Below are 57,671 nucleotides of genomic sequence, written 5' to 3'. Positions count from 1 at the left end.
TGTCCTTTTCCAGAACGAGCTGGTAGAAACGCTGCAGGAGCTGCATGACCTGATCCTTGCGGAGCGGCAGGACTTTTGCAAAGAGGAACTGCTGCTCGTCCTTCTGGAACAATTGATCAGCGAACATTCGGACACCGAACGGACAAACGCCGAACAGGAGCAAACCGCCGAAATTACGCGCGTGTGCGCTTATATCGAATCGCATTACATGGACAGCATCGCATTAAACGAGTTGTCCGATCTGGCAAGCCTGAGCAAATATCATTTGCTGCGGCTGTTTACGCGCCAGAAAGGCATCTCCCCTTACCGATACCTGGAGACCATTCGCATCAATCACGCAAAGCGGCTGCTCGAACAGGGATTGTTCCCGATGGAAGTAGCTGCCAGGACAGGTTTTAGCGATCAAAGCCATTTTACGAATTTTTTCAAAAAACTGATCGGGCTGACGCCGCGACAATACCGGCGCATTTTCAATCACGAACAACTAGCGGTACCGCATGCAGAAAAGGCGGGCAATCCGACATGACGAAAACAACCAAAGCTTCAACCGGCCATTTGCTGGCCTTGTTTACGATGCTGGTCTGGGGCACAACGTTTATTTCCACCAAATGGCTGCTCGTGGACTTCACCCCGGTGGAGATTCTGGTGTTCCGGTTTGTGCTGGGGTACGCTGCATTGCTGTTGATCTATCCACGCTTCCAGCGAATCGCTTCCTTCCGGGAGGAATGCTTGTTCATGGCAGCCGGGCTGTGCGGGGTTACGTTATATTTCCTGATTGAAAATGTGGCTCTGGAATATACGCTCGCCTCCAATGTAGGCGTCATCGTATCCATCGCTCCATTCTTCACCGCGGTGATCGCACATTTCGCGCTGGACGGGGAACGATTGAACCGCAACTTTATGCTTGGATTCGGCATCGCGCTTATGGGTATTATACTCATTTCGTTTCATGGACAAACCGTGCTGCAAATCAATCCGCTCGGTGACCTGCTTGCCTTCATTGCACCTGCGGTGTGGGCCTTCTATTCGGTCCTCATGCGAAAGATCGGCCAGCTTGGTTACCATGCCATCGGCGCAACGCGCAAAGTATTTGGCTATGGGCTGCTGTTCATGATCCCGGCGGTATGGCTGAAAGGCGTTCATCCTGATCCGGCCCGGCTGCTCGTGCCCGCTAACGCGGCCAACCTGCTATTTCTCGGTTTGGGCGCTTCCGCCCTGTGCTTTGTCACTTGGAATCGGGCGGTTCATTTGCTCGGTGCGGTGAAAACAAGCGTGTACATCTATCTCGTGCCGGTAATCACCGTGATCGCGTCCACCCTGCTGCTCCGCGAACCGTTGACCTGGGGCACCGTTCTCGGCGCACTGTTGACGCTGGTTGGATCGTATCTCTCCGAACGTCCCGCCCGTGCTGGCCGAGCATCCAGGCTGAGAGCCATAAAATGAAAGAACGAGGATACCCTTTGAGCGCAGCGCGTAAAAAGGAACCAAAAGAATGGCCCGACGAAGACCGAATGGGTCGGGTTGTTTCTTGGCACACGCCTCGTCAAAGAGCAAAATAGGCTAACCAGTATCCTGGCTAGCCTATTCATGCCTTTGCCGCAGTAACGACGCTTCGTACTTTTCATTTTCCGGTTAAACCTATGATCGTTTCGAACGGTCGCAGCTGCATTGGCAGCCTGCAGTCGTCGTAGTTGGTAAGCCAGATCTCCGAAAAGTCGGGATACTTCTCTTCTCCACCGAGCTCCACGATTTGTCCCGTAAGATTAATGAGTACCAGCACTTGTTGGTCTGCCAATGTACGGGTATACGCAAATACGCTTGGATGATCCGGCATAAGAAGCTCATAGGTGCCGTATATGAGCGCGTCATGTCCTTTTCGCAGCTGAATCATTTGTTTATAAAAGTGAAGGATCGACCGTCGTTCCTGAAGCTGTTTCTCTACATTAATATCAACGTAATTGTCGTTCACCTTTAGCCACGGGATGCCCGTGGTGAACCCGGCTTGTTTGTCCGAAGACCACTGCATCGGCGTTCTGGAGTTGTCGCGGCTCGATGCCCAGATGATGTTCATGATTTCCTCATGGGACATGCCCTCTTCGCGTTTGATCTGATATAAATTCCGATCGGCTACGTCGTTATAATCATCGATGGAAGGGTAAGCCACATTCGTCATTCCAATCTCTTGGCCTTGATAAATGAAGGGCGTGCCCTGCATGAAAAAGTACATGGCTCCTAGCGCAGTGGCGCTCTCATACCAATACTCCGCATCATTCCCCCAAGACGAAACTTTGCGAGGCTGATCGTGATTTTCAATAAACAAAGCATTCCAGCCGATGCCTTCAAGCGACTTTTGCCACTTGGTCATGACGTGTTTCAATTTGGGAATGTCAAGCTGCCTGTCCGTGCTGTTGTTCCAAAGGTCCAGGTGTTCAAATTGGAAGACCATATTGAATTTGCCTCTGACTTCACAAATCCAATCCAGCAGATCTTCCTGGTCCTCTACTTTTACTCCATTCGCTTCCCCAACGGTCACCACATCATACTTGGATAACGTTTCCTCTTTCATTTCTTGCAGATAACGCTGGATTCCTTTGACGTTCATATGTTTTTCAAAAGAAGAGACGTATTTGACGCCCTCGATGTTTGGCATGTCCGGCAGGCCCTCTTCTTTATGAATATGGCTGATTGCATCGACGCGGAACCCGTCAATCCCCTTATCAAGCCACCAATTCATCATTTCATAAATGGATTTCCGAACTTCTTCATTTCCCCAGTTCAAGTCCGGCTGCTTTTTGGAGAACAGATGAAGATAGTACTGTCCCGACACCTCGTCATATTCCCATGCAGATCCGCCGAAAATGCTCTCCCAGTTGTTCGGTTCTTCCCCGTTTTTCCCGTCTCTCCAGATGTACCAGTCCCGTTTGGGGTTATCCTGCGAAGCTCTCGATTCCATAAACCACGGGTGTTCGTCGCTGGTATGATTGATCACCAGATCCATGATGAGTTTCATGCCGCGGCGGTGAACTTCGTTCAGTAATTGATCAAAGTCTTCCATCGTGCCGAATTCACCCATAATGGAACAGTAATCGCTAATGTCGTAACCATTATCGTCGTTGGGCGACTGATACATGGGACAGATCCATATCAGATCAATGCCGAGATCCTGGATATAATCCAGTTTTGAAATGATGCCCTTGATGTCGCCGATCCCATCCCCACTCGAGTCCATAAAGCTTCTTGGATAGATTTGATAAGCTACGGCTTCTTTCCACCATACTTTTTTCATTTGATGCAATCCTTCTTTCTCAACCACTAAACTTTATTTATAGTATTATGTTTCAAGCCTGGATAAGGTACATTCTCGCTTCATATGGACGCAGTTCACTCTCCGACATTTGGCCTGAATAATTGGATATTAACAGCTGATTTGTCTCTGCCAATTGTTCCTGGAGCGGGAGTTCGGCCTGTTGTCCTTGGAAGTTGCATACCACCAGGATTTTGGTTCCATTGAGCGTCCGGGTGTAAGCAAATACATCTGGATGATCCGGGAATATCAGCTCATAATCCCCATATACGATCACGTCATGATCTTTTCTTAATTGAATTAGTTTCCGGTAGTAATGGAATATGGATTCAGGGTTATTCAAATTTTCCTCAGCGTGAATGTGCTTGTAATTCGGGTTCACTTTAATCCAAGGTTTTCCTTGCGTAAAACCCGCGTTATCGGAAGCACCCCATTGCATCGGTGTTCGCGCGTTATCACGGCCCTTGGTATAGATCGACTCCATAACGTCGCGTTCAGAATATCCTTTTTCCATTCTTTCCTTATAAAAATTCAGCAATTCAATATCCCGATAATCTTCCATCGCATACTGCACATTCGTCATGCCTAATTCTTCACCCTGGTAAATGTAAGGCGTCCCTTGCATGCCATGAAGAAGCGTGGCCAACATTTTAGCCGATTCGATCCGGAATGGTCCGTCATTTCCCCAACGGGAAACGATTCGAGGCAAGTCGTGATTGTTCCAGAACAAACTGTTCCAGCCTACCCCCTTGAGCTCTGTCTGCCACTTGGACAGCACTTTTTTTAATTCCATCACATCCAAAGGTTTAAGATCCCACTTTCCTTTCCCTTCTTGTTCATCCAGGCTGATGTGTTCGAATTGAAATACCATGGAAAACTCGCTGCCGTCCGGGTTGCTGTACCATTTTGCGATGTCCGGGGTGGCGCCCCATGTTTCTCCAACGGTGAGCAGGTCTCCCGCTTTTTGAAACGTTTCCTTACTCAGCTCCCTGATGTATTTATGCAAATGAGGTCCGTTCCCCGTAATCTTCAAATCCGGCTCTTTGCCGATGAGATCAATGACGTCAAGTCGAAAACCGCCAACGCCCTTATCGATCCACCAATTGATCATATCGTAAATTTCCTGCCGGACTTTGGGGTTTTCCCAGTTGAGATCCGGCTGTTTGACCGAAAACAGATGCAAATAATATTGCCCGATCTCAGGCACCCATTGCCAAGCTGAACCACCGAATGTGGAGCCCAAGTCGTTTGGGGGCGTTCCTTCTACGCCATCTCTCCAGACATAATAGTCATGGTACGGATTGTCTTTGCTTTTTTTGGCTTCCTGGAACCAGGGATGTTCATCCGAAGTATGGTTCAACACCAAATCCATAATGATCCGGATGTTGCGTTCCCCGGCTTCATGAATTAACGTTTCCATATCTTCCAAAGACCCGAACATCGGATCGATATCCTGATAATCGGAAATATCATACCCAAAATCGTCTTGCGGAGATTTGCAAACCGGCGATAGCCAGATGGCACCGATTCCGAGTTCTTGCAAATAATCCAGCCGGGACACAATGCCCTTCAGGTCGCCGATTCCATCCCCGTTGCTATCCTGAAAGCTCCGTGGATAAATTTGATACACGACAGTCTCTTTCCACCATTTTTTATGTTCCATCGTTCATACAACCTTTCTAACACATGTATATAGAAACCGCACTATTCAATTACACTAGGCCACTACGAGTGCAGCATCATCTTCCGATCGCTGTTATCCCCAGATTTTTTCGATTTCCTTTTTCAAAGGGGAAAATCCGGTGATAAGCCTATGCTTCCGATGCAACTTTCTTTCAGAAAGCTTTTAGGCGACCGCTTCGCTTCTCCAGATTGGTCCTGCCTCTCCGTTACCATGTGTATTCATTTCACAGCATCTTATTATTCTTTGACCGATCCGACGACAATGCCGGTGACAAAGTATTTTTGCAGCAAGGGATAAATCAGCAGCAGCGGGATGACGGCGACTACGATTTTGGCCGCATTCAGGTTTTTGTTCGAAATTTCGGTCAGACTGCTGAGCTCGGAAGAATTGGTCCCGGCTTGCAGCAGTTCCGCAATATTCACATTAAGGGATTGAATATAGGTCATTAGTGGATAATTGCTGACTTTGGTCATGTAGATCAAACCGCTGAAGAAGTCATTCCACGTACCGACGATACTGAATAACGCAACCGTCGCCAGCGCCGGGATGGATACGGGAACATACACTTTGAACAAGACCTGGAGCGGGTTCGCCCCATCGATGAATGCGGCTTCTTCCAGCGCTTTAGGCACGGCAGAGAAGAAATTCATCACGAGAATAACACTGAAAATAGGAACAGCCCCCGGCAGAACAAGCGACCAGATCGTATTCAGCATATCCAGGTTTTTGATCAACAGGTAGCTGGGAATCATGCCCCCGCTGAACAGCATGGCAAAAATCATAATATTCATATAAATGTTTCTGCCCTTGAATTCCCTTTTCGACTTGGATAGCGGGTATGCCATCAATATGATAAGAATCATGTTAAGGATCAGTGTAAGCACGACGCGCAGCACGGATATGCCGAAAGAACGCCAGAACTGGGCATCGTCGATAATTTTCGTATAGGCTGCTGTTGTAAAATTGACCGGAATGAGGCCTACCGCATTCGCGGATACGGCCTCGCTGCTGCTGAATGAAATCGCAACGATGTTCCATAACGGAAGAAGGCAGATCAATGCCAGGAAGATGACGATGGCATAGATGACAAACCGGCCAATTCGGTCTTTTACATTTGCGGAATAGGGCACGGACGTTGCCTCCTTAAAATATTTTTCGGTCGGTATATTTTTTGGCCAATTGATTGGCGGACAAAAGCAAAACGATTCCGATCACGGATTTGAACAAGCCGACAGCCGTACCGAAGCTATACTGACGCCCGACAAGTCCGATCCGATAAACATAGGTATCCAGAATATCTCCCGACTCATAGACGACCGGGTTATACAGATTATAGATTTGATCGAAGCCGGCACTCAAAATATTGGTCAGGCTCATTACACCCATGAGGAGAATAATAGGCAGCATGCCCGGCAGGGTAATATGCCATACTTTTCTCCACCAGCTGGCCCCATCCATTCCTGCCGCTTCATACAAACCGGGATCGATCGAAGTGATGGCAGCCAAATAGACGATGGAACTGTAACCGAACTCCTTCCACACGTCCGTTCCAATAATCAGTGGCTGGAACCAGGTGTTGCTGCCAAGGAAATTAATATTTTGCAGGCCAAAGAACGCCAACATTTGATTCACGATTCCGTCCAGACTGAACATGTTGACAACGACGGACGCCAGAACGACCCAGGATAAAAAGTGCGGCAGATAAACGATCGTCTGCACGGATTTTTTGACGAATTTCAGGCGGATCTCATTTAACAAAATGGAAAAAATGATCGCCATCATCGTTCCGAGCACAATTTTGGCAATGGCAATCACCAGCGTATTGCTGATGACCTGCGCGATATCCGGCAGCTTGAACATATAAATAAAATGCTTCAACCCGACAAACTCGGAGCCGAACATGCCCTTGGCCGGTATGTAGTCCTGAAAAGCCGTAATGACGCCGACCATCGGAACATAGCTGAATACCAGCAAAAACAAAATGCCCGGCAGCATCATCATATGGTACATGGCACCCGTGCCTAACCGGCCTCTTGCTTTCAAATTCCCCTGCTTCATGGATGAACCCCTTTCGTGAAGAAAGGCTGCAATCGCAGCCCTGCCATTGTTCATGGATGTTTATTTTTTCGATGCGACCTCGGCTTGTATTTCCTGAATGACTTGGTCGCCGCCTTGTTTCTTCCAATTGCTGACGAAGGTATCGAAGTAGTCCAGAGGCTCTGAACCTGTCACGATTTTGATGAACGATTCCTGCTCCAGCTTCGTCAGATTCGCCCACGTCTGTTTCATGCTTGGCGTCGTTCCGGAGAATGCAGGTGTCATCCATACGAATTTATTTTCCTCTGTCAGTTTGTCGATCAGCCCGACTCCGTTGATCCGCGAGTGATATTTCGACCAGGCCGTAACGTTATCCGTATCCATATCGCTCAAATAGGTTTTGATGCTTCCGATATTGTTTTTCGATTCGGTTGTACGAACTTGATCCAGACCGATCTCTCCTTTAATCCCGCGAACGACATCGGAATAATCATCCAGCAGCGACGTAGCGGAGTTGACTTCGATATTAAACGGTCGGGTCGAACCGTCTACCCCGGTTTCCTGATACTTGGCGGCTTCCGGCATCGTTGTTGCGACATCTTTATCATTGGCCAGTTTGTCGTAGAACAGATTTACAATTTTGACGGCCAGTTCAGGGTGCTCATATCCTTTTCTTACCACGATGAACTGATTGGATGGATTGGCATGCGCCACGTTCACTTTACCGTTTGCATCCTCCAACGTATATGCCGTGAATTTTGCATCTTTATCCATCTGTTTCACGCTGATCAGTCCCCAGTCGGGAATATGCCATGGTCCAAAAGCGATCCCGCTTTGGCCGTTGGTGTAGAGTGCGGTAATATCATCAAACGTGCGTGTCCCGAATTGCGGGTCGATGATCCCTTTCTTGAACCAATCCGCCATGATGCCCAGCATCCGCTTCGTTTCTTCTGTTGTGGAGCCATAAACGATGTTGCCGTCTTCGCCATTCATCCAATATTGCGGGAATGCGCCCTCTGTTGAGGCAACTCCCAGCATGGTATAGGCAGAAGCATTATAATCTGTTGTGTTCAGCGTATTCACAAATGGAATGCCGACCGGGTTTCCGGATTGACCAGGATCTCTTTTCAGAAATTCCAGCGCCGTTTTCTCCACTTCATCGAGCGTGAGGGCTCCGTCTCCATCGGCATCTAGTTGAATGCCCAGCAGATCCAGCCAATCTTGACGGACCCAAACCATCGCTGGTGCGGAATCCAAAGCAGTTGCCGGAAGGGCCATCAAACGTCCATCGATCGTTGCATTGTCCAAAGCGCGTCCATCATAGGAATCATAAATCTGCTTGATGTTATCCGTGGCATATTGATCGTAAACGGCCGTCAGATCCTCAATCAGATCATTATCCACCAGTTCCTTCAGCTCATCCTTGGAATCGACGCGCATCATGTCAGGCAGTTCCCCGGATGCGATGGCCAGCGAAACTTGACGGCTGTAATCTTCGCCATTAGCTTCAAATTGATCTTTAATCTGAGCGTTAAACGTGTCTTTGACCAGTCGGGTATATGCGTTATTCTCATAGGTGTCTCCGGCCGGCAGTTTCGGGTTGGCCGTAGTTACGCGACCCATGGTGACGGTAATTTCATCTTTATAAGCGCTGAACGGATCTCCCGGCGTTACCTCATATTTGCCTGCTTCCTCCGCCGTAGGAGCATCGGAGGCGCCCCCACATGCCGCAAGGGTTGTAACCATCAGCGCAGACATCGACAGCACGGCCAGGCGTTTCGTCAACCGCTCGCTTTTCATGGACCATTTTGTTCTCATCGCATTCGATTCCCCTTCGTTCTGATTGTTTATTGTTGTTTGCGCTTTCATTATAAAATAAAGAGAAGACTCATCGAGATAGGGATTGAACGTCTGTTTGGATAGAAGAATGGTTACAGTTTCAACCGGAATCCCTGAAACAGCGGTTCACTTGTGAACATTTATCCTACCTACTGACATACAATCGTCTATCCATGCGATTCGTCGGTCAAAAAACAAAAACCGGCAGCTCCTGAAACAGGAATCTGACGGCGTTCAACGATCATCGTGGGATTTGGTCACCCAGCCCGCTTCCTTGACCTTTATATTCGTTTTTTTCGTCTAGATCGTCGGTCATCTGGAAGAGGTTTGCTGTTTATCCCCTCTCCCGGCCTGCCGATATTCGCTTGGCAGCATGCCTGTCAGTTCGCGAAACATGCGGCTGAAATATTTTTCATCCGTATAGCCTACCCGCTCTGCAATCCAAAAAATCGTATTATTCGTATTCAGTAAATACTCTTTGGACTTCTCTATTCGTATGAATCGGGAGTACTCATTAAAGGTTTTCCCCATCAGATCCTTGAAACATTGGCTGAAGTAGCTTCGGCTGATATTGAGCTGTTGGGAGAGGCCGGAAGCTGTATACGCCTGGTCCAAATTATGCTGCACGATCATCACCGCTTTTTTCACGGCATCGATGATCTCCTGTGAATACGAAGTCTGTTCATCGGCCTTTCGAATGCCTGAAGCGGTCTGTTTGATCCAAGCCTCTACCTCGTGCCAGGACTGGAAAGAATGGATCATGGAGATTCTTCCAAGCGTCGTTTGGGCAAAAAGGCGGTTCCACTCCATAACGATCGAGTACAGCAATCCCATCAGCTGGCCTCGATGCAATCGCAATGATTTGAACTGTTCAATCAGTTGGTTATAGTAACCGTCATGGTGGGTCCATGGGGTTTGGAACCAACTTTGCTTAATTCGATCGATGTCCTCATCCCTCGGTTCTTCAGGAAAGGTGTCTTCCTCATTCATTGAAACGGCAATGACCGGGTCATCCGGATTGTAGGCATAGAATAAAGACGTCTCTGTATAATTCATAATCCAGTTCTGGATTTGCGACCACGTTCGTTCCTGGATATCGGATATAACCAGCAGCGTACCTTGAGGAGCTTGATTGAGGGATTGCTGCAATTGTTGAAACAGTTGATCCTCTCTGTGTTCAGGTGCCGCCCACATCCAGCTATTCCGCTCAACCTCCCACCTGATCTCATCTCCATGGGCAGTCAGTTCCAACGGCCACCGCTGCTCGGATTTGCGATCCAGCGAAACCAGTGCGTATACCTTCCGGTAATGAACGTTGAGTTCATGCAGCGGAGGCAGCTTTCGATTTGTTTTGGCCAGCTCGTCCATTCGGGAACGGATGCGGTGCAAAACATGTTCGAACTGCTCTTTCTCAAGCTGAACCTTGGCTATATAGTCGATGGCTCCCAGCCTGAGCGCTTCCTGGATATAATCAAAATCCTGATGCAGCGTCAACACGACGATATGCAGCTCCGGATAAAGCTGCCTTGCAGCTCGCATCAGTTCAATTCCCGACATCACCGGCATCGCCAGATCCGTCAGCATCAGGTCGACCGGCTGGGATTTCAGGAAATCCAGCGCCTTCGACCCGTTGCTGGCTTCTCCGACAACCTCCATGTTGAACTCGCTCCACGGCATCGCAGAGCTTATGCCTTTGCGTACCAGCTTATCGTCATCCACAATCAATACCTTAATCATGCCGAGATCTCTTCTCCTTTAATAGGCAGTATGAGCAATATGCTTGTCCCTGTTCCCAATTCACTCTCAATCACCAGTCGTGCCTGATCCCCGTACTGTGCCTGCAGCATGCGGTGGACATAGTTGAGTCCGATGCCCATTCCTACTTTTTGTTGTTCAGCCACACGATTGTTCAGCAGTTTATGAATGGCCTCCTCCGTCATGCCTGCTCCGTTGTCTTGGATCATAATGTTCAACGTTGCCGTACGCGTAACTTCAATTTGAATAAAACCTTCGTCGCTCAATCCATGATAAAGCGAATTTTCAACCAGCGGTTGCAAAATAAAACGGGGTACAGGGATTTGAAGGACTTGTTCATCCGCGGTAATGCGGACGTCGAATTCAAAGTCATACCGAATCTGCTGCAAAATCAGATACTGTCTTAGCGCATCGATCTCCTCTTCCATCGTGGACACTTGCCCTAATTTGCCCAAATTGTAATAGAGCAGCTTGTTCAAAGACTGCACCAGCTTGTCGATTTCCCCTTGTCCGTTCATGACGGCCAGCCAGTGCACCGTATCCAGCGTGTTCATGAGAAAATGCGGATTGATCTGATAAAGCAGCTTTTCCACTTCCAGATCGGCACGTATTTTCTCTTTCTGCTGCACTTCCTTGAAGAGGGCCCGGATTTGATGCTGCATATTCGAAAATTCACCGAGCAGAAAATCAAATTCGGGAATCTGCGTGCGAGCCTGGCTGCCTGTCGTTTGCGGATTTTTAGACATACCGTTGATCTCCGAATGGAACAGGCCGAGCGGTTTGTAGACCATCTTCCACAGCAGCCAAGCAAGAAACACGGTAAAGCCGAGGAAAAATAAAGCGACCAGCAATATTTGAAGCAGCCACTGGCTTTTCTCCTGTTGATACTGAGCCTGCGAAATGACGGATACGACGCTCCATTTCTGCGAGGAATCCTCCTTGAACCAATGATAACCACGGGATATTCCGTCTTTGGCCGCCCCTTCCGACAAGCTGGAGAAATTTTCTCCGACTCTCATGGCTTCGGGTATTTCACTATAAACGATGTTACCCTCCCCATTCAGGATCAAATGCGATAAAGCGCCTTTGTATTGATTGTAGCCAAGCGTTTCCTGTGTCAGGCGAAAACCGGATTCCACGTATATATACACATCGTCCCTTTGAGGCAGTTGTACTTTTCGCATCGCAGACAACACCAGTTGATCATCGAATCGGTTCATGCTGGTATGAGGACCATAGTACGCAATGCCATATGATTTGAAAAGTACGGGCAGAGACTCGGGAGCAAAACGATCTTTGATCGGAAAGTTGCCGAACTGGGTCGTGCCTTCTTTCTGAAAGTAATACAAGGTCAAGCCGATATTCGGATTCGTAAACGTAACGACGTTCAGCTCGCTCTTTAATGCATCTCTGGCCTCGATCAATTCAAAAATATCGGCGGAAGGCTTCAAAAATTCATCCAATTTTTTGCCCAAAGTTCCGCTATAGGACAACTGCTGTGTGACATGATTCATATTCGTGATCGAATTCTCCAGCGAGGACGTCACCTGCTGCAGATTGCTGCGGATGCCATCATCGATTTTATTGGCGAAAATGGAATCAATGGTGTAGTAAGAAATCGCGAATATGCTGATAAAAGGGATAAACGCACTGAGAAAAAACAATAAAAAAATTCTTTTTTTAAGTGTCATGTCGGCCTGCTCTCTCTCCTTATAAAAATGAAACAGCAAGCTCCTGGTTATGGAAGCTTGCTGTTTATATCCATACAGCTGTACCGATTATCTTTTTCCCCGTAGGCATCGGCCTACTTGAAGCTTGTCGGCATCTCAATCCATTCAGGCAGAAAAAACCAGGGACCCTTTTATCTCCGGCCGTCCAAGTCCAATTTCTTTTCATAATTATAGATCGATATTCAAATATGTCAAACGCTTTCATACGTGCTGGGAGTTAAATCAATGTTGAATCGTAATACAGAAAAAAATGTTACGGAATGAATCGCTTAACAATGACGAAAAAACCTTTGCTGATTCTCATCAGCAAAGGTTCTCTGTTTCAACATATCTGTACTTCCCCGAAATCCATGTGCTTCAAACGGCTTAATGCGTGAAGTTTGTACCCGGAATGGACTGGATCGGCGCAGGAGCAAAGCCGTTTTGGATTTGCGTCATGTCCTGCTGAGCCAGCTGAGGGACTTGATAAAAACCGCGTTTATTTTGATAGATCGAGATTTCATAGGCCATTTCGATGCAATTCGGCAGCGAATCGGCCAGGACGCGGCGTACAACCGGGTTTGTGGTTTCCATCGCTGCCGTCGTTTTCATGACAGCTCCTGATTTGACCGCATTCAGCATGCAATTGGAAATGGTTTGGTCACAAATTTCCGATGCCGACTGCATAGGTTTTCTCGGTTGGCTTGGTTTCATGCCAAAAATAAAATCATTGCCTTGTTTCATTTTGTAGCTTTGCGTTTCTTTGGATGGATTCTGACCGGATTTGAAACAATCCAATGTAATATTGTATTCATCGGCGATGAATTGTTTTTGACGTTGTAAAATGTCCTTCAATTCAGGATCTTGCACGTGTTCGCTCAGCAAGGTATACGTGTTCAGCGTATTGATCGCTCCGCTAAGCACCTCCTGAACGTCAAACATCTCGTGGCCGCCATGATTCAGTTGTGGGGGAACCGTTCCTGTGTGCATGTTTTGATGGTTTTGGTTTTGCAGTTGCATTCGCGCATTGCCTCCTGTTTTTTGGTCGATTAGCTGCACAAGGAACAGTGTTAGGTCCGGATTTTCGCCTTTGGCCATCACCTGTTCCTTATTTGTCAGTCCACCGATATTATGAGCATCCTGACTTTAACTATTCGGAATAATTATTGGTATTGCATGGAACCAGGATCCTTCCAGATGAGGATGCAACCAGCCAATAGGATTCGCTGAGGCCATCAAATGATGCGCAAAGAACGTTGAAATTGGGCAATATCTTCATAGATGGCAGGGTATTCGGGCAGCTCCGGAATGTCCATAACGGGTTTCTTCTTAGCTTTAATGGAGTTTGCAAGCCTTTCGAAATAGCGACCGTACTCCATCGTCCGTGCCTCCGGCATCGGTTCCCTGGCAGGATGGCGGGACGCTGCCAGCAGCATGTATCCGAGATGCAAACAGTCCCCCACGGCCGGCCAAAGGCTCGTGATCTTTGCATCCCTGCTGATCGACTCGGCAAACGCACTGTCATAAACCGAGCGAAGCCGTAGCAGGGCGTGTTGAAGCTCCTGTCGTTTGGACTCTTTAAGCTCTGCACGTTCACTCTTCAACATGGCAATCAAGGCTTCCCCTTCCTTCGCAACGGCATCCGACAATACGGCAAGCAGTCGTCTGGAATAAATCTTCCTCCATAACAGCGTTGTTCCGACGATGGCCACGAAGCTCCCGATGATGATATCGACGATTCGAGCAGATATGAAATACCCGCTGGTCAGCGCCGGATTAATTGTCGTTCCGATCAGCAACGTACTGGGGGTGATGAAAATAACCGCCAACGAGTAATTTCGGGCATAGATCAGTTCGACAATAAATTGAAGCCCGGCCAACGTTAACGGAACCCATACCCCCTGAGGTTTCAGCCATAACAAGGCCGCACCGACCAAAATGCCAATCATCGTGCCCGCGGAACGCTGTATCCCCCGATGCAGACTGCTGACGTAAGTTCCGCCACCCATGACTGCAGCCGCGGATAAAGGAACCCAATACGAACGGTTCAAATGAAAACCATAGGCAATAGCCGCTGAAATCAAAAGCACGATTCCATAACGGAGAGCGGCATAGTGCAAATGGGATTGCTTGTTGAACGCGTTTTGGAAATTGTCACTGAAACGGAAATCGATATTCGCAGCGGGCTTAGGGGAAAGAACCGAATGAGTTGTATCGCAGTTCATCTCAACCGCGGACTTCACGTTTGAATATAATGCGATAAGCGAAGCACTGCTTCCCTCCTCGGGCATTCGGACGTCGAAATGCTTCTCGCTGTTGTTCTGATGGAGCTGATTGCCTATGATCCGCAGCGTTTCAGCGAGTTGATCTTCGATCTCGTGTTTCGGCTCCAGCGAAACATCGAGAATCGAAAGAAATATTACGCCGGCTTGCGCGTTCAATCTTTTCCATTTTTCCAAAGCGCGTGGGTTATCGTTCCGTTTCCCAAAAACATAGGCATTTGATAATGTCCGATCCGCCTGTTTCATGAGAAACGCCGCCTGATGCTGCCGCTCCGTATAATGATCCGTTCCGATGGAGGACAGCAGATTCGACAGGCTATGATAGACGGCAGAGACCGCCTTGGTCTCGGCAGCGTAAGGCTTTACGAGCACTCCCGCCATTCCGACGATCCAGGCAAAGAGCGCGCCGCACAATACGCACAGCACATTGGGGCCCAAAGCACTCGGTTCATGCGGCATGGAGGTGCCGATCGAATAAGCGAGAACAAAAAACATGCCGCCAGGGCCGGCCATCTGAAAACGTTGAAACAGAAACGTGGCCAGCCCTCCGATGACCCCAAACATGAGCACCATAAACATGTTATTATAGGAGCTTAACGCGCCAAGCGCAAATGAAGCGGTTAATCCAAGCGCAACCCAGAATAATCTTGCCGCTCGCTGTGAATATGTTTCATTAGTTACATATAGAAAGGTGAAACCTCCGACGGATGCCAATATGCCGAGGGCAGGGTCTCCGATCCAAAAACCGGTCAACGAGGGAATGCCCACACTGATCGCAGAGCCGACTCCCCTGAACCAGTTTAACGGGCTAGGTTTGATTCGAAAGGCTTCTTTAACCGTTGTTTTCTTCGGAAAATGATGCTTTGCCCGCCTTCTGTTGTCATGAGTCTGTTGATGATCCATCTTACCAACCTCTGTTTCAAGCTAATTTTGGGTATGGGCTATCGCATTTTTTTCGATGCGGGATAATACACGGCTGAACATGGTTAATTCATCCTCCGTAATCCCTTCCAATACTTGATCGAAAACCTGTTCCAAATCCTTTTCGACCTCGTTTCTTAATTTCGTGCCATCTTCTGTAATGAAAATCAAATATGAACGACGGTCCTGACGATTGGTTTGGCGAACGATCAGCCGATTCCTCTCCAGGTTATCCAGTATTTTTGCCAAGGTGGCAGGGTCCTTATCCGCAATGACAGCCAGCTCTTTTTGTGTAATGCCTTCATGCTCAAACACCCTCTTCAATACCGTCCACTGTTCGGGCGTAATGGAAAAACGCTTTAAATGGCCTGTAAGAAAACGAAGAATCGCTCTGCTTGTTTTCGTTAAAGCATATCCATATAATTCTTCGGAGCTAAGATTCATAAGTGTCTCCACCTTCAAAATTGATTAGTATACATATAATTCGTATACATATTAATTTTAGAATTTATCGTGAGAAAAAGCAAACATTGCACTAAGCGGATCAAAAAAAATCTGGGGTTAACCGCGATCGGACGATGGTTCCGACCACCTAGTAGCTCCGTGTAAAAATAATTCGTTCAACTTATATCGTTTCTTTTTTGGATGCTGCTGTTATTATGAATGTATATCCTGAATTTGAGTGGATTGGGTACAGGAGTAGTTGCATATCTGACTAGTGACGTTCACAGGAGGCGATGAGGATGATTAGAGGATTAACGAAGGCTGGTTTGGGAAAGATCGAGTCGGATGAACAGTATATTACAGATGCGGCAAAGCACGGTTTCCAGTCCGTCGATTTGAATCCGCTCTCATTGGTTCGACAATATGGCAAGGAACAGGCCGCACACCTGTTGGAAAGCAATCAGATCATCATCGGTTCATCGGATTTGACGGTGGACTGGAGAAACTCGGAACAGCAATTTCGCGAAGGCCTTCCATCTCTGGTTGAAATGGCCGAAGCCTCTGCTGCGCTGAATTGTTTCAACTGCTGCACCTATGTTTTACCTTCGACGGACCAGCCGGCGGCGCCATTTATGGCAGCGGCTACAAGAAGATTGAGACTTTGCGCCGATATTTTGGGCGCCTACGGTATTCGGCTCGGGCTGGAGTTCGTGGGCTGCCATCATTTGCGGACCCAATGGAAAAATCCGTTTATTTGGAGTGTGGAGCATACCCTGGACTGGATCGATGCCATTCATGTTCCCAACGTAGGCTTGTTGGTAGACTCCTATCATTGGCATACGAACGGTTTACGGATCGAAGAGGTGCTGAATTTGAAAAAGGAGCAGATTGTTCACGTTCATATCAATGATGCCTACGATTTGCCGATTGAACAATTGCTTGATCATGAACGCTTATATCCCGGCGAGGGGGTCATCGATTTGAAGGGCTTCCTGAAAAATTTGCAGGCCATTGGTTACACGGGCGTTGTAGCCCAAGAAGTGCTGGCGCCTGCACCGGCCCTTGCTTCAAGCGAACTGTTCGCCAAATCGAAAGCGGGTTTTGATCGCGTGTTCGAAGCTTTGTAACGGATGGAGTAATGAAAGAGCTGCAAACAAGCCGGAAACCAAGGTTTCCGGCTTGTTCTGCGAAGAAGTCCATTGTAGTTTGTTTACATTAACCGCAATTCTTAACGTTCAAACATCATCGAACGGGTTTCTCTTTCGAATAAAAACGAAGAATAATCATTCAGGGTCGGAACGTCCCCATGGAATTCGATCGGCAATACCACATAGCTGGATTGAAAGTAATCGGCTCCGTTCCAGCGATCGGAAAAGTACAGGAATTCCTGCTCCGACCGCTTCAGTACAAAGGCGGGCTGGGTATGGTACGTCGTTTCGTCCCCGAAATCGCTAAGCATGCTCCACGGACCCTCCATGGAGTCGGCCATCGCATATTTCCCTTGATTCGGCTCCCAACCCGTGCAAAAAGAGGTGAGCATATAATACTTCCCATTTCGCTTGAAGACGGCAGGCGCTTCCCGGTACTCACCCTGCCACAGCTTCCCGACAAGACATTCGACATTAAGGTAATCTTCCTGCAGCCGATAAACATGAAGATCCGCATTGTCTCTGGCAGCCGAAATAAAATAGGCAGTACCGTCATCATCCTGAAAAAGGGTGCAGTCCCGCGACATATACCCAAAGGGATTAAAGCTGCCATGATACACGAAATGGCCATCGGGAGAATCGGATGTGGCAATGGCGCATGCAGCGTCGTGGTAATCGTTCCCGTTTTCATAGTGAACCCAGAGAACAAATTTCTTTGTCGCCGGATTAAAGAGCACCTTAGGCCGCTCCAGATTGACTTTTCCACCCTTTTCGTTCACTAATCCCAGATTCGTTCGGACTCTAATCGGCGCCACCGGAGTTGAAGTCGTCAGGATATGATTTCGAAACTCCCAGTTGAATAGATCTTTGGAACGATAACAGCTAACATACATATCGCCTCTACGGTCTTCGCCATACCAATAATAAAAATCGTCATGGAACAGGATATGTCCGCCATGGGCATGGATCGGCTCACCGTTTATATCATTCCAAATGCCGCCATTGGTTAGTTTAGTATTCACGCCGCTGCCTCCCTTCTATTTCACTTCATGTTTTAGAAAAAAATCGTTAATCGATGTCCGTTCCGAATATCTTCACTTCCCACAGCCTTGGAGTATACCAGTTGTTAGGGTTATTGTGCAGCTTTGCGCCTTGCATATTTATTCTCACATACCTGGCCGTATTTGAGAGGCTATCGGAAGTGAAGCCGTAAGACGTATTGCCGGTCCGATCCAAGGCTACCGTCCAATGGACATTGTCTGTGCTCGTCTCAATGTTATACTTGTAGAATCCTTCAGAGCCTTTTTGCATCCACCAGGAAATCTGCACGTTATTGATCTGTTGAACCGAGCCCAGATCTACCTTCCACCAATGCGGCCAGGCGCTGCTTGCGGCGGTCCATTCGGTTTGGTAGCTTCCATCATTGGCGTAGCCGGCCGGTTTGGTTCCCGACGCCGTTTGCGCCGTGGCCTCTTTGCCTTGCGACAGCAGTTTGCCGTTCTGGACGGGAACGACGACATCATCGTTTGCATTGTACAGAATTTGATCAAAGTAATCATAGAATGCGTAACCATTGGAGAACCAGACAGGGAGCAATCGTTCCTCGGTTGTACCGTTTTGCGTACCTGCCCAACCGAACATCCAGCGATAAGCCACCATCACGACGTTGTCGCCGGTGTTTGGCTTTACCCGCATCACGGAGCCCGATTGTGCCGAGAAGGTCGACGTATTGCCGATCACGCGCAGCTCAGACCATTCCCCATCCATGCTTGTGGCCGAGGAATACATCGGTATGCTTGGATACCAGCCGGCAGCCTGGGAAGAAAACAAATAATACATCCCGTCTTTTTTGATGACTTTCGGCAGTTCCCTATGTTGGTTTTGGTAAATCACGGAAACTTGATGATCCACGTCCAGCCAATCGGAGGTCAACTGATACAAAATCGTATCCGAATTGTTATTCGCCGTGGAGATCAAATAGGCTGAACCGTCGTCGTCCTTGAAAATGGAGATGTCCCTGGACTCGTTTCCTTCCGGTCGAAAGCTTTTGTGAAACGTAAAGTGCTCTCCAGGCGTCGCTGAAGCCACCGATACTCTGGCCAGCGTGTAGTCCCTGCTGTTCTCGTAGTGGGCCCAAAATACAAATTTATTTGTAGGCGCATGGTACAGAATATTGATACCCTCAAATTTGGAATCGGCCAGGTCAGGATGATCCGTATAGGAAAGTACCACTTTGTCGTTCCCATAGGTTATATCGTCGGTCGACGTCTGTTGGATCATTTGGCCAAATCCGCCAGATGGCTTTTGCACGAAATTGAACCTGTAGTAGGTATCCCCGACTTTAAGTTCATTCGGAAGGTTTAGGGTTGATTTTGTTGTATTATCAAATGTGGTGAGGTTATCCGGAAGGACGTAAGGTGTGTATTCGGGCGAAACGGCGGAAGTTAACAAGGAATTGCCGGCATACGCCTTCACTTGATACCTGTATGTGCTGCCCATGTTAAGGTCATAATCATCCGTCGTAGTTCCGCCTAGTGTCTGCAATAATGCAAAAGGTTCATTGTTTTCGGATCTGAACAGCTCGTATCCCGTCGCTCCGTCGACAGGTGCCCAGTGTATTTTGGCATTGGATACTTCCGATTCGTTCTTCAGCACAAACAGGGTTGCGGCAATATTCGTTTCCTCGCCGGCAGCATGAACCGTTTGTGCCGAGGACGAAAAATGAAAGGCCAGCAACAACAATGCAATGACGATCGCCATCCCTTGTTTCCCTTTAATCACGCTTCATCATCTCCCTCTAACCAAACTTTATTTCAACTTCATCATGGCCATGACATCCGTCTCGCTCGCCTGGTTGTACCATTCGTTGACTTCTTCGATCACGTCGTCTCCGCCTTTTTCGTGCCACTGTTTGACAAAGGCATCAAACGCTTCAAGCGGCTCATTGCCATAAATGATTTTGGTGAATGTCTCCTGTTCCATCGTGGTCAACTGCTCCCATACATTTTGCATCGTTGGTGTAGGCGGCCCATTAAATGCATTTGGCAGCAACGCATCCCGGTTTTCGTATGAAATCCGATACCCGTCTTTGGTCGTTGGATCACTTGATGCACTTCGGATCAGGACGCCCGTATCGGGCTTCGCACCATTCGCCAGATCGTAATACGATTTGCCGGGGCCGTCTACACTCGGCGTATTTTTGGTAAATGCCATTTTCCCGACGCCTTGCACGGCATCCAAAGGCTTGTTGAATTTCTGCGGATCAAACGTCACTTCGTCATTGACGATATCATAATCGTATCCCTGGGCGTAGCCGTATTTAAACTCTCCGGTACCGAACGCGGCATCGTACATTTTATCGTAGTACAGGAAGAACGCTTCCATGTTCTGAAAATCCTTGTTAAACATAAACACGCCATCATTCAGCTGGGCGGATTGATAGGTTTTGTCACCGTTCACGCCTTGAATGGTCGGATAAGCGCTGATTTTCGCTCCCTCTATATTTTTCTCCACATCCATCACACTGCCGTATAGCCAAGGACGACCGATGATGATGCCTGCTTTCCCTTGGGTAAAATCCGACAGTGCGTCCCACGCACCCTGCGTGGCTAGTTCCTTGTTCAAATACCCTTTGGCATACCAATCGCGCAGCTTTGCAAGCGCCTCTTTGTTGCCGGCGGCCACCGATCCATAGGTCAGTTTGCCGTTATCGTTATACCATTGGCGAGGGAGATGTTTGCCCGTATATGCGCTGAAAATCATGACCGGATCGCTGACCCAACCCGTGTTGTACGAATCTTTACCGGAGAACGTAAAGCCGTATGTATCTTGTTTGCCATTGCCGTCCGGGTCGTCATTGGTAAACGCCGCGATGACCTGCTCGAATTCCTCGATCGTCGTCGGCGCCTTCAACTGCAATTTGTCGAGCCAGTCCTGGCGGATCAGCATGACTTCGCCTTCCGTCAAATTCGGCGCGATCGCCATCCCGTACACTTTGCCATCCCTGACAACCGGATTGAAGGTCGACGGGTATTGTTTGTAAATTTCTTTAATCCGGTCAGGCATGTAAGCTGCGATATCTTCGGTAATTTCCTTGACCCGCCCGGACTCGATCAAATCATTCACCAGCATGGTGTCATACACCGGCAGAACGTCCGGCAGCTTCTCCGAGCCCGTGAGCGCCAGCCGCAGCTTGGTATTGTATTGCGAAGCGTCACCGCCCAGCAAGGTGGTTTCGACTTTGATCCCCAGCTTTTCCTCCCCCCAACGGGTCAGCACATTGTCGTTCAAACTTTCGCCATTGATGTATTTGCCCGCGTTTTCATCCTGTTGTTTCGCAATCGTCATCGTGATCGGAGGATCGTATTTTCCGTCCTTGAGCACCGATTCCGTCGTGGCGACGGTTTGGCTTTCTCCACCGCTGCAGCCGGCAACAAGCGCCGTCGACAGCATGATCATGCTTGCCATTTTCCAACCATTACTTCTTTTTTTCATTGAAATAATCCCCCTCGCTTTATTCTTTGACAGCCCCCAGCACGATGCCCTTCACGAAATATCGCTGCAAAAAAGGATAGACCAATATGATCGGCAGCGTGCTGACGAAAATTTGGGCTGCTTTAATGCTTTGCTCCGACATGGCTTCGACTTCGGCCTGGCTCATGGCCATATTCTGCATGTTGCTCTGCACCACCACCGTTTGCAGAAAAGAAGCCAGCGGATATTTGCTCGCATCCGACATGTACAAAATCCCGTCAAACCAGGAATTCCAGTGCCCCACCATAATAAACAGGGATACGGTCGCCAGTCCCGGCAGAGACAATGGCAAATAAATTTTGCTGAGGATGGCGAAAAAGGACGCTCCATCAATAAATGCCGCTTCTTCCAACGCTTTTGGAATCGTTTTGAAGAAATTGACGAGAAGAATCAGATTGTAGGCTCCGAACGCTCCCGGCAGCACAAGCGCCCAAATGGTATCCTTCAACCCGAGGCTTGTCACCAAAATGTAAGAAGGGATCAATCCTCCGGAGAAGAGCATCGTAAAGATAAAAAACCACATCAGCGCGTTCCGGCCCCGGAACTCCTTGGAGAGGGCATATCCTGCACAGGTAAGGATAAACATGCTGATTGACGTGCCCAAAACCGTTCGAAGGATGGATGTCAGCATGGAACCGATGAAATTGGAATTGTTGAACGTTTTTACGTAGCTATCCACATTGAATCCGACCGGCCAAAACGACACCAGGTTGCCGCTAACGGCCGCTTTGCTGCTGAGCGATTGCGCCAATAGATGAAGGAGCGGAAGAAAACACGCCAGTCCCGCCAAAATCATAAACGCATAGTTGAACACCGAGAATACTCTATAGCCTGTCGTCTTATGGTACACGAGCCCTCTCCCTCCCTGTTAGAATATTTTATAATTGGCATACTTATAGGCCAGCCTGTAGGATACGACGATCAAGATCAGGCTGATCCCCGATTTGAACAGTCCTACCGCGGTCCCGAACCCGTACTGTCCGTTCAGCAAGGAAGAACGATAGACATATGTGTCGATGATATCTCCCGTACTGTAGACCAGCGGGTTGTACAAATTGAACACCTGATCAAATCCCGCGTCCAGAATATTTCCCAGACTGAGCGTAGAAATGACGATAATCATCGGCAGCATGCTGGGCAAGGTGACGTATAGAATTTGCTGCCGGCGCGTGGCGCCGTCGATCTCGGCCGCTTCATAATAGGAAGGATTGATTCCTGCAATGGTCGCCAAATAGACGATCATGCCGAACCCGAAGCTCTTCCAAACGTCGCTGACCACCACCGTGAATCTAAACAGGTCAGGGTCCCCCAAAAAATAAATCGGATCGCTGCCGAACATCCACGTCAATAGCTGGTTGACGCCCCCATCTAATCCGAGTATGTCGATCATCAATCCTGCGACGGTGACCCAGGACAGGAAATGCGGCAGATAAACCAGTGTCTGCACGCTTTTTTTGATGCCGACATTTCGCAGCTCGCTGAGTAGAATGGCCATAATGATCGGAACGATAATGCCGACGATAATTTTGGAAACGGCGATTATGAGCGTGTTGACGATCGCTTGAGTCGCCTCGTCGTACCGAAATATTCTTTCGAAGTTTTCCAACCCGATCCACCGTGAGCCGCTAATGCCCAGCCATGGTTTGTAGTCCTGAAACGCCATGAGCAAACCTACCATGGGACCGTAAGAAAAAATGCAGACAAACACAATAGCAGGAATACATAGTACATACAACGGCCAGTTTTTCTTGATTTCCTTTTTCCATGAATTTCGCCGGGAAACGGCTGTTATCGTTGTTTTGGCCGATTTTGCGAAACCGATGTCATTAATACTGCATACCTCCTTTATGACGACTCTTGGAATGCGATCCTCGTATTTAGCTTAACAAAAGCGCTTACATGCCAAAATGCCAACATTTCAAGATCATCACCTCAACCTGAATCATTTTGAAACCGCTTTTATTAAAATGCACATCCCACTCTTCCGCTTTTTGACAGTTTATCTTATGATATAGCTAATTCGATACGGGAACGCCGTCACTCAAGTTTTGCTGCGGAAAGGGAACGTCTATGATCAAAAAAATGTACATGAAACGATTTATTTATTTTTTTGTATTTTTTCTGCTGCTGACGTTAAGTTTGTTTTTCGTGATGAATCGCCTGAGTTCCAAAACGCTGGAAGAAAACCTGATCGGCGCTTCCAAAAACCAGCTTGATTACGTGAAGGGCATTCTTGACGGGATTATGTATGAGGCAAACATGTACGGGGTTCAGTTTGCGGCTGACAGCGATGTTCGCTTCTATCAGAATCATGTGATCGAGCTGAGCAATTACGATTCGCAAATGAAAAAAAATGACATCGTCGACCGTTTGCGGCAAACGCTCCTGTCCAGCCGATCCATTGAATCGATCGGTATTTACTGGACGTCCGAAGAAACGTTTCTGTCGACCAACAATACGCTTGAAGCGAGGCTTCCTTTCCAAAAGGTTCATCGCCAGGGATGGCAAATCCAGGGCGACAGCTTGTATTACTTTGCCATCTACCCTTACATCCATAAATCCGGGCAAACGGAACCGGCTCAGTATGTAGTCGGCGTAAAGCTGAATACCGATTATTTGAAAAGCCTGCTAAAAAAGGCGGTGAACAATGACAGCTCCAACGCCTTTTTCCTGTTTAATCAGCAGCGGTTGTGGAGTGAGGGAGAAGTCGATACCGACTTGTTGAAAGCGATTACGGATATGCTTTCGCCCGGGCAGGACGCAACGTTAAAATATGATTATCATACAAATTCGGACGATTACTATGTTCTTTCCCGATATATAGAACCGATCGATGCCTACCTGATTACATATACGCGCACGAATGATTTTCTGCAACCGCTCGACCGCAGCCGCAAAGTTTTCCTTGCCAGCATTTTAGCGGTGCTGACGCTCGGCCTGGTTGTCATTTTTACGTTTTACCGAAACTACGACCGCAATATCCGATTAATGGAGAAAAAATTTTTGCAGGTCGAGCAGGGCAATCACAGCACGCGCATTACCGAAAACACCGATAACGAATTTTACGGCCTCTTCCGGAGCTTTAACCACATGGTTGCGGAAATTCAGGGTCTGTTCGTATCTTTAAAGACTGAAACGGAGCTGAGAAGAAGTGCGGAGCTGAAACAGCTGCAAGCCCAGATTAATCCTCATTTTCTGTATAACAGTCTGTTCTTCATCATGTCGGTGGCCCAATTCTCTCCGGATGCCGTCATGCGTATGAGCAAACATCTGGCCGAGTATTATCGCTATTTAACCAAATTGGATCAGCATGAAGTCACTCTGGAAAGCGAGCTGCAATTTGCGGAACACTATCTCATCATCATGACGCTCAGCAAAAAGATCGAGTACAACATCGATGTACCGCCGGAACTGGCCTCCACCCCCCTGATGCCTCTCATGATTCAGCCCGTCGTGGAGAACGCCATTCAACATGGAATCGAAGGACAGCAGGGAGCCCATCGGGTAACCATCGATATCAGAAGGGCGGAAGGAGCCATTCTAATCAAAGTGTCGGATGACGGAAAAGGGCTTGCACCGGACGAAATTCGCCGTTTGGAGGCTCAGCTTGAACACGCTACCCCGCCGGAAGGGACAAGAGGCGTGGGTCTCTGGAATGTGAACCGGCGCTTGAAAAATACGTACGGAGAGGCTAGCGGATTGCAATTTTCCGTGAATGATTGGGGCGGCTTGTCCGTCCTGCTGCTGATCGAGATGCCTATAGAGAAAGGGGAACGCCTATGCGATTATTAATCGTGGATGACGGACATTATGTCGTCGAGTATATGAAACACTTGCTGGATTGGAAAGCCTTCGGCATCGACCAGATTGAAACGACGACCAATTCGATCGAAGCGAGGGACATGCTGAATCGAAGCCCTGTAGATATTTTGATCACGGATATCCGCATGCCTGAGGTTTCGGGATTAGATTTGCTTCAACATATTCACATAAACAGTTTGCCGACGAAAGTCATCATCCTTTCCGGCTATTCGCAGTTCGATTATGCGCAGCAAGGCATCCGGTTAGGGGCACTCGACTATTTACTGAAACCCGTGGATAAAGATGACGTCGAGAAAGCCATGTCTAAAGCCATCCAACACATTGTGAAGACAAGGCCCGTTCAACCTGCCTCATGGGACAACTTTGACGGTTTGGGATATGTGCTCTCCCTTCTTGGAGAAAACGAGGCATTAAAGAAGGAATTCGCTGCTTATTCGGAAGGTTTAGGGCAGCATCGTTTTTGCGGTTTCAGGGCAGAGGATTGTTCCCCAGAGGATGTGAGTCGTTTAAAGGATGCTGTCGGGGACAAATGGAGCCGTCTCGTTTGGACTGCAGGCAGGCGGCTGATCGCTTTTGTTCCGGAAGACGCCGCGGGGAAACTGGCCGATCAGTTCGATCACGCGGTCTTGTCCCCTCCGTTTTCATTGAACGATCGCAACGAAACCCGACAGCTGTTTTATGAATTTTTCCTGAATGAGGACGTATCATCAGACGACTTTACACGGGTATTCAAACAATTGCCGTCATGCGGGGAATGGGAATCCTTCAACAATGTTGTTCATCAATATGAACGAATCGTTCACCGAAAACAAAAAATGATCTTTCTTATGGAGAGGATTATTGATATATATCTTGCAGATCAACATCGGAATGCCTCTGAAGCCGCGGATTGGATATTCAATCGGCTTCGGAATCCCGACGAACTTTGGCCGATTCTAAAGGGCAGCGTCAGCCGGATCAACAGCAGCAAGCAGATGTCCATTCAGAACATCGTCACGAAAGTGCAAAGGCATATCGAAGACCATCTGGCTCATGGACTCAGCCTGGATGAGCTGGGGAAAGTCGCCCATCTTCATCCTGTCTACCTTTCCAAACTTTTCAAACAGGAAACGGGTGAAAACGTCTCTAACTACATCTCCAGGAAACGGTTGGAAAAAGCTTCACAACTGCTGCAGGACTCCGAACTTCGCATCGCCGACATCGCCCACATGGTCGGTTACAAAAAAAATCAGTATTTCATCCAATTGTTCAAGGAAAAATACGGAGTTACGCCCTATCAGTACCGCAGAAACACAATCCATCAATGAAGCGGAAAGTTACGCTGCCGTTGTCATTTCCATCGATCCAAGAAGTCGCAAGGGAAGCGACTTCTTGGCATCCAAGGGTTTATTCGTCTGCACGAACTCATTGATGTTCTTATACGGAAATATCCAGACTTCCGCCCAAATTCGGATGCGGCGCCGGAACCGTCTTGAGCATCTCGGCCATCTGTTGGCCTTGTTGCTCCGCCATATTTTTGGACATGGACAACACTTGCAAGCTGGCTGACTGGGCAAGCGAAGTTTGGTTCATTGCGATCGACAAAGCGGCAATATCCATCCTCTCTCCTCCTTTCGCCCCTACATTCGGGTCTCTCCTATATATCGGTTGAACGTGTGCAAATTGAAAGCCTTACCCCAAAACCTTCAGCTCGCCATCCATTTCTCGGCCTCGAATCGTTACCTTTACAAGCAGCTGTTCAGGCTGGGAATACTGTTCTTTGACCTCTGCAATCAGCTTTTTGGCGATCTCCTCAATCTGTCGCAATGTCGTATCTTCCGGCAACCGGAGCATTCTGGCAATCTCATGCTGACGATAGCAGCTTTCATAACCCGGAACTGACTCCGCTCCAAGAGCTCTGATCTCGAATTCGACTTTCATATATTCCGACATGTCGATCCATCCCTTCCTTTTCTCCGGAGCTGCGGCGTAAAGCCTTCATTCCGTTCTTCTGTTTGACATGGACTTGGGAAAAAGCAGTTCAAATCTCGTCCCGTCAGACGTACCGTTTAAATGAAGCGTTCCCCTATGCAATTCCGCAATCTGGCGGACGATGGACAACCCGAGTCCTGTACCGCCGTCCTCCGTCCGTGCGGCATCCCCTCGTACGAAAGGATCAAAGATCACGTCCGTCAAATTCGCCGGAATGCCTACGCCGTTGTCTTCCACCGCCAATGAAACGAGATCTCCCATCTCCGCTAGTTCGATCGTTACCTTCGTTCCCGGCGGATTGTGCTTCATCGCATTGGACAGCAAATTGGACATCGCCCGATGCATCAAGCGTAAGTCGCAATCCGCCATGAGGTGTTCCGGGGCGCAATCCACTTCCAACGTGTACTGTTCCAGTTCGAAGAGCTCGTAAAATTCCGCAGCAACCTCCCTCGTCAACTCGGCAATATCCGTATGTTCCAGCATGAGCGGATAGTCCGGCCTGTCCAGCTTGGACAACATGACAATCTGGTCGATCATCGCGGTAACTTGCTCCGCTTTGCCATACATCAAACGATACGTTTTGACCTTGTTCTCTTCGCCCTCAACCATGTCAAGCTCCAGGGCTTTGGCATATCCTTGGATGATGGTGATCGGTGTCTTCAAATCGTGGGACAGATCGGCAAGCATTTGTCTTTTTTCCCGTTCCAGCTTGCGGTTGTCCTCCCGTGCCCGTTCCAGTCCTTCCGCCATCTCGTTGAACGACTTCTGAATGACCTCAAATTCATAACCACCATCGATGTCCAGGCGCTTTCCATACTCTCCTTCTTTCATTCCCTGAATGGCAGAAGCGATCCGTTCGAGCGGTCTCGTCACCCGTCTCGCACTCCACAAGCTGTAGACCACGCAGCAAGCGCCGAATCCACCGAACAACAACGTGAGATGAATATGATTTATCTCCAAAGTCTGGTTTTCCACATCAAGCACAAGCAGCACAAAGACCCCTATCACGATGCTTAGCGCTGCTGCAAACCAGACGGCCGACTTCAGCATGGCATCAAACCATTTTTCCTTCTTCAAGGGATATCCTCTTTTCTGGCAAACTTGTATCCAAGCCCCCGAATGGTCTGAATATATATCGGCTTTCGGGGATCTTCCTCCACCTTGTCCCTGAGCCTGGAAATGTGAACCATGACGGTATTGGCGTCTTCATAATAAGGATCGGACCACACCTGCTCGAAGAGCTGTTTTTTGGTATACACCCTGCCGGGCGCCTGCATCAGCATGGAAAGCAATTTGTATTCCATCGCGGTCAGCGCGATGGCGCGTTCTTTTTTATACAGAATGCAGTCCCGGTGGCTCAGCCGCAATTCGCCGACCACCGTAACTTCGTCACTCTCCACCTTCTGATCGGATAGGGACACGTCATTAAAATCATACGTCCGCCGCAGCAGCGCCCGGATTCGGGCCACAACCTCAAGCGGATTAAAAGGTTTGCCGATGAAATCATCGGCGCCAAGCAGAAGTCCGTTGATTTTGTCATCATGGCGATTTTTGGCAGACAACATGATGACTGGAAGCTTATATTCCGTGCGCAACAGCTTCAGCAGCTCGATCCCATCGATGCCTGGCATCATAATATCCAGCACCGCAAGGTCGATTCGCTCGTTATGCAAGCACGCCCATGCCTCTGCGCCATTATGGGCCTCGATCACACGAATGCCTTCCTTAGCCAGAAATAAGCCGAGCAATTCCACAATCTCGTGATGGTCATCCACCAAAAGCACCGTTCGTTCCACGCCAATCTCCCTCTTCCATCATTTGTACATAATCCCAGTGTATCATGCTCATCCTCTCTTGGCGTATTTTGTAAGGTTAATTTATGATTCGTGACAGTCCCATGAAAGAATCCGGCCTTACAATGGGTCCAACGATATAAACCGCACGAATCAATCACACTAGGGCACTGCAAGTGCAGTACCATCTTCCGATCGCTGTTATCCCCAGATTGGTTCCTGCCTTCTCCGTTAACGTGTGGATGTTTTTGGCGGTTTATATAGGAACTTTATTCTGCTTGAGGAGGCACATAACACATGAAACACCGATGGTCTTCTATATTGCTGGCCTTGCTCATGACGATCATGGGGATGGGATACTTCCCGGATCAGGCCGCAGCCCAAGAAGCGATTCGCCCGCACGAGTTGCAGCAGGCGGCCGATTCGGCCGTGGAAAAGGCAATGGCGCGCGAGTCCATTCCTGGCGTCGCCGTCGTTGTCACGCTGCAAGATCGGATCATTTTCCAGAAAGGATACGGATTCGCGGATGTTGAACATGGCGTGCCGATGGACCCGGAACGAACGATTCTGCCGGTCGGATCGCTAAGCAAAAGCCTCACGGCAACGGCCATTATGCAATTGGAGGAACAGGGAAAGGTATCGCTGGATCAAGACGTGAACCGTTACCTCTCATCCTTCCATGTCCCGATGTTCCAGCAGCAGCCCATCACACTGCATCACTTGCTCACACATACGGCAGGTCTGGATGATGCCATGTACGGCGTAGAGGCCGCCTCTCCCTCCAAAGCCGTGGAGCTTAGGACATTCATGAAGCATTATTTCGACGAGCAGCCGCCTGTTCGTCTACCCGGCGAAGCATTTGCCTATAACAATGCCAATTATGGCCTAGTCGCCAGTCTGCTGGAGGATGTGTCGGGAAAACCGATCGATGATTATATGTCCCGGTATATTTTCGAGCCGCTGGATATGCCGAGTGCTGGCATTTCAGCCCCTCTCTCACCGGACATGGCCCGTTCTTACACGTTTGAGGACGGATCATATGTCCCTCTCCCCCACTCATACGTCAACATGCCGGGTGCCGGAGGCGTAAGCATGGTGCCGATGGAATGGGCGCATTACATGATTGCGCAATTAAATGACGGCATGTTTCGCGGGAAACGTCTCCTTCATGCCGACACGGTGCGGCAAATGCAGGCACGCCACTTTGCCGAGCATCCCGACCTGGAAGGCGTAGGGTACGGTTTTTTCCGTACACGGCTGCGAAGCGGGCTGTTGACGTTGTCCCATACTGGCGATATTAACGGTTTTTCGGCCAAAATGGTGCTCGTGCCTTCCCGCAAGCTGGGCATATTCGTCATTAGCAACGCACCGTCGCAAGGCGGGAAATTGCACGATTCGATCATATCCTCCATCGTTCAGCTTCTTCCTGAAGCAAGACAAGAGCTTAAAGTGAATCAAACGCCGGTTTCTTCCCAGCTGCAGCAATATGCCCGGACCTATACGTTGACGCTTGGACCTTTGCATGGCTGGGGCAAGTGGCTGCGGTGGCTTGGGACAAGGGACTACGAAGTGAGCGCATCGGAGAACCACCTTGTTATCCATGGGATCTTTCCGGATGGGCCGGGGGAGAAGGAAAGTCGCATCTATGAGCCCATAGGCACCGGACTGTTTCGGGAACAAGAAAGCGACAATACCGTTTCGTTTAAGCAGGGTCGCGATGAATGGAGTATGAGTTTTACTCAGGGAGTTACCTTGGCTGAAAAACCTCCCTGGTGGTGCCATCCTGCCACATCATTAGCCATATATGTTACGATTGCGGTGTCATGGGTGCTTTTATTCGTCATCGGGGTCGTCCGCTGTTTGCTGCGTGTTATTTCGCCCAAACGATTCGGCCCTGCCTCGGCCTGTTCATCTACATGGATTGCTGCCATATTTACCTGTTACTTGTCCGGGCAATTGTTGTATGGCAATTCGGAAGCAATGATTCACGGTTATCCCTGGTGGTATGTTTGGTGTTTCTCGGCCTTGCCCTTCATCGGGCTGGTTCGTGCTTGGTATATCGCCGTCATGAAGCTCAGGCCTCTGCAACCGCACATTCGCAATCGGATCGTGCCCTCCTTGACTTCATGCCTGATCGCCGGCCTCAGCTTGCTCACCGTTGCTTTTCTTTTTTATTGGAACATGCTTCCTCTACATTATAGTTGACTCATGGAGGCTCGTTCTCCATAAACAAAGACAAAGGCGGCTTCGCATCATGCGAAACCGCCTTTGTCTTTTTGCCGGGCTCTGTCCGCTTCGTCCAGCAGACGATAGCTCAAAATCGTTTTGTTGTGAAAAGCAATGGGTTCCACGTCCAGAAACGTTCCCTTAGAATGCCTGCAGATTCTCCATATGCACCGTTTGCCACTCGTCATACTGCTCGGTAACGATCTCAAATCCTTGCCGCATCCAAAAATCCACGGCCCCCGGAAGGAAGCGATGAGTATGCAAATACAGCGTATCGTACGCCATTTCCCGCACGGCATCCTTCAATGCGCTGGCAAGCAACGAACCGATGCCGTGTCTGCGGTATTCCGCATCCACGTAGCATTTCACCACTTCGGCGGCCGCCCCTTCGGGATACCGTCCTTTGATTTCTTCGATGCGCCCATCGTACGGCACAATCCCTATGGAGCCAATAATCTCGTTGTTCTCGGTTACTGCGACCAGAAACTTGCTTTGATCCGAATGCATGTAATGCGCATGGAAATGCAGCAAGTCCGTCGGCAGCGTTTCGTGATTCAGCATCGGGAATACTTCGCGCCGCACCTTCATCGCAAACCGGACGGCTGCGTCCACCTGATGTTCCTGAATCGCCATGACTTTCGGCATGGCTTGAAGCGGTATGGCCATCTCCTCATTCCTTATCTCTTGGTTTGGGCTTGCCGCCCCCGGATCGGCAGGAAGCGAGCATTGCGATCAGCGTCTTCCATTCCCTTTCCATCTTATAAGAAATACGGCCGAACCAGCAATACGATAAAAAGGAAAGCCGATTCCTGCGAAGGGAAGTCGGCTTTCCTTTTTCAAAGCAAGCTTCTGTACGATTACTCAAAGTACTTTGCGCCATTGCTCGAGATGACCTCTTTGTACCAATGGAAGCTTTTCTTCGGAATTCTTCTTAACGAACCGCTGCCATCGTTGTTCCGGTCTACATAAATGTAGCCGTACCGTTTCTTCATCTCCCCGGTTCCGGCGCTGACAAGGTCAATCGGTCCCCAGCTCGTGTAACCGATGATGTCGACGCCATCCTGAATCGCCTCGGCCATTTCGGCAAAATGGCGATCCAGATAGTCGATGCGATAATCGTCCTCGACCGTATCATTTTCGAGCAGCACGTCCGTCGCGCCCAACCCGTTCTCGACGATGAAAAGCGGTTTGCCGTAACGGTCATGCAATTGGTTGCATGTAATGCGCAGCCCTTTCGGATCGATCGTCCAACCCCATTCGGAGGCTTCTAAATACGGATTTTTCACCGATCCGAACACGTTGCCCTCCGTGGAATTTTTCAGCACCTCCGGATCGGCGCTGGTGCAGCGGCTCGCATAATAACTGAATCCGATGTAGTCCACCGTGTTTTCCCGCAGCAGTTCGAGATCGCCTTCTTCCATTTGAAGCTCGATGCCGCGTTCCCGGAAAAAGCGTTTCGTATATCCCGGATATTCGCCTTTGGACTGCACGTCGATGAAGAAGAACGATTCACGGTCCAACTCCATCGCTTTCCATACGTCTTCCGGATTGCTCGTATACGGATATACCGTTCCCGCCGCAAGCATGCAACCAATCATCGCATTTGGAATGATCTCGTGACAGGCTTTGACGGCAAGCGCGCTGGCAATCAGTTCATGATGGGCTGCCTGGTACAATACCTTTTCCTTGTCGTCGCCGTCGTTCAGGACGATCCCCGCCCCGATATAAGGAAGATGCAGCAGCATGTTGATTTCGTTAAACGTCATCCAGTATTTCACTTTGTTCCGGTAGCGTTCAAACAATGTGCGAGCATATGTTTCAAAAAATCCGACCATCTTGCGGTTGGTCCACCCGCCATAGGTCTTCACCAAACTTACAGGTACATCGAAATGGCAGATCGTAACGACAGGTTCAATGTTGTGCTTGAGCAGCTCGTCAAACACATCGTCGTAAAATTGGAGTCCGGCTTCGTTCGGCTGCGCGTCATCCCCGTTCGGGAAAATCCTCGCCCAGGCGATGGACATCCTGAAGCTTTTGAAGCCCATTTCCGCGAAAAGCGCAATATCTTCTTTGTAACGATGATAGAAATCGATCGCCCCGTGGGAAGGATAAAACTCGCTTTCTTTGGGCTCAAACGAATCCAGTGCTCCCATTGCGATCTTCATGCGGTCCGGTCCAATCGGAATCAAATCCACCGTGGTCAGACCTTTGCCATCTTCCAGATAAGCGCCTTCGAGCTGATTGGCTGCAGTAGCTCCTCCCCAGAGAAAATTCTCCGGGAAGGACGTATACGTTTTAAACATATATTTCGTTTCCTCCTATCCAAACTTGAAATCAAGTCATCTGAAAATCATTGATTCGGGGAAGTTAACCCAAAACCGTAAGCAGTTTTTCTTTTTCGTTCACGGTGGCGTGTTTGGTCCCTACGACATCCAGATAAGCGGACGTGTTCGCAACGATAATCGGCGTTACCGTTTCATACCCTGCATCCTTGATCGCCTGCAAATCGAATTCCATGATCAGATCACCCACGCTGACGCGGTCCCCATCTTTCACATGCGGCGTGAAATGCTGGCCTTTCAGTTGAACCGTATCTTGGCCGATATGGATGAGCATTTCCACGCCGTCGTCGCTGACCAGTCCGATCGCATGTTTCGTGCGATACACCGTCTGTACTACGCCGTTAACAGGGGATACGACACGGCCGCTTGTTGGACGAATCGCAATGCCTTTACCCATATGCTCTCCGGCAAACGTCACATCGTTGATCTCTTTCAGCTCGACCACTTCGCCAGCCATCGGGCTTGCGATTTCGAATCTTTGGTTCGGGTTTGGTTCCAATTCTGTTTTTGGCGCAGGCGCCGCTTCTGCCTTCTTCTCTTCCGGTTCTTTGAATCCAGTCACATAGACGAGAATGAAGCCCAGGATGAATGCAATCAGCGTAGCCGCAATCGTCCAGAAGAATATAGCGTCCATGCCTGTTTCTGGGTTAACGTAGCTCGGATATCCGAAAATGCCCAGACCACCGATGATGTACCCTTTTGTGCCCACATATCCGAGAATGCCGCCTCCGATGGCCGCCGCGATACAACTCATGATGAACGGTTTTTTCAATGGGAGCGTCACGCCGTAAATAGCCGGTTCAGTTACTCCGAAAATACCCGATATAAAGGCCGGAGCGCCCAGCGTTTTCAGTTTGGTGCTTTTGGACTTGACGATAACCGCGAGCACAGCTCCGATCTGAGCAAAGGATGCCGCGAAAGACATCGCCAAAACCGGATCATATCCCAAATTCGCCAAGTTCACGAAGGCCACAGGAACGAGTCCCCAGTGAAGTCCGAACAATACAAACACTTGCCATAGACCACCGATCACGAGACCTGTAATCAGAGGACTCAGTCCGTAAATCCAAGTTGTGAACGCTCCCAGCAATTGACCCGCCCATGTAGAGATCGGACCGATTAACAGGAACGTAAGTGGTACGATGACGAGCAAAGTGCAAAACGGAACCAGGAAGTTGCTGACCACTTTAGGCATAACTTTTTTGAAAAACCGCTCTATCTTCACCGCGAAGAACGTGGCTACGATGATCGGGATAACCGATGAAGCATAATCCATCAAAATGACCGGGATACCTAAAAATTCAATGCGAATAGGTGATTCGAACAAGGTGCCGGCAAACAACGTATACATGGGCTCTCCGGCTCTGATGCCCGCCAATGTCGGGTAGACCAGCGAAGCACCGATGGCCATGCCCAGGAACGGCGTTCCTCCGAACTTTTTGATGGCCGTGTATCCAAGGAAGATCGGGAAGAAGTAGAACAAGCAATCTCCCACTGCATTTAACAACGCATACGTCCCTGACGTATTGTCGACCCATCCCAGCGATACAAACATGGCTGTGAATCCTTTGATCATCCCGGTCGCGGCAAGCAAACCAAGAACCGGAGTAAACACGCCCGAGATCATGTCTATAAAGCGGTTAAACAAGTTGCCCTTCGGACCGGAGTCTGCTTTGTCTTCATCTACCTGACCTTCGGCAGACAAATTCCCTGCTTTGACAACGGCTTTATACACATCAGGCACTTCATTTCCAATAACGACTTGGTATTGGCCGCCACTCTGCATGACGGTGATGACGCCTGGCAAATTTTTAAGCTCTTCCGTTTTGGCGACGCTTTCATCTTTCAGTTTAAAGCGCAATCTCGTTACGCAATGGAACACGCTGTTTACGTTTCCGGGACCACCAACGCGGGACAGAATGTCCTTAGCCAATTGATCGTAGTTCATTGTAATTCTCCCTTTCTGATTGAACTTTCTGCGGTGAAACAAAGAAAACCTGAACTACTGAATCCACGCAGCGCGCCGGTATTTCTCCGGAACACAGGTCGTGTGATTCAGCAATTCAGGTTTTGCCCTTAACGGTTGCAACCCTGTAAGGCTGTACACAATAGCTATTTGGTTGTGAACCCCACATCTTGTTTCAAAAGTAAGTTGCAACCCATCTTTATTGTTTCAAGGTGGTCGGAGTTGCCTGATTGAACAGTTACAACCCGTTTGTTGTATGCGCTTACTTTATGTGATTATAATAGCTCATCCGTTTTACAATTGCAAGCGTTTTATTATTAAAATTAATAAAATTGTTTTACTCTGTCGTCGCATGCACTACACGCTCAATATGGATGGACAGATACATCAATTCTTCGTTGGTCAGTTGATACGTGTAGTTGTTTTCGATGAACTTTTTGATTTTGAGCGAGCATTTGTGAGCTTCCGGATATTTCTTCTGGATCATTTCGAACAACTCGTCATCGTTGTTGTTTTTGTAATGTTTGCCGTTGACCAACCGCTGCGAGAAAAACTTCAAATGGGTGACGAAGCGATAATACGTCAGTGAATTTTCGTCAAAGTCCATTTTGAAGTGATACTTGATGATCGTCAAAATCTCCTGCATCACTTGGGTCATGCTGCGAATATTGGGCATTTCCTCGTTGAGAGCGGCGTTTACAAAATGCAGCGCCATAAATCCGGCTTCATCCTCGGGCAGCAGGATGCCGAACTGGTCGCAAATCATGTTCAGCGCCTCGAGCCCCACTTCGAATTCGTCCTTGTAGAGCTGCTTGGTTTCCCATAACAACCCGTTCCGAATAGGCAAATTGTTTTTGTAACGCTCGATGGCAAAGTGAATGTGATCGGTCAGGTGAAGGTAAATGCTTTCGTTCAGCTTTTTGCCCAGCTTCAATTTGGCATAATTAATGATCTCCTCGGATACCTTCATGTACTCCAAGGGAATGCTTGCGATCAGCGCTTTGAAATTTTCCTGGATGTCTTCGTTTTGAAGCGTGAATATTTTATCAATATGCTCTTCGGCAACCATGTCGCCCGCACGCTTCTGAAATGCGATTCCGCGCCCGATCACGATGACTTCCCGCTCGTCCTTAACGGCAACGACAGCATTATTGTTGAGGACCTTTTCAATTTTCACTTTATCACTCCAATATACAGAAAAAGGCAAACCTTACCTTCGTCAGGTATATGGCATCGCCCATTTCAATGTCAACTATTGCGTGAAATTATGTTATTACATTTTTCTACATTATACAACAGTAATTTTAATGGGTTTGAAACGATCTTGTTTTATTCGCAGGGATGAATCACGGCGGAAATCATGGCGTTTGCATTTAGACAATATAGTTACTTTGAGAACGATAAAGATTAAAAAATCTCCTTTTCGGTACTCGTCAATTATAGATCTAAGTTTCCCTCCTGAAACCGGTTTTCATGCAAGTCCTTGCATCGTTATATGATATTCAGGCTGTCCTGATGCGATATGCGCCCCGTTTTCTGCGGGTGAACATGCGTGGTTATATGAGGCCAAATATAAATCTTTTGTAAATTTTGGGAAATTTCAAATTCCGGAAACCAACATGTTTTGATCCGAAAATGGATTTATACTTTCTTTCACAAAAGGTTACAGATTGAACCTTTCCTTGATCTGCCGAGCCGTCTCCTCCGGACTCAGATTCGTATTATTGATTCTAACATAGTGCTGATGCGTGATTTCACCTGGTTCTGAATTCAGCCGATACTTTTCCATGCTTTCCAGCAAGTCCTGCTCGGACCATGCCACATCCCGTTTCGTTGGTTTGTGCAGCAGCCTGTGCGGACTGCGATTGCGTTCAAGCCGTTCCGCCGGATCGGCCTCCAACTCCACGTAGCACACCTGCGCCCCTCTCGATTCGAACATTTCACGAAGCTGCCGGATGTATTCCCCATCCTCGGCCACATCAAATGCCCACACATATGTAAAAATTAATCCGGGAAGCTCGCTTTTCGATACCTCTTCGAAAATTTCCCGGCGGAACAAGCTGACGAGCCGTTTGCCCTGCGGGGTACCGTAACTGAAATAAGGCGATACCAAATCGATCGTCATGTGATTGTGAAATAGCTTTAGGCCGGTGATCTTCTCCAGCTCCTGCCCTACCGTCATCTTGCCTACCGCTTGCGGCCCAACAATAATAACCAGTTTCATGATAATCACTCCTCGACTTGTCGGGTGCCCCGAACGAAGCATATTTTGGATATCTCCCCATATTACATACTTATCGGAAATTTAGAAACACTTCGATCGACGTTTTTGCAAATGCATTGGATCACACGCGGGCGGACGGTTCCTGCAACAACAGGTTTAAAAAATGACCAGTCCTCATGTTTATCTGATGACGCAAAAAAGAGACTTCAGCCCCTTCTGTACAAGCCAGAAGTCTGAAATCTCTCTTGTTGCTGCGAATGAGCTCAGCCATCCAACATCATTGTCCAATGAGCACCCATCCCCATTTCACTTTGCGCAAACCGATTGCAACGATCCAGGATAGAAGCAGCGCAGCCGCATAAGACATCGCGATGCCGAGACTGAAATGCTGCAGCAGCGGGGCCGCAAGTTCACGCCGCCAGAAGAGCAGAATCATCGGATGAATCAGGAACACGCCGAACGAAACGGTACCCAGCGAATTCAACACTTTGGCGACACGTTCGGCAGCAGGCCTTTTCCGGCGCTCAATCCATGCGCACACGAGCAGCAGCAGCAAACAGGCGGAGAGTGTAAACAAATTCCGAAAAACGAATAATAGCGTAAAAGCCACGAATGAATCGGAAGCAAACATGCTTTTGATCATTCCGCCGCCGTAGATAAAGACGGCCCCTCCTGCCATCAGGGCGAGCAGCAGCGCGATTTTCCATGCCCTCAACGTCTTCAGTGCCGCCTCGTAATTCAGTCCGGCCCATGCACCGAAACCGATGACAATCAGGTAGCTTGGCAGCAGGCTGCCGAGCCGTTCAAAGTGGAATTGCAAATGGAGCGCATAAAAAACGGCTTGCCCTGCCACAAAAAACAGAGGGAAGTATCGTTTAACCAACCGATATCGCGTCAAGGCAAGGAGCCAGGGAAATACGATGTAAAATTGCAAAATAATAAGGAAAAAGTACAAATGGGTGTGCGCGCGTCCTGTCAGCAGCTGCTCCGCCAAGCGTGGCCAATGGTCCTGCGGCTGTTCGCCGGCAAGCCATTCCTTGACGACAAAATAAATCAGCGACCAGACGAGATACGGGACGAACACGTATAACAAACGTTTTTTGTAAAACTTCAGCTTCCAGCCCTGCTCATTGGTTCGTGCGCTATAGTTGTAGAATAACACCAGTGACGATAAAAACAGGAATGCCGGTACGGCAAACTGCAAAAAGCTGTTCCAGAAAAAATAAAACTGGTGGTCCAACGTCTGTTTGGGATAATGCGCGACCGCCGTAGACGTTGCATGAATGGCCACCACCGCCATGATCGCAAAGGCCCGGTAAAAGCCCAAATACGAAATGCGCTGTGGCCGAGTAGCCGGTAGTTCCATACGAAAACCTCGCTTATGCCTGATATGATAGTTTCCGGCCGCAATCCAGATTCCATCTTCATTCTAGTGGGCAAGCGAGGTTTTTTCAATCTTTATCCATATCATTTTCGTCATTTTTCAACAAAATTTGCGTTAATCCTTGGAGACTTGATCTTAACTCGATCGTACTTTTTCCGCTTCGAGTTCAGGATGTTCGTCAGCCTTCGGCAGAACGTAGGTGAACGTATAACTGCCCGAGCCAAGCTCCACGCGGGTATCCGGTCCTTCTGCCCGGAACGCGCGGATCGCCGTCACCTCTTCCAAAGGCTGGCCCTGCTCCTTTACTGCAGCTTTCGCAGCAAGCGGAAGGAGCACCGTACCCGAAACGTTGGCCGGAATGTGAACCTCCACGATCATTTCGCCATGGTCGTGGCGGTGCCATGCGGACGAAACCGTGCCATACATGGTGTCCACCTTGGCTTTGACCCAATCCAATCCGGGTCCCGGCTGTGGTTCGATATGCACCATGCCGAAGCCGGGGCGATGTTCATCCGGACGTATGCCTGCGACATCACGGTATAACCATTCGCCAATGGCACCGTACGCATAATGATTGAACGAATTCATGTCCCTGCTCCAAAGGCTGCCATCCTCCCGCATGCCGTCCCAATGCTCCCACACGGTCGTGGCACCTTGCGTCACTTGGAACAGCCAGGATGGATAATCCTTTTGAAATAAAAGGGTATACGCCAAATCGCGGTGACCGGCAGCGCTGAGCACAGGGTTCAGATATGGCGTTCCGACAAAACCGGTGGTCAGATGATTGCCCGCCTCTTCAACCAATTTCACCAATTGATCACCGGCCCGTTTGCGGTGCTCCGGTTCCAGCAGGTCAAAGTGCAAAGCCAATACATGCGCTGTCTGCGTCGGCACGGAAATGCGGCCGGCAGGTGTAACGAATTCGTTGCGGAAAGCTTGGATGATCTGTGCATGCAATTGGTCGAAGTAAACCGCATCCTGATCGAACCCCAACACGCTGGCTGCTTTCCGTGTAAGGGAAACCGAGTAGGCATAAAATGCGGTCGCGACATAATCCCGGTCGGTAGCCCCGACATAACTTCCCGGTTTCGAATCGAGGCCAAGCCAGTCCCCGAAGTGAAAGCCCGTATTCCATAAGTAGGGGTTATCGCCCTGTGATCGAATGTATTCGATCCATTGCTTCATGCTGTCATATTGTTCGGCGAGCAGTCTCGTATCTCCATACATTTCATAGAGCGTCCACGGACAAATGACCGCTGCATCGCCCCATGCCGCCGACGAATGGGCGCTGTCGCTCCCGGATACGTTGACGTCAGGCACAAAAAACGGAATGCCCCCGTTCTCATGCTGGTCTGCCCGCAAATCCCGCAGCCATTTCGTGAAAAATGGAGCGGTGTTCATCAGATAAGACGCCGTGCGGATGAACATCTGCGCATCACCCGTCCAGCCGAGCCGTTCGTCGCGCTGCGGGCAATCGGTCGGCACGTCGAGGAAATTGCCCTTTTGCCCCCACAAAATGTTGTGGTGCAGCTGGTTGACGAGCGGACTGGAGCAGGCGAATTCGCCCGTGCGTTCCATATTTGAATGAAGCACAACACCTGTAAAATCGTCGATCTGAATCGGTTCGGAGAAACCGATCAGTTTCACGTATCGGAACCCCTGGAACGTAAAATGCGGTTCATACGTTTCAACGCCCCCGCCTTTCAGCGTATATTGAACTTGCTGCTTGGCGGAACGCAAATTTTCCGTATAGAAGTTGCCGGCATGGTCCAGAATCTCCGCATGCAGCAGTTCAACCGTTTGCCCAGGATCACCCTGCACGCTGAACCTCATCCAGCCCACCATGTTTTGTCCCATATCGAGCACACGATCGCCTTCCGGCGTGGTCAGCAGCGCAATCGGCTTCAGCTGCTCCATCGCCGTAACCGGGACGTTCTCCTGCGCAACGATGATGTCTTTGGCATGGTCCAAAATCGCTGCCGGTGACCAGGATGCGCGGGATTCGTCCAGCCAATCGGACTCCAGCCGGGCGTCGTACGTTTCCCCCATATATATGTCCGACATGGCAATGGCGCTGGCGGATGCCATCCAGTCCTTTCCCGACAAGATCCGATCCTCGGAGCCGTCTTCATATCGAATATGCAGTTCCAGCAGCAGCGCGCGATCGTCGCCGAATAATCCCTTTCGGCCGTCCCAGCCCAAATGCCCGCCGTACCATCCGTCTCCGAGAACCGCGCCGATCACGTTTTGCCCGGCCACGAGCATGGACGTAACATCATACACCTGGTACTGCAAACGTTTGTCGTAACTGGTCCAGCCTGGCGTAAAATAATGATCTCCTACCCTGGCACCATTCAGGTGCAGTTCATATAACCCGAGTGCTGTCGCATAAATGGTTGCCCTGACTACCGCTTTTTGCAGTTCGAACACTCTGCGCAAGCGCGGGCAGGAAGGATCGTCCTTCAAGGCTGCACCGGCCGTGATCCAATCGGCTTGCCATCGGTCTTCCGCATCCATCAGGCCTGTTTCGAAAAAAGCCGGTTCCGACCATTCCGATTCATTGCCCGCACCATCCCAAGCACGAACGCGATAATAGTATCGGGTTCGGGGGACAGGCTTCCAACCGGTCAGCTCCACATGAATGGAACGGTTGGAATGTTGCCGTCCCGAGTCCCACTCGATTCGGTTCATTTCGGGTACGAGGGATAGCTGGATCTGATAAGCTTCCTGGACGGCGTTCCGGGCATCGGATTGCAGGTGCCAGCTGATCCGGGGGGACGAAACGTCCAGTCCGATCGGATTTTTCCGATATTCGCAGCGAAGATGATTAACGATGAACATGGTTGCAGCATCCTTTCCGCATGGTCTATTGTAAGGGCTTACGATATAATTATATCGACCCGAACCTGAGAATTACCCGGCAGAACGGACTTTTTCACCCGGCAATCCGGCCACGAAGCAAGGAGGTTTGATCATGAAGCCTGTCATTGAGATATTTAAAGGAGAGTACTTTTTCCGCGACCAGCTGAAATTGTTCGTCAACCGCGTCTCGGAAAATTTTGCGGGTCCCTTCCATGCGCATGATTTCGTGGAATACAGCTATGTTTCCGGGGGACGAGGTTTCCATCATATCGGAAACGAGGTCATTCCGGTGCATCAGGGCATGCTGTTCGTGATTCCGGTCGGCGTTCCGCACGTCTTTCGCCCGGCTACGACCGACGTTTCCAAACATCCGCTCACGATCAGCAACTGCCTGTTCAACGCCGAATTGATCCAGGAATTGGCCGGCATGATTCAGGAACCCGAGATCCTTTCGCACCTGAACGAATTGGAGCAAAACAAGGCCCCTTACGTTTTCATTACAGACCATGGGAGACGGATCGAAGACCTGATGACCAGGCTGCACCGCGAGTGCGCCGTTCCCGGGATCGGCTCGTCCACCATGCTGTATACGCTTGTCAGCCAACTGGTGGTAACCACCTACCGCTTCATCCATAGGGTGGAGCCGAACGACCCGGTCAAACCACCGGAGCTCGACCATATCATTCAATATTTGGAGCAGCATCTCGCCGAGAAAACGCGCCTGTCCGACCTGGCACGCCTCTGCAATTGCAGCGACAAACAAATCCAGCGCATGTTCCGCACGCAGACCGGACAAAGCTTCGGCTCGTTTTTGCAGTTTTTGCGCATACAAAAAAGCTGTGAACTGCTGAAGCGTTCACAGCACAAAGTCAGCCTGATTGCCGAACTGGTCGGGTATCGGGATGTCGACTCCTTTTATGCGAATTTCAAAAAAATTACGGGCGATACGCCGCTGGCGTACCGCAAGAAGCATACATCCCATTTCACGCATCATGGTTGAACCGTATTTTAATTGGAGATCAAGGAATCCGGCGCCAACAGGCGATCTACGATTTCCTTTGCGTCTTTCCACGTTTTCATCAGTGGGAACGCATGCTGCTCCCGCTCTCGCACGTTCCAAGGATGAGGAATGCACAGTACCTTTTTGCCTTCAGCGAGCGCAGGAAGCAGGTTGTGCGGCCCGTCATCGATTAACAGATCGAATCCGAGCAAGTTTTTGCGTTTGCAGGTAATGAACTGCTCCGCAGTAATAAACGGCATGTGGCGCTGAAGCCAGTTCCACTTCTCCACCACAGTGGCGGGATCGGCCGCGGTTACGATAATGACATCGTACGCCTCGTTCAGCTTCTGCATCTCTTCCACGACGTAGTCGTCATACAGCTCCAGCTCTTCGAATAATCCCGGCCTGCCATAAAAGATGTCGTGCGTCGAATCCGGATGGCGCAAATGCGTCGTGTCCCACGTTACCATATCTTCATAACGCAGCGGATGCGTCGGAAACTGCAAATTGTTATAATGAATGGCCCGCTTCACCAGATGGCAGATCGTATCGTCCATGTCTACGGCAATAATCGCTTTCTTCATATGTATTCCCCCTACTCGGAAACCAGTATATCACCATCCGTGTCATCATTCCATCCTGTGGCGCGTTACACCAATGCATATTCGATCCCTTACTAAAAAAAGCCCATGCACGCGGCATCATCCGCTGCGCAAGGGCTTTGAACATGTTATTTTACGCTTGGCATACGCTTAGCTCAGGTCTGCACCGTTGGATGCAATCACTTTTTGGTACCAGCCAAAGCTCTTTTTCTTGATTCGGTTCAGCGTGCCTTGTCCCAGATCATCCTGGTCGACGTAAATGACGCCATATCGTTTGGACATTTCGGAAGTCGATGCACTGATAATGTCGATGGCTCCCCAGCTCGTATATCCCATAAGATCGACGCCGTCCATAACGGCTTCTTTCATTTGGGTGATATGTTTTCTGAGGTAGTCGATGCGATAATCGTCCTGGATGGAACCGTCCGGTTCAACCGTATCTTTCGCGCCAAGACCGTTTTCAACGACGAACAGCGGCAATTGATAGCGGTCATAAAGTTCTTTCAGCACGATGCGCAGTCCGATCGGGTCAAGCTGCCAGCCCCACTCGGTGCGTTCGAGGTTCGGGTTTTTAATCGTGCTGTACAGGTTGCCGCCAGTTACGCCATAATCCTCCGGATTTACCGCAGACACCAGGGACGTGTAATAGCTGAACGAAATGAAGTCCACGGTGTGGTCGCGCAAAATTTGCTCGTCGCCTGGTTCCATGACGACGGACACCCCGTTTTCTTCCCAGTAACGGTCCATGAACGCAGGGTAGCTTCCGCGCACCTGCACGTCCGTATGCAGCAGGTTCAGCTGGTTGTCGATTTGCGCCTGCAGCACGTCCTCCGGTTTGGATGTAGCCGGATAATGGATCATGCGTGCCAGCATGCAGCCGATTTGGAAATCCGGATTGATTTCCCGTGCCTTCTTCGTAACCAGGCTGCTCGCCACAAACTGGTGGTGGAGGGCTTGGTAGGACGCCTGCATCACGTTGTCCACGCGGTCTTCGATCACGCCGCCTCCTGTAAACGGTTCGATGATCGTTGTGTTGATTTCATTAAATGTCAGCCAGTATCTGACCTTGTCTTTGTAGCGAGTCATCACCGTCTCTGCGTATCTCAAGAAATGGCCGATCACTTCACGACCAACCCAGCCGTTGTACTTAAGTACCAGCCCCATCGGCATTTCATAGTGGGACAGCGTCACCAGCGGTTCGATGCCATGTTTGTTCAGCTCGTCAAACACTTCATCATAGAAGCGCAATCCTTCTTCGTTCGGCTCTTCATCGTAACCGTTCGGGAAAATGCGCGGCCAGTTGATCGACAACCGGAACACCTTGAACCCAAGCTCTGCAAACAAGGCGATGTCCTCTCTGAACCGATGGTAAAAATCGATGCCGTAACGCTTCGGATATCCTTCGGCGCTGTGATGAGCCATCGCTTTCTCCACCTTCGCGCTCGTTACGTGCATCAATTCCCGCAGGTTGGTGTAATCCTTTTTCGCAAAATAAGGAACCATGTCCGCCGTCGAGAAGCCTTTGCCGCCCGCGTCGAATCCCCCTTCTGCCTGATTGGCGGCAATGGCGCCGCCCCACAGAAATCCTTCCAGAAAACCTTGTCGTTTGTTCATCTCGCTCTCTCCCTCTCCTCAGATTTTGGCTTCCAATACTTCTTCGCCGGCAACGATGTCTCCCAGTTTCACAGGAAGTACTTGACTGTAATCGGCTGTATTCGTCACAACCATGGCCGTTGTGATGTCGTATTCTTTCGCGATTTCTTCCAGATCAAACGTCAGCAATTTATCTCCAGCCTTAACGCGCGCACCTGTCGCCACATGCGCTTCGAAATGCTGACCACGCAGTTTCACCGTGTTGATGCCCACATGCATGAGCAGTTCCATGCCGTCATCGCTGCGAACCACGATCGCGTGTTTCGTTTTGAACACGTTCATGATCGTGCCGGTCACCGGAGAAACCAGTTCACCCACGGTTGGCACAAATGCAACGCCTTTACCCATCATTTCATCACCGAACGTTGGATCGTTCACTTCCTTGAGCTCGATGGATTTGCCTGTCAGCGGTGCATAAGCCATCGCATTGCTTGACGGCGCCGGCGTTTCCATGGCATTGACGTCAACCACTTCGGTTGCTTTGGCAGGCGTCGCCGCCGCATTCGGAGCGAATGGGGCAAGCGCCTCAGCGTCGCCTTCCTCTTCTTTGATGCCCAGCAATACGGATGCAATCGTACCCACAACGAACGCAAGGATCATGCCGATCAGAGAGTACCAGAACGTTTGTCCAATCAGGGCAGGAAGACCTGGAAGACCGCCGTTACCCGCCAGAACGTACGCTTTTGCACCAAATGCCAACGCGAATCCGCCGCCGACTGCACTACCGATCATCGCTGCAGCGAACGGACGTTTGAACTTCATGTTCACCCCGTACATCGCCGGTTCCGTAACCCCCATCAAAGCGGTAAAGCTCGTCGACAAGGCTACGGTTTTCAACTTTTTATCTTTTGCACGGAAGAATACGCCCAGTGTGGCACCAGCTTGACCCATGTTGGAGATGTATGTGAGCGGCAGGAATTTATCGAATCCAAGCGTCGCAATGTTGCTCAGGATGATGGGTACAAGCGCATAGTGCATACCCGTCATGATGATCAAGGCCATCGCACCGCCAAGCACAAGACCTGCGATCAATCCGCCTTCATTCAGCAGCCAGTTGATACCGCCCGACAAAGCGCTGCCTACGAATGTTCCCAGTGGCCCGATGGCGATCAGCGTAACCGGAACCATAATGATCAGCGTAATCAGCGGCACCAGCAGCAGCTTCAGCGCAGCCGGGATGACACGGTCCACCCATTTTTCCACATAGGACATAATCCATACGGCCAGCAAAATCGGAATGACCGAAGAAGCATAACTCACCGCTGTTACCGGAATGCCGATAAAGGAAACCGACTCCCCGCTGGACAGCAATGTGCTCATGTCCGGATACATCAGCGCGGTTCCGAGCGCCACGGCGACGAACGGATTGGCGCCGAATTTGCGTGCCGCGCTAAACGCGATCAGAAGCGGCAGGTAATGGAACACGCCATCCCCGATCGCCGACAGAATGCGGTACGTGTCCGTTCCGGCAGCCATCCAGCCGAGCGATACGAACAGCGCCAGCAACCCTTTGAGCATACCGGCCGCCGTAATGGCGGGCAGCATTGGTGCAAATACGCCAGCGATCGTTTCGAAAATGCTCAGGATCACGTTTTGCTTTTTCTCCGGCTTGGCCGCTTTGTTGTCCTGGCTTTGCTGCAGCGCAGGCTCTTCCTTTACCATGGCGTCGAATACTTTAGACACGTCGTTGCCGATAATGACCTGGAACTGGTCTCCGGAAACGTTCGTACCCATGACTTTGTCCAGGTTTTTGAGCGTTCCGTTGTCCACTTTGTCGTTGTCCTTCAAATCAAAACGAAGACGGGTAACGCAGTGGTACACCGAATTGATGTTGTCTTTTCCCCCAACGGCTTTGACGATGTTTTTTGCCGTTTCCTGATGATCCATCTCGTTTTCCTCCTTCTGTGTCCACAAAAAATACCCGAATGAAACCAACGCTCGCGTGCGTCAGTGATTCATTCGGGTATTGCCTGATTGAACAGTAACAAGCCCATCGTTATTCGCTTTCCTTGGCGGCATCCCGTTTCGTTTTCATCAGGCGTTCCAGATGGAGCGTCAGATACAACTGCTCGGAATGCGTCATGTCGTATTGATAGTTTTTATGGATAAAAGCTTCGATCTTGCGTATGCATTTGAACGTTTCGGGATAGTTCTTGCGAACGACCTCGTACAGGTATTCCTCCGCATCGTCTTGCGACGTATGGGTGATGACCCGTTGGCAGAAATATTTCAAATGCGTGATGAACCGAAAATAGTTGACGCTATCTTCATCCACTTCGACGTTGAAGTGATATTTGATAATGTTCATGATCTCCTGAAGCAGCTGCATCAGGTGAGTCACGTCATTCATGGAATCATTGATCTCCGCATTGATGAAATGCAGCGCAATGTTGCATATTTCCTCCTTCGGGAATTCAATGTCCAATCTCTCGCGCAGCAAGGTGAGTGCCTCGCGGGCCACATCATACTCTGCCTTGTAAAAATGCTGTACCTCCCACGATAACGGATTGCGCGCGATATGTCCCATTTCCATCCGCTGTACGGCAAAATGGATATGATCCGACAGGGACACATAAATGCCGTCACTGATCGTTTTGTTCAGCTGCGTCCGGGCCAAGCTCACAATATCGTCGGTCGCCTGCAATATCTCTACGGGCACCTCGGTGACGATCGACTTGAATTTCTCGTAGATCGATGCATCCTGGAGACGAAAAATTTTTTCGATCCGCTCTTCATCGATCGGGTCGCCCGCTTTGAACTTGAATCCGATACCCCGGCCGAGGATCAGCAGTTCCTGGTTTTTGTCATCGACGGTGCTGACGATATTGTTATTAAATATTTGTTTAATGATCATGTCTGGACCCACCACTTTATTTTGAGGATTAAAAAAGGGCAAAACCAAAACAGAAATAATGATAACATCATTTCTATTGTGGTTTTGCCCGCATTACCGGTAACAAGCCTCGGGACTAATGTACCACAAGCTGAAAACGGTGTCAACGAAAAATCGTCTCGAACATGGCATAATCCATGCATCATTCCGGCACCGACGCCGTCGTCATTGTCAATGACATGAGATTATTCCGTATTGCCGAGTCCGATGATTCCTGCCATAGTTATGCCCTGTCGGGACGCAATTATGATTCCGACGCAAAAGGATTAACTTTTTTGTTGCCTGCGTTCTGCAAGTTCCTTCGTAATTTGCTTCTGTTTCTCTTCCGAAATGTCAAACCATAGGATCGATGCGGTAAATAATAGAACGAATGCCGGAAGCACGCCCATTAACAATTTCAAGCCAAAAATGGTCTCGCTGCTTTGTTCGACTCCAGGTACGTACCCCACTACATGCAATGCCCACGCTGCGATAGACCCGGCCAATGCCATGGCCAACGTTTGCACGAAACCTTGAATGGAACCCATCAAACCGTTTACGTTTTTTCCGGTCTTCCATTCGGTATAATCCATGGCAGCAGGCATCATGGAGCCTTGCGCCGGCGTCGATGCGCCCAGGAAAAACGCCGTGATCGCATTCAAGGCCATAAAAATGATAATTCCAGCCTTTGTATCGGGAATAACCATCACTGCAAGCATGCAGATCACGTTTACGACGGAAGCGGCCAGCACATTGATTTTGATGCCAAACCGTCTCGTGATCGGTCCGCTCACCATGACGCCGAGAAACGTGGGCAGTATGCTTACCGCACCGTATATGACCACAAGCCCTTCGTTATTAAAGAAATATTTGAAGTAATGGATCATGATTGCCGTTCGGATTCCGTTGGACAAGTTCAAAGCCAGCACGTAGATGTACAGAACAACGGCCGACCTGTTCGTGAACACTGCTGATATCATTTCTTTCAACGGTGTCTTTTGGCTGTTATTCGGGTTGATGTATCTTTCTTTCAAAGATGTTACCTGGAAAATGGATACCAAAATCCCCACCAATCCGACCAGGCCCATGATCAACGAGAAACCTCTGGCATCATTCCCGTTTCCCAATGCTTTGTAAAGCGGTTGAAAAGCCAATGATGCGAACAATGCACCGAGCATAATGGCGATATAACCGATTTGCCCCATCGAGATCCGGTCATCGATTCTTTTGGTGATCGCGGGACCTACGGCGTTGCTCGGCGCATACTTTATCGAGATCAGGATGCTGTATACCAGGTACGTTGCCGTAACATAGATAACGTTCCCGTTTGCCCCCAACCCAAAGTCCGTAAAGGTCAGCCATCCGAAAATGGCGATCGGTACTCCCAGAATGGCAAAGTACGGCACGTATTTCCCCCACGGCGTGCTCACTTTATCAACAAACACGCCAAATACGGGAACAAGAATAGCATCGATAATCCGGGCTACCAGAAATAAACCTGCCACGTAAGCGGGGCTTATTTCGAGAATGTCCGTATAAAAGAACAGCAAAAACGTGGCAATGATTTGATTGTGCATCGTTCCCGTCATGTTGCCGATCGTGGCTGCCACTTTCTCCCGGAATGAAAGCTTTCGATCTTCTTCCGGCATGCTCGCGACTGGCTGACTCTGAGTGACGTTGACTACTCCCATAATGATGCCCCCTTGAATGTATACGCTTACCGATTTCTTAACGAGCCAAGAAACGACAAACTTTCTTTCGGAGTTCGGATTTGCGTGGTTCGGTCGACGGCGATCAATCCAAAGGTTTGAGCGTAGCCAAGCTGCCACTCGAAATTGTCCAACAAGGACCAATACATGTACCCGATCACATCAATCCCGTCTTCCACACACTTCTGTACGCCAGCTGTGGCCTGTCGGATGAATTCCACGCGTTCGTCGTCTTGATCCGTAGATATGCCATTCTCGGTTACGATGATCGGTCCATCCCAATGTTTGGCCACAAATTGAAGCACGTTCGCCAATGCTTGAGGATAGTTTTCATATCCCATTTTGGTTAACTTCGCGTGGTCCGGCGGCTGGACAACCCCACTTGGTCCATGGATCTTTCTGGAGTAATTTTGAACGCCGATGAAGTCATCACCTTGGAGAAACGGCAAATAGTATAAGAAGTCCTCCTGCTGTTCTTGTTCTGCTAACTGTTCCCCACCGGGTAACGCCTGATGATCGTACAAAGATAACGTGATGCCGACCTTGATCGACGAGTTCAATTCCTTGATTACGCTTCTGGCTGCCTGATGGCATTTCATAATGATCTGTTCGCCTTGCTCCGTCCGTGGGGAGAGAAATGGTTGTACTTTTGTTGGATCCATGCCAAACACCTGTCCCAAACTGGCAAAGTATTTCTCCATGCTGCTTTGCACATCGACGTTTAAACCCACCTGCACATCCGCGGGTGTTGTGGAGTTCGAATCGTTCGCTGCGGCGCCGATCATTCGTTTCATAATTTTGGTGATCTGTTTCCCCATGTTCGCTTCGTTAATCGTACAGATGTAAGGCATCAGGGGCCCCAACTCTGAAACGACATGCCGGCAATAGTTCTTGAAATGCTCCACCGTTGTTTCGCTCTCCCATCCCCCTTCGGCAATCAGCCATTTGGGAGACGAAAAATGATGCAATGTCACGACAGGATTCACCTTATGTTGATGGCAGCATTCCAGGACCTTCCTGTAATGCTCGATCTCTTCTGCAGCAAACTGCCCTTTAACCGGCTCAATTCTTGCCCATTCGATGGAAAAGCGATACGTATTCAAGCCTGCATCCACCAACATTTGAATGTCTTTTTCGTAAAAATGATAATGGTCCACCGCCTGTAAAGAAGGTTCTTTGTACAACGAGTGCGGCATATGCTCCATCGCCCAGAAATCGCTATGGATATTGTTTCCTTCCACCTGATGCGCGGCCGTAGCCGCACCCAACATAAAATCGCTCCTAAATGGTTTTGTCATCGTCCTCTACCTTTCCATCTCAATTTGTTCCCCCGGGGAAGCGTTTTCAATTCCTGACTTGACGCTATGACCATAGTAGCATTCACCCTGGATTTGATATGGTGATTTCGTATGTTTTTTAGTATTATTGTCCTGAATACAGCATGAAATCTCCAGCAGGGAGTTGATCCTGATGACCACATGCATTACCATCGACGCGATGTGCAGTCTCGTTTCCAATACGTTTGAACTGCCTGTTTTCTTTATCAGTCCGAAAGGAAAAGTCATCTATGACAACTTGCGCGGCCAACCGATCAACCCATTGATCGAACGTCGCACCGGAAGTTATTTGAACCCGTTATATTTCGAACCCAGAAGAACATATCGGATTCCTGTTATTACCAAATCGGTATTCTCCGAAAAGTTCATATTAATCAGCTATTTCGATGGCGATCTGTTTGAAGGCACCCTGATTGTGGGTCCTACCCTGTCCCACCCCATACCTAATGAAGTATTAACTGGCATTATCAATGATAGGGATGCATTTTTTTATCGCGATCAAGTCGCGCGTTATTATGAACGTTTGCCGATTTTGAGCAATGACAAGCTGAACCATATCAGCGTTTTTATTTATCACTTGTTCAACAAGGAGCTGCTTTCTCCTCAATCCGTCTTGTATGAAGATTTTCAGTTCGATGACTATGAAAAGGCAAAGGGATTCGTGAATCTTGAATTCACCCAGTATTTGCAATCTGCGGATCGCAATCAGGTTCGATTGTTCGAAAAAAAGCTTTTGTTCATGATCAAAGAAGGCAGGGTTGAGGACATCGACGAACTGTCCTTCATCAAGGAAGAAGAATCCTCATCCGTCTTGTCGAAATCCAGCTTCCTTCGTTCGAACAAAAACCATATCATTACGCTGATTGCTTTGGTAACGAGAGCTTCTATGGACGGAGGCTTGAACGAGGATACCGCTTTTGCATTACACGACAGGTTTATACAACGGCTCGAGGAATTGGACCGGCTGGATGAAATCCGAAGTTTGGCACGCGAAGTCCTGCATACGTTTGCAGAGAAGGTGAAGCAAGCACGGCACGAAAGATATTCCAAAAAAATCATAGCCTGCAAGGAGTACATTCATAAACACATTTATGAAGAAATCCACCATAACGACATCGCCTTGGAGATTGGACTTAGTCCCAAATATTTGTCGGCCCTGTTCAAAAAAGAGGTCGGCATTTCGGTAAGCGAATACATTCAACAAACAAAGATCGAAGAAATCAAACGTTTACTGGCGTACAGCGCCATCTCGATATCCGAATTAGGCTCGCTCTTTCATTTTAATGACCAGAGCTATTTAACCAAAGTATTTAAAAAGATCGTGGGCGTGACCCCGAAACAATATCGCGAAAAACATCATTTGATCGAAAAAGGTTGACCCAACGTAAAAAACGAGCCCAATGAATATTGGCTCGTTTTGGTCTGTAAGGCGTATTACAGCGCGATCGTGTACTCCCCGCTTCCTGCAGTAAAGATGATATGCCCGTCTTCATAGCGGACATCGGGAAACTCGGCAGACACTCGCTTGATGTCAACCTGCTTGCCCGGAAGCATAACGGTGGCCCTGGAGTTCGCAGGAATGCCAAAATCGTAGGTAACGCCTCTTTCCGTCTTCAACCAACCGGATTGGATCACGCCATAGGGAGATTCATACGTTGCAGATGCATGTGTAAGCGTTCCTCCAACCAGCGGTTTTATCGTAAAATGTTTGAAGCCCGGCGTTTCCCATTGCGGGCGAATGCCTGCAATGCCTGTAAATAAGAAGTCGCATACCGCTCCATAGGAATAATGGTTCAATGAACCCGTAAGTTCCCCGTCCGGTTTGATTCCCCTCCAGCTTTCCCAAATCGTTGTAGCGCCATGGCTCACGGCATATAACCAGGAGGGATCGGAGGTTTGCTCCAGCAGCCGATAGGCGATTTCGGGATACCCATGATCCGCCAGAACATGAAGGATGAACGGCGTGGACAAAAATCCCGTATTCAAATGATGCTTCTGCGCTACGACCATCTCGGCAAGACGGTCCGCAACCGCTTGTCGTTTGGCTGTATCCGCCAACCCAAACGCCAGCGTCCGGACATTCGGCGCCTGCCGATCGTCCAGAATATGCCCGTTATCTTGAACAAAGTATGCATTGTACACATGCTTGATTTTTTCATATCGACGCTGGTATTCTTCTGCTATCTCGAGCTTTCCGAGTACGGAAGCCATTTCGGCCAGGAGGCGCGTGGAATAGGCGAAATACGCTGTCGCAACATCGGGATGACAGCCTTGGGACTTGCTCATCGCCGCGACCAGATCGTTGAATTCGGAATCGGCTTCGAGCCATTCTCCCCAGTGGAAGCTGGTATCCCAAATGTAATCCGCATCAAGCTCGCCGTCGGTATAGCTCTGATAGGCGGGAGAGTCTTTGAAACGTTCATTGGCTTTCCTGGCGCTGACGGCCATATAATCCACCCATGCCTTAGCCGAATCAAACTGCTTCTCTAGAATGGTTTGGTCTCCGTAACACAGATACAACGTCCATGGAATAATAACCGCCGCATCCCCCCAGCCGGAAGAACCGTCAAGCATGCTTGCCGTTCCTGGCTCTGGCCTGCGTATGGCCATCATGGGGTCTTTATTCTGCTTGGAGAACCTCTCCCATTCCTCTTTGTTGTGATAGCCGATCACGGTAGGTACCGTACTCCCTACGGATCCATTCGAGAATTGTTCGGACGCCAGGTCGGCCAGCCATTTTTCATAAAACGAATGCACGTTCATAAAATTGGCTGCCGTTTTGCAAAATACTTGCGCGTCCCCCGTCCAGCCTGCTCTCTCCCGGGTCGGGCAATCCGTCGGCACTTCCATGATATTGCTTTTTTGGCTCCAGCGCGAGTTAGAGACCAATTGGTTGATCAAGGGATTGGAACACGTAAATTCACCCGTTTGCTCCATATCCGAATAGATGGCCACTGCCGTAAAATCTTCTGCTTTTACAATGCCTGGATGCTTCTTGACCAGCACGTAGCGAAAACCAAAGATCGAGAAGCGCGGACGATAATGCTCGATACCCTCACCCTTCAAAATGTAGCGAACTTCTTGAAAGTCCTCTAACGGCCCGTGATGGGCCAGGTTTTGCAAGGTAAAGTTCCCGTCTTTATCCAGCGTTTCCCCATGGATGAGTACAACATCGGTACCGGCTTCACCGCAAACCCTCATGTCCACCCAGCCTGCGATGTTTTGTCCAAAGTCCAGCACGGTCTCGCCATTCGGCGTGTGTAATACCGTTGGCGAAAAGGTTTCCTTTTGTCTAACCGGCACGCTGCGGGTCGCAATCAGGCCAGTTAGTTCATCTTTGGCAGCCTGTACTTGCTCCCAGGAAGAATCGTCATATCCGGGTTGGTTCCAGCCTTCCATATCTGTTCGGGCATCATAAAGATCGCCAGCCTTCATGTCTGATTTCAGCAGCGGTCCGTATGATGTCTTGAATGTCCCGTCACTGCAAACCCATTCGATCGTTCCGTCCTCATATTGCAGCATCAGTTGTCCCAAAAAAGCCAGCTTGTACCCGAAATTATTTTTCAAGCTAGCCCCGCCGGTAGAACCTCTCCACCAGCCGTCGCCAAGAATAATGCCAAGCGCGTTAGCGCCTTCCTGCAGCAAATGAGTCACGTCATAGATCTGATATTGCAATCGCTCGTGATAGGATGTAAATCCGGGAGTAAACAGATGGTCCGTACCTTCCGCCCCGTTCAAATAAAAGCTGTATAGTCCTTTTGCCGTCAAACATGCCCTGGCCCGGACAAATCCCTTCCTTACAATGAATTCCTTGCGAATATAAGGGGCAGGTTTATAGGCATCGATCTGCACTTCCTTTTCCGGTTCAATCCAGCAGGCACGCCAGTCACTGGCATGCAACAGCCCGATTTCAAAGAAGGCGCATTCGCTGAATATGGACTCTTCACCGTGATTGTCCCAGACTTTAACCCTCCAATAGACGCGCTGCAGCGATTCCAGCGGCGGACCTGCATACAAGATGACTTGGGACTGGTCAGATTCTACTCTCCCCGTATCCCAGATCAAATCGTTAAAGTCTTTTGTTCCGGATGCTTGTACATGATATGCCGTTTGCATAACGTTCGTCTCTGAACTGTACACCTTCCAACCTAATCGTGGTGATGCTGCGTCCACGCCCAAAGGATTTTCCAAATATTCCGTTCGCAATGATCCGACTTCAAGCACGTATAATCCCCCCTCAAGTTCACCCCGCCGTATGCTTCTACCATCGAGAAGGATCGCGGTGACTCTCTTAGGATAATAAAAACAGTACATTTTTTATGGTACATGGGGACGCATTTTTGTAATCAGGTATCGGAGCAGCCGAATAACCGAGATCAAATGCCGAATAGCCCTTCAACAAGAAGGGCTGTGACGCTAAATATACGGTTCTCGTTAATGCTTGAACGTAACATGAATCTGTACGATTTCGGAGCGGCTGCTTGTACGGATCGGCGGCCCCCAAAATCCATAACCCGACGTGACAATGGAATGCATGGCGCCTTTCTGCAAATATCCCCAATCGTTCTCATAAATGGCCTGCGTGATGAACTGGGCCGGGGCAATCTGCCCGCGATGCGTATGGCCGGACACAACCAGATCGATGCCGTTTTGTTCGGCGATATCCAGATCATACGGTTGGTGGTCCAGCATGATCACCGGTTTGCTTTGATCCACGTTTTCCATTAAAGCAGCGACCTCGGCACGATCCGTCTCGGTTCTGTCTTTGCGCCCGATCAAGGTCAATTTGTCATCCAGCATAATTTGCTCATCATATAACACCTTCATGTTGCTTTGTTCCAAGGCTGCAATCAACGCTTCGATCGGACCCTCGAATTTGTCATGGTTCCCAAGGGTTGCGTAAACACCGTAGGGTGCCTGGATATCACGAATAATGTCCGCGATCCCGCTTTTCTTGTATAGCTCAAGGTTATCGTCGATCAGGTCGCCAGGGTACAGCACAAGGTCGGGCTTCAGTGCATTAATCTCGTTCACCATTCGTTTAGCGTGGCTTGGTCCCGACAGCAGCCCAAAATGGGTATCTGCTGCCATCACGATGTTAAGCGTGTCCAGCCCTTCGACTTTTTTATCGATCTGAATGCTGTACTCCCTCACGACCGGACTATATGCATTGAAAATGCCGTAACCCAGTGTCGACAACAATAAAACAAGCGTCGCCGCGCCGGCCCATTTGTGTGCATGATGCCTGGGTATGCGCGTCAACCGCAGCAGCCAAAGGATGATATGTACAACCGGCAGAATCATCAATAACAATGAGAAGATGGCCAACCAGTATGATCCAATGATGCTCAAAAACGATAAGCTTCCAAATACACGCGCCAAAATAAATGAACAAGCCAGAAATGCGATGATTCCAATATACAGCCAGCGGAAACGTGCGCTCACCACGGGTTTCATCCAGCTCCACCCGCTCCAGCCTATGTAAAATACCAGCAATCCGTATACGAGCAGAAATGCAATACCAGCTACGACAAACATTCTACGACGATCCTCCTCGTTCAATATTCAATTTCTAATGATGCCTTTAACCCGTCTGCACCAGTATAACCCAGAAGCCCTGTTCCAGGCATCTTTCCAATGCAAAAAAGCATTCCCGCGTCCGCCGAGAGCCAAGGGCTTTCGCATCGGACACAGGAATGCTTGAACTTTTATGATTGCGTCGTCTAACGATTATTCGCTTGCTTCCATCCAGTTGTGGTGGAATGTGCCTTCTTTGTCCACGCGTTTAAACGTGTGCGCGCCGAAGTAGTCGCGCTGAGCCTGCAGCAGGTTGGCCGGCAGACGCTCTGTGCGGTAGCTGTCGTAGTAGGACAGCGCGCTGGAGAAGCCCGGTACCGGAATACCTTGCGTTACCGCTACGGACACCACTTCGCGCCATGCATCCTGGTACGATTCCACGATGTTTTGGAAGTAAGGGTCGAGCAGCAGGTTTTTCAGCTCGGCATTGTTGTCGTACGCTTCCTTGATGTTTTGCAGGAATTGCGAACGGATGATGCAACCGCCGCGGAAAATCATCGCGATGTTGCCATATTTCAGATCCCAGCCGTACTCGTCGGAAGCTGCGCGCATTTGTGCGAAGCCTTGGGCATAGGATACGATTTTACTTGCGAACAGTGCTTTGCGCACGCTCTCGATGAACGCAGCTTTGTCGCCTGTGAAGGCGGACGCGGACGGGCCGTTCAGGATTTTGCT

General features: G+C 49.3%; 43 protein-coding genes (1 of these 43 running past the window's edge). 8 read left to right on the top strand and 35 right to left on the bottom strand.

The annotated features are described in order from the left end of the window. A protein-coding gene (locus RSX24_RS06965; protein WP_343260108.1) for an AraC family ligand binding domain-containing protein crosses the window boundary here: on the top strand, positions 1–526 show its 3' portion. Its footprint begins 335 nt before the window's first position; the window shows 526 of its 861 coding nt (coding positions 336–861); its start codon lies off the left edge, out of view; the stop codon is at positions 524–526. Further along, positions 523–1,443: a DMT family transporter gene (locus RSX24_RS06960; protein WP_343260107.1), complete on the top strand. Its 921-nt coding sequence runs from the start codon at positions 523–525 to the stop codon at positions 1,441–1,443. The genes RSX24_RS06965 and RSX24_RS06960 overlap by 4 nt, the downstream gene beginning before the upstream one ends. Positions 1,444–1,621: 178 nt before the next feature. On the opposite strand, the gene RSX24_RS06955 is transcribed toward RSX24_RS06960, so the two are convergent. From RSX24_RS06955 to RSX24_RS06910, 10 genes are all read right to left on the bottom strand, one after another. Then, positions 1,622–3,286, bottom strand: coding sequence for a glycoside hydrolase family 13 protein (locus RSX24_RS06955; protein WP_343260106.1), 1,665 nt, complete (start codon positions 3,284–3,286; stop codon positions 1,622–1,624). A gap of 52 nt (positions 3,287–3,338) precedes the next feature. After that, entirely contained in the window at positions 3,339–4,967 is a 1,629-nt protein-coding gene (locus tag RSX24_RS06950; protein WP_343260105.1) for a glycoside hydrolase family 13 protein, read from the bottom strand. A gap of 257 nt (positions 4,968–5,224) precedes the next feature. Beyond that, entirely contained in the window at positions 5,225–6,118 is an 894-nt protein-coding gene (locus RSX24_RS06945) for a carbohydrate ABC transporter permease (protein WP_236412094.1), read from the bottom strand. Between the two features lie 13 nt (positions 6,119–6,131). Next, a complete protein-coding gene (locus RSX24_RS06940; protein WP_236412092.1) occupies positions 6,132–7,046 on the bottom strand; it encodes an ABC transporter permease in 915 nt (304 codons plus the stop codon). 60 nt (positions 7,047–7,106) lie between these two features. Then, positions 7,107–8,843 (bottom strand): type 2 periplasmic-binding domain-containing protein, encoded by a 1,737-nt coding sequence (locus RSX24_RS06935; RefSeq protein ID WP_343260104.1) that lies wholly within the window; start codon positions 8,841–8,843, stop codon positions 7,107–7,109. 333 nt (positions 8,844–9,176) lie between these two features. Then, positions 9,177–10,601 (bottom strand): response regulator, encoded by a 1,425-nt coding sequence (locus RSX24_RS06930; RefSeq protein WP_343260103.1) that lies wholly within the window; start codon positions 10,599–10,601, stop codon positions 9,177–9,179. After that, the gene (locus RSX24_RS06925; RefSeq protein WP_339273004.1) at positions 10,598–12,310 is read right to left on the bottom strand and encodes a sensor histidine kinase; all 1,713 of its coding nucleotides are present in this window, start codon (positions 12,308–12,310) and stop codon (positions 10,598–10,600) included. The genes RSX24_RS06930 and RSX24_RS06925 overlap by 4 nt, the downstream gene beginning before the upstream one ends. Positions 12,311–12,715: 405 nt before the next feature. Further along, the gene (locus RSX24_RS06920) at positions 12,716–13,348 is read right to left on the bottom strand and encodes a spore coat protein (protein WP_343260102.1); all 633 of its coding nucleotides are present in this window, start codon (positions 13,346–13,348) and stop codon (positions 12,716–12,718) included. 215 nt (positions 13,349–13,563) lie between these two features. Continuing rightward, positions 13,564–15,513, bottom strand: coding sequence for an FUSC family protein (locus tag RSX24_RS06915; RefSeq protein WP_343260101.1), 1,950 nt, complete (start codon positions 15,511–15,513; stop codon positions 13,564–13,566). Between the two features lie 21 nt (positions 15,514–15,534). Then, positions 15,535–15,975, bottom strand: coding sequence for a MarR family winged helix-turn-helix transcriptional regulator (locus tag RSX24_RS06910; protein ID WP_236412073.1), 441 nt, complete (start codon positions 15,973–15,975; stop codon positions 15,535–15,537). Positions 15,976–16,274: 299 nt separating this feature from the next. On the opposite strand from RSX24_RS06910, the gene RSX24_RS06905 reads away from it, so the two are divergent. Continuing rightward, the gene (locus tag RSX24_RS06905; RefSeq protein WP_343260100.1) at positions 16,275–17,102 is read left to right on the top strand and encodes a sugar phosphate isomerase/epimerase family protein; all 828 of its coding nucleotides are present in this window, start codon (positions 16,275–16,277) and stop codon (positions 17,100–17,102) included. Positions 17,103–17,203: 101 nt separating this feature from the next. On the opposite strand, the gene RSX24_RS06900 is transcribed toward RSX24_RS06905, so the two are convergent. From RSX24_RS06900 to RSX24_RS06880, 5 genes are read right to left on the bottom strand one after another with little or no spacing between them, the layout of a single operon-like run. Next, on the bottom strand, positions 17,204–18,145 hold the full coding sequence (locus RSX24_RS06900) for a family 43 glycosylhydrolase (RefSeq protein WP_343260099.1): 942 nt from the start codon (positions 18,143–18,145) through the stop codon (positions 17,204–17,206). A gap of 46 nt (positions 18,146–18,191) precedes the next feature. Next, the gene (locus RSX24_RS06895; RefSeq protein WP_343260098.1) at positions 18,192–19,904 is read right to left on the bottom strand and encodes a discoidin domain-containing protein; all 1,713 of its coding nucleotides are present in this window, start codon (positions 19,902–19,904) and stop codon (positions 18,192–18,194) included. Positions 19,905–19,931: 27 nt separating this feature from the next. Then, positions 19,932–21,617: a type 2 periplasmic-binding domain-containing protein gene (locus RSX24_RS06890; protein ID WP_343260097.1), complete on the bottom strand. Its 1,686-nt coding sequence runs from the start codon at positions 21,615–21,617 to the stop codon at positions 19,932–19,934. 19 nt (positions 21,618–21,636) lie between these two features. Further along, a complete protein-coding gene (locus RSX24_RS06885; RefSeq protein WP_236412062.1) occupies positions 21,637–22,506 on the bottom strand; it encodes a carbohydrate ABC transporter permease in 870 nt (289 codons plus the stop codon). Positions 22,507–22,524: 18 nt separating this feature from the next. Then, a complete protein-coding gene (locus RSX24_RS06880) occupies positions 22,525–23,478 on the bottom strand; it encodes an ABC transporter permease (RefSeq protein ID WP_438286786.1) in 954 nt (317 codons plus the stop codon). A 248-nt stretch (positions 23,479–23,726) separates the two neighbouring features. Here RSX24_RS06880 and RSX24_RS06875 point away from each other — a divergent pair, with 248 nt between their 5' ends. Both RSX24_RS06875 and RSX24_RS06870 read left to right on the top strand, forming a co-directional pair. Then, positions 23,727–25,448 (top strand): sensor histidine kinase, encoded by a 1,722-nt coding sequence (locus tag RSX24_RS06875; protein WP_343260096.1) that lies wholly within the window; start codon positions 23,727–23,729, stop codon positions 25,446–25,448. Beyond that, positions 25,436–26,785 carry a response regulator transcription factor gene (locus RSX24_RS06870; RefSeq protein ID WP_343260095.1) on the top strand — a complete coding sequence of 450 codons (1,350 nt, stop codon included), beginning with the start codon at positions 25,436–25,438 and terminating at the stop codon, positions 26,783–26,785. Before RSX24_RS06875 ends, RSX24_RS06870 begins: the two co-directional genes overlap by 13 nt. A gap of 109 nt (positions 26,786–26,894) precedes the next feature. Here the strand turns inward: RSX24_RS06870 and RSX24_RS06865 are convergent, their stop codons facing one another. The 4 genes from RSX24_RS06865 to RSX24_RS06850 form a co-directional block, all read right to left on the bottom strand. After that, the gene (locus tag RSX24_RS06865) at positions 26,895–27,077 is read right to left on the bottom strand and encodes a YjfB family protein (RefSeq protein ID WP_343260094.1); all 183 of its coding nucleotides are present in this window, start codon (positions 27,075–27,077) and stop codon (positions 26,895–26,897) included. A gap of 72 nt (positions 27,078–27,149) precedes the next feature. After that, the gene (locus tag RSX24_RS06860) at positions 27,150–27,410 is read right to left on the bottom strand and encodes a hypothetical protein (RefSeq protein WP_343260093.1); all 261 of its coding nucleotides are present in this window, start codon (positions 27,408–27,410) and stop codon (positions 27,150–27,152) included. A 45-nt stretch (positions 27,411–27,455) separates the two neighbouring features. Continuing rightward, entirely contained in the window at positions 27,456–28,526 is a 1,071-nt protein-coding gene (locus tag RSX24_RS06855) for a sensor histidine kinase (protein WP_343260092.1), read from the bottom strand. Then, positions 28,523–29,245, bottom strand: coding sequence for a response regulator transcription factor (locus RSX24_RS06850; protein WP_236412050.1), 723 nt, complete (start codon positions 29,243–29,245; stop codon positions 28,523–28,525). Before RSX24_RS06850 ends, RSX24_RS06855 begins: the two co-directional genes overlap by 4 nt. A gap of 294 nt (positions 29,246–29,539) precedes the next feature. On the opposite strand from RSX24_RS06850, the gene RSX24_RS06845 reads away from it, so the two are divergent. Continuing rightward, on the top strand, positions 29,540–31,447 hold the full coding sequence (locus RSX24_RS06845) for a serine hydrolase domain-containing protein (protein WP_343260091.1): 1,908 nt from the start codon (positions 29,540–29,542) through the stop codon (positions 31,445–31,447). 162 nt (positions 31,448–31,609) lie between these two features. On the opposite strand, the gene RSX24_RS06840 is transcribed toward RSX24_RS06845, so the two are convergent. The 7 genes from RSX24_RS06840 to RSX24_RS06810 all read right to left on the bottom strand — a co-directional run bounded on the left by RSX24_RS06840 (position 31,610) and on the right by RSX24_RS06810 (position 42,225). Next, positions 31,610–32,134, bottom strand: coding sequence for a GNAT family N-acetyltransferase (locus RSX24_RS06840; protein ID WP_343260090.1), 525 nt, complete (start codon positions 32,132–32,134; stop codon positions 31,610–31,612). A 191-nt stretch (positions 32,135–32,325) separates the two neighbouring features. Continuing rightward, positions 32,326–33,771 carry a 6-phospho-beta-glucosidase gene (locus RSX24_RS06835; protein WP_343260089.1) on the bottom strand — a complete coding sequence of 482 codons (1,446 nt, stop codon included), beginning with the start codon at positions 33,769–33,771 and terminating at the stop codon, positions 32,326–32,328. Between the two features lie 64 nt (positions 33,772–33,835). Continuing rightward, positions 33,836–35,758, bottom strand: coding sequence for a beta-glucoside-specific PTS transporter subunit IIABC (locus RSX24_RS06830; protein WP_339273027.1), 1,923 nt, complete (start codon positions 35,756–35,758; stop codon positions 33,836–33,838). A gap of 355 nt (positions 35,759–36,113) precedes the next feature. Further along, positions 36,114–36,953 carry a BglG family transcription antiterminator LicT gene (gene licT / locus RSX24_RS06825; RefSeq protein WP_236412032.1) on the bottom strand — a complete coding sequence of 280 codons (840 nt, stop codon included), beginning with the start codon at positions 36,951–36,953 and terminating at the stop codon, positions 36,114–36,116. Between the two features lie 486 nt (positions 36,954–37,439). Then, positions 37,440–38,000: an AAA family ATPase gene (locus tag RSX24_RS06820; protein WP_343260088.1), complete on the bottom strand. Its 561-nt coding sequence runs from the start codon at positions 37,998–38,000 to the stop codon at positions 37,440–37,442. 277 nt (positions 38,001–38,277) lie between these two features. Next, positions 38,278–39,366 (bottom strand): acyltransferase, encoded by a 1,089-nt coding sequence (locus RSX24_RS06815; RefSeq protein WP_343260087.1) that lies wholly within the window; start codon positions 39,364–39,366, stop codon positions 38,278–38,280. 153 nt (positions 39,367–39,519) lie between these two features. Next, on the bottom strand, positions 39,520–42,225 hold the full coding sequence (locus RSX24_RS06810) for a family 78 glycoside hydrolase catalytic domain (RefSeq protein WP_343260086.1): 2,706 nt from the start codon (positions 42,223–42,225) through the stop codon (positions 39,520–39,522). 133 nt (positions 42,226–42,358) lie between these two features. Between RSX24_RS06810 and RSX24_RS06805 the strand changes: the two genes are divergently transcribed. Continuing rightward, positions 42,359–43,246 carry a helix-turn-helix domain-containing protein gene (locus RSX24_RS06805; RefSeq protein WP_339273035.1) on the top strand — a complete coding sequence of 296 codons (888 nt, stop codon included), beginning with the start codon at positions 42,359–42,361 and terminating at the stop codon, positions 43,244–43,246. A gap of 8 nt (positions 43,247–43,254) precedes the next feature. On the opposite strand, the gene RSX24_RS06800 is transcribed toward RSX24_RS06805, so the two are convergent. The 6 genes from RSX24_RS06800 to RSX24_RS06775 form a co-directional block, all read right to left on the bottom strand. After that, a complete protein-coding gene (locus RSX24_RS06800; RefSeq protein WP_339273037.1) occupies positions 43,255–43,830 on the bottom strand; it encodes a 5' nucleotidase, NT5C type in 576 nt (191 codons plus the stop codon). A 168-nt stretch (positions 43,831–43,998) separates the two neighbouring features. Next, positions 43,999–45,462, bottom strand: coding sequence for a glycoside hydrolase family 1 protein (locus RSX24_RS06795; RefSeq protein ID WP_343260085.1), 1,464 nt, complete (start codon positions 45,460–45,462; stop codon positions 43,999–44,001). Positions 45,463–45,480: 18 nt separating this feature from the next. After that, positions 45,481–47,388: a beta-glucoside-specific PTS transporter subunit IIABC gene (locus RSX24_RS06790; RefSeq protein WP_343260084.1), complete on the bottom strand. Its 1,908-nt coding sequence runs from the start codon at positions 47,386–47,388 to the stop codon at positions 45,481–45,483. A 109-nt stretch (positions 47,389–47,497) separates the two neighbouring features. Then, positions 47,498–48,355, bottom strand: a complete 858-nt coding sequence (gene licT, locus RSX24_RS06785) for a BglG family transcription antiterminator LicT (protein ID WP_236412022.1) — start codon at positions 48,353–48,355, stop codon at positions 47,498–47,500. A 305-nt stretch (positions 48,356–48,660) separates the two neighbouring features. Beyond that, the gene (locus RSX24_RS06780; RefSeq protein ID WP_343260083.1) at positions 48,661–50,064 is read right to left on the bottom strand and encodes an MFS transporter; all 1,404 of its coding nucleotides are present in this window, start codon (positions 50,062–50,064) and stop codon (positions 48,661–48,663) included. A 26-nt stretch (positions 50,065–50,090) separates the two neighbouring features. Then, positions 50,091–51,380, bottom strand: coding sequence for a glycoside hydrolase family 1 protein (locus RSX24_RS06775; protein WP_343260082.1), 1,290 nt, complete (start codon positions 51,378–51,380; stop codon positions 50,091–50,093). Positions 51,381–51,552: 172 nt separating this feature from the next. Between RSX24_RS06775 and RSX24_RS06770 the strand changes: the two genes are divergently transcribed. Then, entirely contained in the window at positions 51,553–52,797 is a 1,245-nt protein-coding gene (locus tag RSX24_RS06770; protein WP_343260081.1) for an AraC family transcriptional regulator, read from the top strand. Positions 52,798–52,853: 56 nt separating this feature from the next. On the opposite strand, the gene RSX24_RS06765 is transcribed toward RSX24_RS06770, so the two are convergent. The 3 genes from RSX24_RS06765 to RSX24_RS06755 form a co-directional block, all read right to left on the bottom strand. Further along, positions 52,854–55,643, bottom strand: coding sequence for a family 78 glycoside hydrolase catalytic domain (locus RSX24_RS06765; protein WP_343260080.1), 2,790 nt, complete (start codon positions 55,641–55,643; stop codon positions 52,854–52,856). A 210-nt stretch (positions 55,644–55,853) separates the two neighbouring features. Next, positions 55,854–56,957 (bottom strand): metallophosphoesterase, encoded by a 1,104-nt coding sequence (locus RSX24_RS06760; RefSeq protein WP_343260079.1) that lies wholly within the window; start codon positions 56,955–56,957, stop codon positions 55,854–55,856. 192 nt (positions 56,958–57,149) lie between these two features. Beyond that, positions 57,150–57,671 (bottom strand): NADP(+)-dependent, decarboxylating phosphogluconate dehydrogenase (locus tag RSX24_RS06755; protein ID WP_497198214.1); only part of this gene is annotated, 522 nt, incomplete at its 5' end.

Source organism: Paenibacillus hubeiensis (genome assembly GCF_032334105.1).
Classification (GTDB): domain Bacteria; phylum Bacillota; class Bacilli; order Paenibacillales; family Paenibacillaceae; genus Paenibacillus; species Paenibacillus hubeiensis.
This window is presented reverse-complemented; position numbering and strand designations above follow the sequence as displayed.

Bases quoted from the DNA above. Each gene is read 5' to 3' on its own strand.
- RSX24_RS06960 (WP_343260107.1), top strand. From the start codon at position 523: ATGACGAAAACAACCAAAGCTTCAACCGGCCATTTGCTGGCCTTGTTT.
- RSX24_RS06955 (WP_343260106.1), bottom strand. From the start codon at position 3,286: ATGAAAAAAGTATGGTGGAAAGAAGCCGTAGCTTATCAAATCTATCCA.
- RSX24_RS06950 (WP_343260105.1), bottom strand. From the start codon at position 4,967: ATGGAACATAAAAAATGGTGGAAAGAGACTGTCGTGTATCAAATTTAT.
- RSX24_RS06940 (WP_236412092.1), bottom strand. From the start codon at position 7,046: ATGAAGCAGGGGAATTTGAAAGCAAGAGGCCGGTTAGGCACGGGTGCC.
- RSX24_RS06935 (WP_343260104.1), bottom strand. From the start codon at position 8,843: ATGAGAACAAAATGGTCCATGAAAAGCGAGCGGTTGACGAAACGCCTG.
- RSX24_RS06930 (WP_343260103.1), bottom strand. From the start codon at position 10,601: ATGATTAAGGTATTGATTGTGGATGACGATAAGCTGGTACGCAAAGGC.
- RSX24_RS06925 (WP_339273004.1), bottom strand. From the start codon at position 12,310: ATGACACTTAAAAAAAGAATTTTTTTATTGTTTTTTCTCAGTGCGTTT.
- RSX24_RS06920 (WP_343260102.1), bottom strand. From the start codon at position 13,348: ATGCAACTGCAAAACCAAAACCATCAAAACATGCACACAGGAACGGTT.
- RSX24_RS06915 (WP_343260101.1), bottom strand. From the start codon at position 15,513: ATGGATCATCAACAGACTCATGACAACAGAAGGCGGGCAAAGCATCAT.
- RSX24_RS06910 (WP_236412073.1), bottom strand. From the start codon at position 15,975: ATGAATCTTAGCTCCGAAGAATTATATGGATATGCTTTAACGAAAACA.
- RSX24_RS06905 (WP_343260100.1), top strand. From the start codon at position 16,275: ATGATTAGAGGATTAACGAAGGCTGGTTTGGGAAAGATCGAGTCGGAT.
- RSX24_RS06890 (WP_343260097.1), bottom strand. From the start codon at position 21,617: ATGAAAAAAAGAAGTAATGGTTGGAAAATGGCAAGCATGATCATGCTG.
- RSX24_RS06875 (WP_343260096.1), top strand. From the start codon at position 23,727: ATGATCAAAAAAATGTACATGAAACGATTTATTTATTTTTTTGTATTT.
- RSX24_RS06870 (WP_343260095.1), top strand. From the start codon at position 25,436: ATGCGATTATTAATCGTGGATGACGGACATTATGTCGTCGAGTATATG.
- RSX24_RS06865 (WP_343260094.1), bottom strand. From the start codon at position 27,077: ATGGATATTGCCGCTTTGTCGATCGCAATGAACCAAACTTCGCTTGCC.
- RSX24_RS06860 (WP_343260093.1), bottom strand. From the start codon at position 27,410: ATGTCGGAATATATGAAAGTCGAATTCGAGATCAGAGCTCTTGGAGCG.
- RSX24_RS06845 (WP_343260091.1), top strand. From the start codon at position 29,540: ATGAAACACCGATGGTCTTCTATATTGCTGGCCTTGCTCATGACGATC.
- RSX24_RS06840 (WP_343260090.1), bottom strand. From the start codon at position 32,134: ATGGCCATACCGCTTCAAGCCATGCCGAAAGTCATGGCGATTCAGGAA.
- RSX24_RS06835 (WP_343260089.1), bottom strand. From the start codon at position 33,771: ATGTTTAAAACGTATACGTCCTTCCCGGAGAATTTTCTCTGGGGAGGA.
- RSX24_RS06830 (WP_339273027.1), bottom strand. From the start codon at position 35,758: ATGAACTACGATCAATTGGCTAAGGACATTCTGTCCCGCGTTGGTGGT.
- RSX24_RS06820 (WP_343260088.1), bottom strand. From the start codon at position 38,000: ATGAAACTGGTTATTATTGTTGGGCCGCAAGCGGTAGGCAAGATGACG.
- RSX24_RS06815 (WP_343260087.1), bottom strand. From the start codon at position 39,366: ATGGAACTACCGGCTACTCGGCCACAGCGCATTTCGTATTTGGGCTTT.
- RSX24_RS06810 (WP_343260086.1), bottom strand. From the start codon at position 42,225: ATGTTCATCGTTAATCATCTTCGCTGCGAATATCGGAAAAATCCGATC.
- RSX24_RS06805 (WP_339273035.1), top strand. From the start codon at position 42,359: ATGAAGCCTGTCATTGAGATATTTAAAGGAGAGTACTTTTTCCGCGAC.
- RSX24_RS06800 (WP_339273037.1), bottom strand. From the start codon at position 43,830: ATGAAGAAAGCGATTATTGCCGTAGACATGGACGATACGATCTGCCAT.
- RSX24_RS06795 (WP_343260085.1), bottom strand. From the start codon at position 45,462: ATGAACAAACGACAAGGTTTTCTGGAAGGATTTCTGTGGGGCGGCGCC.
- RSX24_RS06790 (WP_343260084.1), bottom strand. From the start codon at position 47,388: ATGGATCATCAGGAAACGGCAAAAAACATCGTCAAAGCCGTTGGGGGA.
- licT (WP_236412022.1), bottom strand. From the start codon at position 48,355: ATGATCATTAAACAAATATTTAATAACAATATCGTCAGCACCGTCGAT.
- RSX24_RS06780 (WP_343260083.1), bottom strand. From the start codon at position 50,064: ATGGGAGTAGTCAACGTCACTCAGAGTCAGCCAGTCGCGAGCATGCCG.
- RSX24_RS06775 (WP_343260082.1), bottom strand. From the start codon at position 51,380: ATGACAAAACCATTTAGGAGCGATTTTATGTTGGGTGCGGCTACGGCC.
- RSX24_RS06770 (WP_343260081.1), top strand. From the start codon at position 51,553: ATGACCACATGCATTACCATCGACGCGATGTGCAGTCTCGTTTCCAAT.
- RSX24_RS06760 (WP_343260079.1), bottom strand. From the start codon at position 56,957: ATGTTTGTCGTAGCTGGTATTGCATTTCTGCTCGTATACGGATTGCTG.